Source organism: Orrella sp. JC864, assembly GCF_037026685.1.
In the GTDB taxonomy this organism is placed as follows: Bacteria; Pseudomonadota; Gammaproteobacteria; order Burkholderiales; family Burkholderiaceae_B; genus Orrella.
On the sequence record NZ_JBANET010000022.1, the window covers coordinates 1 to 55819 of the forward strand.

A 55819-nucleotide genomic window follows, 5' to 3' on the forward strand; every position below is an offset into this window, starting at 1 on the left:
AGCCGCGCGCGCCGCCTCCTGCGCGGCCTGCTGCGCGGCAATGGCGTTGGCCGTGCGGTTCAGGTTGGCGATCGAGCGCGAGAGCTGCTCGCGCGCCTGGGCCTGCTGGCGCGCCGAAGTGGGCAGGGCCGCCCCAGGCACGGGCGCGCGCTGGGCGGCGCGGGCCTGGCCGCCCGCACTGGCGCCGGCGGCGAACCAGGCGCCGCTCGCGGCATGGGCCGGCGCCGGCAGCAGCGCCGAAGACAGGCCGCCGGCGGCCAGCGCCGCGGCCACCGCCATGGCGGCGGGCGTCAGGCGCACGCGGCGGTCACGGCGGACTCGGCTGGAGACAGGGCGGGCGGCATAGGGCTGGGTGTCGTAGCGGGACATGACGGCATTCCGGTGAAATCGGGCATGGGTGATCGGGTGCGGCATCGCACCTGCTTTCCCAATAGACGATTCACTTTCGTGAACCCGAACCGGAAGTTTTGTGATTCTTTTGTGACTGCCCGGCGCCGATCCTGCGCGGACGCCGGGCGTCTTGGCGCTTAACTCAGTATCCTGACGCCGCCGGGCAGCGACCGCACCTGGGCATCGACCAGTTGCTCGATGCGCGCCAGCGCCTGCTCGATATCGTCCACGCTAAAGCGCCCGCTCAGCCGCCGTCCGGCCAGGCGCTCGCCCACGACGACGATACGGCCGCTGCGATAGCGGTTCAGGTCGGCCACCACCTCGGGCAAGGGGGCCTCGTCGAACACCAGCCAGCCGCGCCGCCAGGCCGACAGGCGCTCGGCGCCGACCGTCTCCACCGCCTGCACGGCACGCGTGTCGTAGGCCACCTGCTGGCCGGCGGCAAGGCGGCGCACGCCCAAGGGATGGCGCAGCTCCGCAAAGCCTTCGATGCAGCTGGCGCATGCGCGCCCGCCCAGCCAGCGCACATCGACGCTGCCCGAAGAAAACACCAGCAGGCCGGGGCCGGCCTGCAACTCGATACGATGTGCCGCATCGCGCGCGCTGACGGCGGCCTCCCCGCCGATCAACGCCAGGCGCGTGTGCGCCGGGCCGGCCGTGCTGACCGACAGGCTGCTGCGTGCGCTCAAGGCCACCTGCACCTGGCCGGCCAGGTCGAACTCGCGCAACTCGCCCACGCGGGTGCTGTAATCGGCGCCCCATTCGTTCAGGGCCGGCAGCCTGCCCAGCCAGGGCAGCACGCCCACGGCGGCGGCACCAGCCGCCACGACGCCCGCGCCGCCGGCCAACAGCCAACGGCGCCTGCCGGCCTGCAAGACGCCCGCCCGCCTGGCCCGGGCCAGGCGGTGCACCTGCAGCACCTGGCCGAGCTCGTGCCAATCGCGCTTGGCCTGCTCGAAGGCCAGCTCGTGCGCCGGGCCCATGCCCAGCCAATGCGCCAGCGCCTTGGCGTCGTCCGTGGTCGCACGGCCCGAACGGATCAGCCGTATCCACGCTCGCGCCTGGGCCTGCAGCGCCTCGTCCGGCTGCGCAACGCTGGCGGTAGTCGCAGTGCGCGTCATCGTTCAGTCCTTCATGGCCTTGGCGCACAGCTCGTGCGCCTTGCTCAGCTCGCGCTCGACCATGCGCAGCGAGATGCCGTAGCGTTCAGCCAGCTCGCGCTGCGAAACGCCGTCCATGCGCACGGCCTCGAGGATCTGGCGCTGGCGCTCGGTCAGCTTGTCCATGGCGCGCAGCGCCGCCTCGATGTTGCGGTGCGCGGACACGACCTCGGCGGTGTCCGGCGCCTCGCGCAGCGCCAGCAAGGCATCGGCCTCTTCGCCGCTGAGCAGGCGCGCCTCGCTGCGCAGCCGGTCGATGGCGATATTGGAAGCCACACGATACAGGAAGGCCTGCGGACTGCGCACCTACGCGTCCAGCGCATTGCGGTCGGCCAGGCGCACATAGGCCTCGTGCAGCGCATCGCTGGCATGGTCGGCCGACCCCAGCTTGCGCGTCAACGCGTGCTTGAGCTGGTCGTAGCGTTCGGCGAAATAGCGCCGCAGCTCGGCCAGGCCCGTATCGCCGGACAGGCGCGGGCTGCGTTCGGCCTCATCGCGCATGGCAGTCCCGGCCAGGCTGGGCCTGCGGCTCGATCAGCAGGGCCACGGGCTGGCCCTGGGCCGCCGGCGACAGGCCCGGCACGCTCAGCCCCTGCAAGGCTTGCCGCACGCCATCATCGCGCGCGGCATCGCCGGTGGGCGCCAGCACCACACGGACGATGCGCTGCTGCTCGACCCAGACCCGCAAGGCCAGCCGATAGCCGCCCGGCTGCGTGGCGGGATCGGCGCACAAGGATTGGGTGATGCGCCATTGCAGCAAGGCATGGTCGCGCCCCTGGCCGGACGGGGCGCGGCGCGCGGCCGCGGTGCCGGCGGCCGGCGCGGTGGGCACCAGCATCGCCACCCCGCCGCCGGCATGGCGCACGGCCATGCCCGAGCCCTGCACCAGCCGGCGCAGGGCTTCGACGGGCGTATACCAGCCGCGCACGGCCTGCGCCCGCCGCGCGCGCACGCCGTCGCTGTCGTAAAGCAGCGGCAGATCGGCCACGTCCTGGAAGCTTGCCAGGGCAGCGTTCAGCGGTTGTTGCGGCATGTCGAAATAAAGGCGGCTGTGGCTGTTGGCCCCCGCGGGACCGGCCGCGACGGCGAGGAAACAGGACAACAGGCAAGCCATCGCCAGCCGGAACGGCCGTCGCACGGCCGATGCGAGCACCTTCATGCCTTGATGTCCCTGCCTGTGGGTCGCCTGCCGGACTGACCGGCAAGCCAGCCCCGCAATCTATCGACGGGATATTTCAGCGGCGTGACATCCAGACACCCATTTGCGGCCGCCGGGCCGGCGCCGGCCCCCGGACACGCCGCCCGCGCGGGCGGACCTGCAGGGACCCGGCACTAGCCTTCGAAGGCGGCGGCCGCGCGCCCGATGCGGTCGTTGACCGCCTCCCACTGCGGGGTGCGTGGCGGGGCCTGCACCAGGATGCGGTCATAGCCGAGCAGGTCCAGCTCGCGCAGCACGGCATAAAGCGATTGCGCATAGCGCCCGGGATCGGCCGGCACCGCGCGCACCGCCAGCCGCCCGGCCGCGGCGGGCGCCAGGCTCGGCGGCTCGTAGCAGACCAGCACGCTGCGGCCGGCCGGCAGGCCCTGTCCCTGGGCCAGCGCCTGCAGCCGGGCGGCATCCAGCACCGCCAGCGGCGTGCGCGGGGCGTAGTGCGCCTTGAGCGAGCCCGATACGCGCGGCGCAGCGGCATCGGGCGCGGACACCGGCATGCCCAGCGCCTGCGCCAGGGCCTGGGCGCCGATGTGGCCCGGACGCAGCAGCACCGGACCGACGCCGCGGTCCAGGCGGGAAAGATCGACGATGGTCGATTCGATGCCCACTTGCGCATCGCCGCCGTCCAGCACCAGCATGCCGGCGGCCACCTGGTCGGGAAACTCGGCGCGCACGTGCGCGGCACGGGTGGGCGAGACCTGGCCGAACTTGTTGGCCGAGGGCGCGGCCACGCCGCCCTGGCCGCCCGGCTTGCCGGCCGCGAAGGCGCGCAGCAGGGCCTGGGCCACGGGATGCGAGGGGCAGCGCAGGCCGATGCTGTCCTGGCCCGCGCTGACGGTCGGATCGATATGCGGGGCGCGCGGCAGGATCAAGGTCAGCGGGCCGGGCCAGAAGGCCTGGGCCAGTTGCCGGGCCTGCGGCGGCACGGCGCCGCTCCAGTAGGCCAGGTCGGCCTCGGGCGCCACGTGCACGATCACCGGATGGTCGGCGGGCCTGCCCTTGGCGGCATAGATGCGCCGCACGGCTTGCGGCTGCTCGGCGTCGGCGCCCAGCCCGTAGACGGTCTCGGTGGGAAAGGCGACCAGTTCGCCGCGCGCCAGCGCCTGGGCGGCCTGCGCGACCTGCGCCTCGGTGGGGCCGGCGCTCATGGTCGAATCGGCCCGCCGCTCACAGCGCCGGATCGGGCAAACCCAGCACGCGCGCCACCTGGGCCGCGGCGGCCTGCGCCTGTGCCAGCGTGGGCGCCACGCAGGTGACGTGCCCCATCTTGCGGCCGCGCCGGGCCTGCTTCTTGCCGTACAGGTGCAGCTTGGCCGCCGGCACGGCCAGCACGCCGGCCCAGTCGGGCTCGCGCGGCGTCTGGCTGCCCGGTTCGAACCAGGCGTCGCCCAGGATGTTGAGCATCACGGCCGGCGCCAGCAGGCGCGTGCTGCCCAGCGGCAGGCCGGCCAGCACGCGGGCCTGCTGCTCGAACTGGCTGCACTGGCAGGCGTCCAGCGTGTAGTGGCCGCTGTTGTGCGGGCGCGGCGCAATCTCGTTGACCACCAGGCGGCCATCCCGCAGCACGAAGAACTCCACGCACAGCACGCCCTGGTAATCCAGGCCGCGGGCGATGTCCAGCGCCGCCTGCACGGCCTGGCGCTCGAGTTCGGGCGCCAACGCATCGCCGACCGTGGTGACGGCCAGGATGCCGTCGTGATGCACGTTGCGCGCCACGGGGAAGACCTCGGCCTGGCCGTCGGCGCCGCGCGCCAGCACGACCGAGATCTCGAAATCCAGCGGCAGCAGGGCCTCGAGCACGCAGGGCACGCCGCCGAAGCCGGCGTGCGCGGCCAGCGCCTGCTCGCGCGTGGCCACACGGGCCTGGCCCTTGCCGTCGTAGCCCAGCCGGGCCACCTTCAGGATGCCGGGAAACAGCGCATCGTCGGCGCCCTCGATGTCGGCGCTGGCGCGGATGGGCGCATGCGGCGCCACCGCGATGCCCTGGGCGGCCACGAAGGCCTTTTCGTCGATGCGGTCCTGCACGATGGCCACGGCCTCGCCGCCAGGGCTGACGCGGCAGCGCTGCGCCAGCGAACGCAGGCTGCCCGCCGGGACGTTCTCGAACTCGGTGGTGATCACCGGGCACAGCGCCGCCAGTTCGGCCAGCCCGGCGGTGTCGTCGTAGGCGGCGCGGATGTGGCGCTCGGCCACGGCGGCCGCCGGCCCCTCGTCGGCCGGGTCCAGCACCGCGACCTGATAGCCCAGGCTTTGCGCGGCATGGCAGAACATGCGGCCCAATTGGCCGCCGCCCAGCAGCCCCAGCCAGGAACCGGGGGCAAGCGCGGAGGAAGAACGGAAGTCGGTGCTCATGCGATGGGAAACCGGAAGAAGGAAAGCGGCGCGGCCTATACCACGGACGGCGGCGGCGGCACGACCATGGCGCGCGCGGCCTCGGTCTGGCGCTGGCGAAAGGCCAGCAGCTTCTCGCGCAAGGCGGCGTCGGTGGTGGCCAGGTTGGCGATGACGTGCAGCGCGGCGTTGGCCGCGCCGGCCTCGCCGATGGCGAAGGTGCCCACGGGCACGCCCTTGGGCATCTGCACGATGGACAGCAGCGAATCTTCGCCGCGCAGGTAGCGCGAAGGCACGGGCACGCCGAACACGGGCACTTCGGTCAGCGCGGCCAGCATGCCCGGCAGGTGGGCGGCGCCGCCCGCGCCGGCGATGATGGCGCGCAGGCCGCGCGCGTGGGCCGCGGCGCCGTAGTCGGCCATATCCAGCGGCATGCGGTGCGCCGAGACCACGCGCGACTCGCAGGGCACGCCGAAGGATTCGAGCATGGCCACGGCATGCTTCATGATGTCCCAATCGCTGGACGAACCCATCACCACGCCTACGACGGGCGAGGTGCTGGCGAAGGAAGCGGCTGCGGCGGGCGCGCCGGGGTCGGGAGCGGTCATGGCGGTCAGGGCGCGGGGCGGCGAAAAACGGCCATTTTACCGCGCCGGGGCTTGCGGCGCGGATTTCCCGCCCAGGCGGCAAGAAAGCCAAACGACAGCGCAATGAACGCAACCAGCCATGCGGGCGCAATACGGCCTGCCTACCATCGCCCGCTTCGGCGGTACGGCCTTGCGCCGCCCGCGGGATCCCAAAACAACGAAACAGGCCTGCACATGTCGCTTTTCTCCTTGCTTTTCCCCTTGGCGGTCCGCCGCGCCCTGGCTGCCCTGACCCTGCCGCTGGCCCTGGCGGCTTGCAGCAGCAGCGACGACGATCCGCCCGAGCCGCCGCCCGCGGCCGACGAGGCCGAACCGCCGCTGGCCGAGCCGCCAGCCGAGCCGCCTGTCGAACCGGCCCCGCTGCCCCATGTGGACGCGCAGCCCGGCGACCTGCTGGAAGTGCCCATCGGATCGCTGCGGCCCACCCAGGCCGCGATCGGCTACGACCAGGTCTATTACAAGCTGGGCCGATGGCAGCCCGACATGGCGCGTCCCACCTGGGCCGCCGATCCGGCCAGCCACCTGAACTACCTGAACCGCACGCTGGGCAAGAAGTTCGACGACTTCTGCGAGGACACCGGACAGGGCGAGCGCGCCCAGCCGTTCCAGACCCTGGACGAGGCCCTGGCCGCGCGCCTGGACGTCCCGGGCAGCTTTGCCTGCCGCGATGCGCCGGGCACCGATGCCGATGCGCTCAAGACCGTCGTGGTCGGCCCCGGCGGCGAGCTCTACCTGACCGACGGCCACCACACCTTCAGCTCGCTGTACGAGGTGCCCGACGGCGGCCCGCAGCTCAAGGTCTGGGTGAAGGTCGATGCCAACTACAGCGACGCGGCCAGCGAAGCCGAGTTCTGGCAGCGCATGATCACGCAAGGAAAGACCTGGCTGCGCGACGGCGGGAACAATCCCATCACGCCGGCCGAACTGCCCACGCGCGTGGGCATGCAACACCCCGACCGTCCGGGCGGCATGGCCGAGGACCCTTACCGCTCGCTGGTGTATTTCACCCGCGGCATCGGCTATGACAACGGCGGCCTGCCCGAATTCGCCGAATTCTACTGGGCCGATTACCTGCGCGGGCAGACCGCGGCAGGCCATCTTCAGCCCATGAGCGCGTATGCCATGCAGGCGCCGCACCCGGTAGCCGACATCCTGGCGCAAAGCACCTTGAACAGTTCGCTGGCCCCGCGCGGCAGCGACACCAGCTATCCGGCGCTCATCCGCGATGCGGCGCTGCGCATGGCGGCGCTGGGCGATGCGGACGCGGTCAGCGCCGGGCTGACGGCCGCGCAGCTGGGCCGCATCGCGCTGGCGCCCGGCGCGCCCAACCCCAGCCCCACCAAGTCGGCCCGCGACGAACTCGAGGACATCGCCCGCAACGACGTCAACAGCAGCGGCAATCCGCGCGGGGCGGGCAAGCTGTGGTTCGCCGTCAACTACCGCCACTGCGGCGCGCCGGCCACCGGCACCTGCTGGGGCTGGTAGCGCCCTATTGCCGGCCGCCGTCCTTCTCTTCCAGGCGCACGCCCAGCTTCAGGGCCACCTGCCAGTGCGCCACCTTGCCATCGTGCAGGTGGCCGCGCACCGCGGTCACCTCGAACCAATCCATGTTGCGCAAGGTGCTGCGGGCGCGCTCGAGCGCGCGCCGGATGGCGTCGTCGCTGGATACGGCGGAAGAACCGACGAGTTCGATCTGCTTGTAGACATGGTCGGACATGGACGTCTCCTTGCGAGTCAGGGTACGGGCCCGGCATGGGCCCGCCTGCCGTCCATTCGATCATGCCCGCCGCCGGCAGGCCGTATGCAATGGTTTCAGCGCCGCTCCAGGCGTTTCCCGCGCCCGCTCAGGCGGTCAGCCGCTGCAGCGCCTCGCGGTACTTGGCGGCCGTCTTCTCCAGGATGTCGCGCGGCGCGCGCGGGGCCGGCGGGGTCTTGTCCCAAGGCTGGGTTTCCAGCCAATCACGGATGAACTGCTTGTCGAAGGACGGCGGGCTGATGCCCTCGCGATAGCCGTCCACCGGCCAGAAACGCGAGGAGTCGGGCGTCAGTACCTCGTCCATCAGGTGCAGCGTGCCCGACTCGTCCAGGCCAAATTCGAACTTGGTGTCGGCGATGATGATGCCCTTGGTGGCCGCGTATTGCGCCGCCTCGGTGTAGAGCCGCAGCGTCACGTCGCGGATGCGCGCGGCCAGTTCGGGGCCGATCGCCTGGACCACATGTTCGAAATCGACGTTCTCGTCGTGGCTGCCGAACTCGGCCTTGGCCGCGGGCGTGAAGATCGGCTGGGGCAGCTTGCCGGCCTGTTTCAGGCCGGCGGGCAAGGGCACGCCGCAGACCGCGCCGCCGGCCTGGTAGTCCTTCCAGCCCGACCCGATGAGGTAGCCGCGCGCCACCGCCTCCACCAGGATGGGCTTGAGGCGCTTGACCACCATCGAGCGGCCGCGCACCTGCTCGCGCTCCTCGGGCGCCACCACGTCCTCGGGCGCGATGCCGGTGCTGTGGTTGGGCACGATATGCGCCAGCTTGCCAAGCCAGAACTCGGTCAGCTCGGTCAGCACCTGGCCCTTGCCGGGTATGGGATCGTCAAGGATCACGTCGAAGGCCGAGATGCGGTCCGAGGCGACGATCAACAGTTTGTCGTCGCCCACGGCGTACATGTCGCGCACCTTGCCGCGCGCCAGGAGCGGCAAGGACTGGATGCTGGATTGGTGCAGGGCGGAAGTCACGGAATTTGGCCTCGAAGGACTGCGGGAAAAGGGCTGCCGCGCCAGGCGCGGCAGGGCGGCCGGCCTTTACTGGACGACCTGGGCCAGCTTGCCCGAAGCGTACTGGCGGGCGATCTCGTCCAGCGGCACGGGCTTGATCCGGCTGGCGTGGCCAGCCGCGCCGAACTCGACGTAGCGCTGCGCACAGATCTTCTGCGCGGCGGCGCGGGCCGGCTTGAGATATTCGCGCGGATCGAACTTGGAAGGGTTCTCGGCGAAGAAGCGGCGGATGGCGCCGGTCATGGCCAGGCGGATGTCGGTGTCGATGTTGATCTTGCGCACGCCGTACTTGATGGCTTCCTGGATCTCTTCGACGGGCACGCCGTAGGTCTCCTTCATGTCGCCGCCGAACTGGCGGATCTCGGCCAGCAGCTCTTGCGGCACGCTGGAGCTGCCGTGCATCACCAGGTGGGTGTTGGGCAGGCGGGCGTGGATTTCCTTGATGCGCGAAATCGACAGGATGTCGCCGGTGGGCTTGCGGCTGAACTTGTAGGCGCCGTGGCTGGTGCCGATGGCGATGGCCAGCGCATCGAGCTGGGTGCGCCGCACGAAATCGGCGGCCTGCTCGGGGTCGGTCAGCAGCTGGTCCATGGTCAGCGTGCCTTCGGCGCCGTGGCCGTCTTCCTTGTCGCCCTTCATGGTCTCGAGCGAGCCCAGGCAGCCCAGCTCGCCCTCGACCGTCACGCCCAGCTTGTGGGCGGTGTCCACCACCGTCTTGGTGACCTGGACGTTGTATTCGTAGTCGGCGATGGTCTTGCCGTCTTCCATGAGCGAGCCGTCCATCATCACGCTGGAGAAACCCAGGTCGATGGCGCCCTGGCAGACCGCCGGCGACTGGCCGTGGTCCTGGTGCATCACCACCGGGATGTGCGGATAGCTTTCGACGGCGGCCTGGATCAGGTGCTTGAGGAAGGCTTCGCCGGCGTACTTGCGCGCGCCGGCCGAGGCTTGCATGATGACCGGGCTGTCGGTCTGGGCGGCGGCTTCCATGATGGCCTGGACCTGCTCGAGGTTGTTCACGTTGAAGGCCGGAATGCCGTAGCCGTGTTCGGCGGCATGGTCCAGCAGCTGGCGCATGGAAACGAGGGCCATGAAATGGTGCTCCTGAAATTATGATGTGAAAATAAGCGGATACGAGCCGTCTGAGCGCGGGATTTTACCGGTTCGCCCAGGCGGCGTTTTGCAGGAGCCCGAGCCCATGCCTTCTTCCCCTGTCCCCGGCCCGGTCCCGCCCGAAGCGGCCGACGTGGTGGCCTTCTGGCACCAGGCCGGCCCGCAGCGCTGGTTCGCCAAGGATGCGGATTTCGATGCGGCCTTCTCGGCCCGCTACATGAACCTGCACATGGCCGCCGCACGCCGCGAGCGCGAAGACTGGCTGTCCTGGCCCGAAGGCTCGCTGGCGCTGCTCGTCCTGCTCGACCAGTTCCCGCGCAATGCCTTTCGCGGCACCGGCCACATGTTCGCCACCGACGGGCTGGCCCTGGCCTACGCCCATCGCGCCATCGAAGCCGGGCACGACCGGCAGGTGCAGCCCGCGCTGCAGCCTTTTTTCTACCTGCCGCTGCAGCATGCCGAGGACCGGCGCGAGCAGGCGCGCTCGGTGGCGCTGTCGCGCCGCCTGGACGAGGACTTCCTGAAGTGGGCGGTGCTGCACCAGGAAATCATCGAGCGCTTCGGCCGCTTTCCGCACCGCAACCCGCTGCTGGGCCGCGTCACCACGCCGCAGGAGCAGGCCTTCCTGGACGAGGGCGGCTTTGCCGGCTGAACTCAGGGCTTGAAAGCGCCGATAAAAATGGCCGGGTCGACCCGCGCGTCGTTCAGGCTGACGTTCCAGTGCAGGTGCGGGCCGGTCGCGCGCCCGGTCGCGCCCACGCGCCCGAGCTGCTGGCCGCGGGCCAGCACCTGCCCGGGCTGGACCTGCACCGCGGACAAATGGCAGAACATGCTGATGAAGCCCTGGCCGTGGTCCACGAACACGGTCTTGCCGTTGAAGAAATAATCGCCGACCAGCGTGACCACGCCGGCGGCCGGCGCCCTGACCGGCGTGCCGGCGGGCACGGCGAAATCCAGGCCCGAATGCGGGTTGCGCGGCTCGCCGTTGAAGTAGCGGCGCAGGCCGAAGGGGCTGGACAGCCGGCCGCCTTCGACCGGGCGGTCCAGCACGACGTTGCTGGGCGTGCCGGCCCGGAAATTGCGGTAGGCGCGGTTCTGCTCGTCCAGCTCGCGCTCGATGCGCTTGAGGTCTTCGGGTTCGGGGCTGACCTGGCGGCGGTTCTTCAAGGTGATGTGCTGGGCCTCGTACTGCTTGCTGCCCACGGTGAAAGACACGCTGCGGCGCGCCCCGCCTTGCTCGACCTGCAGCGCGTGCGCGCCCGGCTCGGCCGACAAGGGGATGCCGACCACCGCGATCCAGCGGCGCCCTTCCTCGCGCAGCACCATCACCGGCTTGCCCTGGTAGCTGGCCTGCGGGGCCTGCGGCCCGTCGCCCAGGCCGAGCACGGCCACCCCGCCCGGCACGGGCCGGTTCAGCGTCCGGCTGATGAAGCCCTCCGCCCGGGCCAGCCCGGGCGGCAGCAGCAGCGAGCAGGCCAATGCGGCCGCCAGGCGGCGCCGGCAAGGGTCGGGCGGGGCCGCGGCGCGGCCGCGGGAAACGGAACGGATGGGCTTGGCTGTCATGCGCCCATTCTAATGGCGGCGCACCGCCAGATAGGCGCGGTGGTCCTCGTATTCGACGCGCACGTCCTCGCGCCGCAGGCCCGGCGGCAGCCGGCCGATCGCCAGGTCGCGCCGCTCCAGGCTGGCATAGCCCAGCAGCAGCGTGCGGCCCGCGCGCACCGGGCCGCTCAGATCGAGCACGGCGCCATCGAGCGCGAGCGCGCCGGCATCGAGCCGGTCGCCGCCGCCGTCCGGCCCCAGCGCAAAGGCCAGCGTCGAGCCTGGCGCCGCGTGCAGCCGGCCCAGCTGCAGCGCGCGGCCGCCGTTGCCCGGCGCCAGCGTGGCGCCGGCTTCGAGCGTGCAAGGCATGGAGATGCAGCCCGAGCCCGCCAGCCGGGCGCCCGCGCCCACGAACACACGGCTGCCCTGCAAGGAGCCGTCCACGCGCAGGCAGCCGCCGTCCACCCAGGTATCGCCGCGATACAGGCAGGTGCCCGAGAGCGTCAGCGTGCCGGGACCGACCTTCTGCAAGCGGCCGCCCCGGGCGCCGTCGGACAGGGTGCCGCCGAACACGTCATGCTCGCCCAGCGCGCCCAGCCGCAACATCGCCGGCCCCAGGTGCACGGCGCCGGTGCCGCACAGCGAACCCACCGTCAATGCCTCGCCCTCGATGTGCCCGAGCATCAGGATGCCGTCGTGCCGGATCCGGGCCCCGGACGCGTCGGCCAGGTGCTCGAAGCTCAGGCCCGCCTCGGGCCCGACGTAAATACAGGAAGCCCCGGCGACGGCCTCGTGCATGAAAAGCGCACGGCCCGAAAGAATGTCGATCGCGCTGGCGCCCGCGTCGGCCGACCCGGCCAGCAGCAGCGTCCCGCCATGCACCAGCACGCGGGGCGGACAGGTCTGGCCCGTGCCAAAAACGGCGATCTCGCCAGGCGCGACGGCTTGCACGGGACAACCGGCCGGCATGGCCGCCGGCCCGTCCAGCGGCCGCCCCGGCGCGCGGCCGGTCTTTCGGCCAGGCAAGATGGGGGCCGGCGCGCCGGGCTGCGCATCGATGGGCACCGCGGAATCGAGCTCTTGCATGGGCGTCCAGGCTTGCCGCAGCAAGCCCCCTCCTGGAAGGAAAGCTTGAGACCCGTTGATTGTTGCAATTTCTGGTCACAATCGTGGCAGACGATTTGAACCGGAATCCACTTATTGAGCGCAAGACTTGTATATTCGTCCCAATGCGAACTTCCGGTATTTGCCATGGCCTGCCAGCCGCTGCTGTCGGTCGCTTTCGACACCGACTACTTTCCCGCTCACGAACGACTGGATGTCTGGCGCGCCTGCATCGCCGACGTGTTCGACATCCAGCCGCACCCCGGCACGCCGGCCTCGGCCTTCCATGCCTGCATGCACGGCTATAACCTGGGCGGCATGCTGGTGGGCAGGGTGCGCGACAACGGCATCCACTACGGCACCTCGGTCTCGTCCGAGCGCACCGACCACATCCTGGTGCAGACCTTCGTGCACGGCGGCCACCACAGCGAAGCGGACGGCCGTCCCGTGACGGTCCTGCCGGGGCAGACCTGCGTGCTGGATGTCGGGCGCAGCCTGCGCAGCCGCCGCCATGGCGCGGCCGACATCATCAACCTGATGCTGCCGCGCGAGGCGCTGGCCGGGCTGCCCGACCTGCACGGCCTGATCCTGGACCCGGAACGCGGCCGCCTGCTGGCCGACTACCTGCAGTCGCTGCTGCAAGCCCTGCCCAGCCTCGGGCAGGAGGATGCGCGCGCCGTCGAGCGCATCACCCGCGACATGGTGGTCATGTGCCTGCGCCCCAGCGCCGAGAACCGCGAGCGGGTCCTGCCGCAGATCGAGGCCGGCACCTTGCGCCGGGCCAAGCGGCTGATCGAGTCGCGCCTGACCTGTCCGCAGCTGTCGGCCCGCCTGCTCTGCCAGCAGCTGGGCATTTCGCGCTCTTCGCTGTACCGGCTGTTCGAGCCCGAGGGCGGCGTGGCCCACTACGTGCAAGGCCGGCGCCTGCACGCCGTGCGCCAGCTGCTGGCTCGGCCCGGACCCCGGCATCGGCTGGCCGAGCTGGCGGCCCGGTTCGGCTTTAGCGACGGCGCGCACCTGAGCCGGGCCTTTCGCGCCCGCTACGGCCATACGCCCAGCGAATGGCGCGAGCACGCGTGCCAGGCCGCCGCCGGGGCCGCGGCCGACAGTGCGCCCCAGGACCATCTGGTGTTCCGGCGCTGGCTGCGGGAAATCCGCGCCTGAATCCGCCTCATACTCCCAGGTATTGCCGCCGCAGCGCCTGGTCCGCCGCCAGCCGCTGCAAGGATCCCTCGTAGGCCAGCTGCCCTTTCTCCAGCACATAGGCGCGGTCGGCCACCAGTTGCGCGAAATGCAGGTTCTGCTCGGACAGCAGCACGCTGGTGCCGGCGGCCTTCAGGGCCAGGATCATCCCTGCCATCTGCTCGACGATCAGCGGGGCGATGCCCTCCGAAGGCTCGTCCAGCAGCACCACGTAGGGATTGCCCATCAGCGTGCGCGCGACCGTCAGCATCTGCTGCTCGCCGCCGCTCATCTGCGCGGCCGGACGGGCGCGCAGCTCGGCCAGGTTGGGAAACAGCCGGTACAGCGCCTCGGGGGTCCAGGCGTGGACCGGCGTGCCGTCGGGCCAGCGGCGCGGCCGCTGGCGGCCGACCTCCAGGTTCTCGGCCACGCTCAGCTCGGTGAAGATGCGGCGGTCCTCGGGCACGAAGCCCAGGCCGGCGCGGGCGATGCGATGGGTAGGCCAGCCGCCGATATCCTGGCCCATGAAGCGCACGGTGCCGCCGCGCCGGGCCAGCATGCCCATCAAGGCCTTGATGGTGGTGGACTTGCCCGCGCCATTGCGGCCCAGCAGGGCCACCACCTCGCCGCGGCCCACCGCCAGGTCCAGGCCGTGCAGGATGTGCGCCTGGCCGTACCAGGCGTGGAGCCCCGCCACCTGCAGCAGCGGCTCGCGCGGCGGCGCTTTCGGGCCGGCATCCTCGTGTTTCATGCGCCTTCTCCAGGGCCCGCCGCAAACGTGCTGCCGCGCCCGAAATAAACCTCCTGCACGCGCGCGTCCTCGCGCACCTGCGCGGGCGGACCTTGGGCGATCAGCCGCCCGCGCGCCAGCACGACGATGCGGTCGGCATGGGCGAAGACCACGTCCATGCTGTGCTCGGTGAACAGCACGGCCATGCCGCGCTCGTCCACCAGCCGCCGCGTCAGGCCCATCAATGCGTGGCGCTCGGCCGGGGCCATGCCGGCGGTGGGCTCGTCCATCAGCAGCAGGCGCGGCGCATTGGACAAGGCCATGGCCAGCTCGACGCGCTTGACGTCGCCATAGGCCAGCTCGCTGCAAGGCCGGTCGGCCTGCTCGCGCATGTCCACCTGCTCGAGCAGCGCCAGCGCCTGGCCGCGGTGCTGCGCCGCTGCGCCGCGCCAGAACGAGAACACCCGGCGCTGGTGCGAAAGCAGCGCCATCTGCACATTCTCGGCCACGGTCAGCGTGCCGAAGGTGGCGGCCACCTGGAAGGTCCGTCCCACGCCCCGCGCCCAGATCCGGCGCGGCGACAGGCCCGCGATTTCGCGCCCGTCCAGCCGGATGGAGCCGGCACTGGGGGCAAGCTGGCCGCCGATCATATTGAACAGCGTGGACTTGCCCGCGCCGTTGGGCCCGATCAAGGCCAGCAGCTCGCCGGGCGCCAGCGCAAAATCGACCTGGTCGACCGCGCGCACGCCGCCGAAGGCCTTGCACAGCCCTTGCACTTGCAGCAGGCTCATCGCGGACCTCCCGCGGCCGCCAGGCCGCGCCAGAGCCGGCCGAGCTGCCCGGCCGCGCCGGCCAGCCCCTGCGGGAACAGCAGCACCAGCAGCAGGATCACCGCGCCGAACAGGGCACGCCAATAGTCGGTGGCCCGCATGATCTCGTCCTGCAAGGTGGTGAAGGCGGCGGCGCCCGCCAGCGGGCCCGCCAGCGACTGGATGCCGCCCAGCAACACCATCACCAGCGCGTCCACCGACTTGCCGATGCCCAGGGCATCGGGCGAGATGCTGCCCTTGGAAAAGGCGAACAGCGAGCCCGCCAGGCCGGCGAACAGCCCCGCGATCACGAAGCCGGCCCATTGCACCCCCTGCACCGGCACGCCGATGGCCAGCGCGCGCAGCGGCGCGTCGCGGCTGGCCCGCAAGGCCAGCCCGAAGGGCGAGAACACCGCCCGGCGCAGCAGCAGCACCGACCCGGCCACCAGCGCCAGCGTCAGGTAGTAGTAGGCCGGCCCGGCCGAAAGCCAGGCGCTGGGCCACAGGCCGATCAAGCCGTTGGAGCCGCCGGTCACCGCATCCCATTGGAAGACGACGGACCAGACGATCTGCGCGAAGGCCAGCGTCAGCATGGCCAGGTAGACCCCCGACAGGCGCACGCAGAACCAGCCGAACACCAGCGCGCCCAAGGCCGCGGCCAGCGGCCCGAACAGCAATGCTGCCTCCATGGGCAGGGACAGGCCGCGCAGCAGCAGCGCCGCGCCATAGGCGCCCAGGCCGAAATAGGCCGCATGGCCGAAGGAATGCATGCCGCCCGGCCCCATCATGAAATGCAGGCTGGCGGCGAACAGCGCGGCCACCAGCACGTCCTGCATCAGGATCACGGCATAAGGATGGCTGTGCGCCAGCAGCGGCAGCGCGGCCAGGACGGCGAACAGCGCCAGCGCCGCCAGGCGCAGGCGGCGCGAGGCCGGGCGCAGCGGCGCCTCGATAGGCGCGGTGCCGCGGCTGGCGCCCTGCGGCTTGCCGAACAGGCCCCAGGGCCGGAACACCAGCACCAGCGCCATGAACAGGAACTCGACCACCAGCGTCAGCCGCGGGAACTCCACCGCCACGCCCAGGATGCTGACGGTGCCCAGCGCCACGCACAAGGCCTTGATTTCGGCGATCAGCAGCGCGGCCACGAAGGCGCCCGGTATCGAACCCATGCCGCCGACCACCACCACCACGAAGGCCTCGCCGATCACGCGCAGGTCCAGGCTCAGGCTGGCCGGCTCGCGCGGCAGCTGCAAGGCGCCGCCCAGCCCGGCCAGCATCGCGCCCAGGGCGAACACGCTGGTAAAGAGCCAGGCCTGGTTCACGCCCAGCGCCGACAGCATGGCCCGGTCCTGCGTGGCGGCGCGCACCAGCATGCCCCAGCGCGTGCGCGCCAGCAGCAGCCACAGCAGGCCCAGCACCAGCGGGCCCAGCGCGATCAGCACCAGGTTGTAGACCGGATAGGCGCGGCCCAGGATCTCGACCGCCCCGCCCAGGCCGGGCGCGCGCCGGCCCAGCAGGTCCTCGGCGCCCCACAGCCAGAGGGCCGCGTCGTTGATCACCAGCACCAGCGCGAACGTGGCCAGCAGCTGGAACAGCTCGGGGGCGCGGTAGATGCGCCGCAGCAGCAGCATCTCGACCAGCGCGCCCAGCACGCCCACCGCCAGCGCGGCCAGCAGCACGCTGCCCCAGAAACCCAGGGCGGTGGCGCCATAGCGCTCGGCCAGGCTATAGGCCACGTACAGGCCCAGCATATACAGCGAGCCGTGCGCGAAGTTGACGATGCGGCTGACGCCGAAGATCAGCGACAGCCCCGCAGCCACCAGGAACAGCGTGGCCGCCTCGGCCAGGCCGTTGAGCAGCTGGACCAGCAGGCCGGCCAGCGTCATTGCGCCGGACGCAGCTTGCGGACCTCCTCGTCGCTGGGCAACACGTCGGCGCCGTCAACGTAGCGGAAGTCGGTCATGATGCCTTCGCCGTCCTTGAGCGCCAGGCGTCCCACGTAGGCGCCCATGGTGGACTGGTGATCCAGGGCGCGGTATTCGATGGGGCCAAAGGGAATGGTCAGCTTCAGGCCCTTGAAGGCCTCGACCATGGCCGGCGTATCGGTGCTGCCGGCCTTCTTGACGCCCTCGGCCAGCGACAGGATGGTGGAATAGCCCACCACCGAGCCCAGGCGCGGATGCTCGCCGAAGCGATCCTGGTAGGCCTTCAGGAAGGCGTCGTGCTCGGGCGTGTCGATGGACTGCCAGGGATAGCCGGTGACGATCCAGCCCTCGGGCGTCTCGTCGCGCAGCGGCCCCAGGTATTCGGGCTCGCCGCTGAGCACGCTGAGCACCGGCATGTCCTTGAACAGGCCGCGCGTGGTGCCCTCGCGCACGAAACGGGTCAGGTCGGTGGCGAACAGCACGTTGAAGATGGCATCGGGCCTGGCGTCGGCCAGGGCCTGCACCACGCTGCCGGCATCGACCTTGCCCAGCGGGGTGGCCTGCTCGGCCACGAACTCCACGTCCGGCTGCGCTTGCCTGAGCAGGCGCTTGAAGGTGGCCACGGCCGACTGCCCATACTCGTAGTTGGGGTAGACCAGCGCCCAGCGCCGCTTGTTGAGCTTGACCGCCTCGGGGATCAGCATGGCCACCTGCATGTAGGTGGAGGTGCGCAGGCGGAAGGTATAGGGGTTGCCGTTTTCCCAGGTGACCTTGTCGGTCAGCGTCTCGCTGGCCAGGAAGAAACGCTGCTTCTGGCGCGCGTAGTCGGTCAGGGCCAGGCCCACGTGCGAGAGAAAGGAGCCGGTCAGCAGGTCCACGCGCTCGCGCGAGATCAGCTCTTCGGCGGCGCGCACCGCCTCGCCCGGATTGGCGTTGTCGTCGCGGATGACCAGTTCGAGCTTGCGGCCGAGCACGCCGCCCTCGGCGTTGATCTGCTCGACCGCCAGGATCATGCCCTTGCGATAGGGCTCCAGAAAGGCGGGCTGGGCCTTGTAGCTGTTGATCTCGCCGATGCGGATGGCGTCCTGCGCGGCGCGCGCGCCCCACGGCGCGGCGGCGGCCAGCAGGCCCGCGCAGGCGGCCAGCAGGAGGTGGCGGGATACTGCCTTCATGTGCTGCTCCTTGGGCGCCCGGTAGCCGCCCGGTTGGTGTCCTGGTCAGGATGGCGCGGCCGCCCCCGCGGCCCTTGCGCTGTGCCGGCACCGGCCGGCTCCCCCATTTATGCTCAATTTGAGTATTTTTGCCTTAAAAAAAACGGCAAGGCTTTAAGGTATCGGTCTTGTAAGCCTTCTGTCAATCTTGCAGCGCAACACGGGTTGCCGCCCAGGCCGGGCCGGTCAGGGCTGCGGGCGCACGGCCCCCTTGGGGCGAAAGGCGGCGACCACGCCGGCATGGGTCTGGCAGTACGGTCCGCCGATCAGGTCTATGCAATAGGGCACGGCGGCGAAGATGCCCGGCACGCGCGGCGTGCCGTCGGCATGCTTGAGGCCTTCCAGCGTTTCGCGGATGGCCTTGGGCTGGCCGGGCAGGTTGATGATCAGCGCCGCGTGATCGGCGGTCTCGCGGATCACCGCGACCTGGCGCGACAGGATGGCGGTGGGCACGAAAGCCAGGCTGACCTGGCGCATCTGCTCGCCGAAACCGGGCAGCTCGCGCGTGCCGGCCTGCAAGGTGGCTTCGGGCGTGACGTCGCGGCGCGCCGGCCCGGTGCCGCCGGTGGTCAGCACGAGGTCGCAGCCTTGCCGGTCCACCAGGTCGATCAGCGTATCGGTGATGAGCTGGCGCTCGTCCGGGATCAGCCGGTCCACGGCCTGCCAGGGGCTGGCCAGGGCGCGGCCCAGCCATTCGCGCAAGGCCGGCAGGCCTTCGTCCTGGTAGTCGCCGCGCGAGGCGCGGTCCGAAACGGACACCAGGCCGATCAGCAGTTCGTCGGGATGGCGGCGGGCCAGGGCTTTTGCTTGCATGGGTACGTTGGCGGTCGTGGAAGCGGATCCGAAACTGTAGCGCAGCCGCCGCCCCCGGGCCAGCCCGGCCCGCCGGCGCTAGCGGTACAGCAGGTCGCGCAGGCCCAGGCTCAGGGGCGCGAACCAGGTTACCGCCGCCAGGCACAGCAGGATGACCGCCACGAAGGGCAGCAGGTGCCCGATGATCCGGTCCAGCGAAATGCGCGCCACCGCGCAGGCGGCGAACAGGTTCACGCCGAAGGGCGGCGTGATCATGCCCAGCGCCAGGTTCACCACCATGATGATGCCGAAATGCACCGGGTCGATGCCGAAGTAGGCTGCCACGGGCGCCAGGATCGGCGCCAGCACGATGATGGCCGCCGAGGTCTCGATGAACATGCCGATCACGAACAGCGCGGCGTTCACGCCCAGCAGGAACCACAGCGGCGAGGTCAGCGTGTCCTTCAGGAAATTGCCGATCTCGGCCGGGATGCCCGCGCGCGTGATCATGAAGGCGAACAGGCCGGCGTTGGCGATGACGAACATGATGACCGCGGAGGAAACCACCGACTTCTGCAGCACCGGCAGCAGGTCCTTCAAGCCGATCTCGCGGTAGATCAGCATGCCCACCACCAGCGCATAGACGACCGCCACGGCCGAGGCCTCGGTGGGGGTGAACACGCCGCCATAGATCCCGCCCAGGATGATCACCGGCATCATCAGGGCCCAGAAGGCCGAGCGCCCCGAGCGCAGCAGCGACATGCGGCCCTCGCCGTCCTGCCGGCCCCAGCCCTTGATCTTGCACGTGATCCAGACGAACAGCATCAGGACCAGGCACACGAAGACCGCCGGCCCGATGCCGGCGATGAACAGCTCGCCGATGGATACCTCGGCCGATACGCCATACAGGATCATCGGAATCGACGGCGGCATGATCACGCCCAGTTCGGCGCTGGTGGCTTGCAGCGAGGCCGCGTAAGGCGTGGGATAGCCATGCCGGATCAGCGCGGGGATCAGGATGGCGCCCACCGCGAAGGTCGTGGCCACCGAAGAGCCCGAAACCGCCGCGAAGATCATGCAGGTGAGCACGCAGCTCATGGGCAGCCCGCCCTGCACGCCGCCGACGATGGACTTGGCGAACTCGACCAGCCGCCGCGAAATGCCGCCGGCCTCCATCAGGTTGCCCGCCAGGATGAAGAACGGGATGGCGGCCAGGGGGAACTTGTTGATGGCACCGAATATCTCCTTGACCGACAACAGCATGTTGGCGCCGGCCACATGGATGCCCAGGATCGCCGACAGCCCGATGGAAACGGCCACCGGGACGGTCAGCGCAAAGCACAGGATCATGCTGGTCAGCATTGCGGCGGACATGGCGTCTCCGGTTCTTTCAGGCCGCGCTTTCCAGTTCGCGGTCCACGGGTTCGAGCCACTGGCCCACGATGCCGAACAGCGAGAAAAAACCGCCCACGGGCACGGCCAGATAGGCCCAGAACATCGAGACCTGCTCCAGGCCGGCCACGGTCTGGAACCTGCCGCGCTGGGCGTAATCCCAGCCGACCACGATCAGCAGCACGGACAAGGCCAGGCAGGCCAGCGCCACCACCGTCTCGAGCAGCCGCCGCATGCCGCGCGGCGACCAGCGCCGCAGCACGTCCACGCTGATCATGGCGCCGACCCGGTAGGCCTTGGGAATGCCCAGGAACACCATCCAGATCAGCGAAAAGCGCGTGAGCACCTCGGTCCATTCGGTGGTCTGCTCCAGCACGAAGCGCGCCAGCACCTGGTAGAAGCCCAGCCCGGCTGCCAGGGCCAGCATCAGGCAGGCAGCCAGCAGCGAGGCCCGCGTGAGCAGGCCCTCGACAGCGAGAAATCCGCGTCTCATGCGGCCTTCAGGGCTGGTAGTTGCGGATCTGGTCCAGCTTGTCCTGGCCGAACTGCTTGGCGAAGTCCTTGTAGACCCCCGCCAGCGCGTCCTGGTAGGCCGTCTTGTCCACTTCGGTGACCACCTGCATGCCGTTCTTCTGCAGCGCGGCGACCGCCTCCTGCTCGTCCTTGTCCACCCGGGCGCGGTTGGCCGCGATGCCGGCGCGGGCGGCCTGCTCGAAGGCCTTCTTGTCCTCGTCGCTGAGCTTGTCGTAGGCCTCCTTGCTCATCAGCAGCACGCAGGGCGAGAACACGTGGCCGGTCAGCGTCATGTAGCGCTGCACCTGGTCCAGCTTGGCGGACTGGATGATGGACAGGGGATTTTCCTGCCCGTCCACGGTGCCCTGCTGCAAGGCGGTGAAGACCTCGGTGAAGGCCATGGGCGTGGGAATGATGCCGAAGGCCTTGTAGGCCTGGATGTGCACGGGATTTTCCATGGTGCGCATCTTCAGGCCCTTGAGGTCGGACGGCGAATTGACCGGCCGCCGGCTGTTGGTCATGTGGCGAAAGCCGTTGTCGCACCAGCCCAGCGCCTTCATGCCCTTGCTGTCGAACTGCTTGAGCAGGTCCTGGCCGATGGGGCCGTCCAGCACCGCGCGCGCGTGGGCATAGTCGCGGAACAGGAAAGGCACGTCCAGGATGCGCGTCTCGGGCACGAAGTTGGGCACCGGGCCGGTGGAGGTCAGCGTCAGTTCCTGGGTGCCCAGCTGCACCGCCTCGATGGCCTCGCGCTCGCCGCCCAGGGCCCCGGCGTGAAAGCCGAGGATCTCGTAGCGCCCGCCCGTCAGCTTCTTGACCTCGTCGGCGAAGGCGTGGACCAGGTCGCCGTAGTGCGAATTCTCGGCCACCGTGGTGCTCAGGCGCATCTGGATGGGCTTGTCCTGCGCCGCGGCCGGAACGGCCAGCGCGGCCGACAGGGCCAGCAAGGCAAAGCGTGCTCTGATCTTCATGGTTGTCTCCTCGTGTTGTTTTTTGACAAGCTAAGACAGGCTGGCGCATAAAGCCATAGGCAACTACCCGAAGCCGGCGCCGCCCTGCCCGGCATGGGCCCGCCTACTCGTAGTTGTGCACGATGGTCTTGGTGATGCTCATCTCCTCCAGGGCCAGCAGGCCCTTTTCACGGCCGTGGCCGCTCTTGCCGAAGCCGCCGAAAGGCAGCTCGACCCCGCCGCCGGCCCCGTAGCAATTGATGTAGACCTGGCCGCTGTCGATCGCGCGCGCCACGCGCTGCTGGCGCCCGCCATGCTCGGTCCAGACGCCGGCCACCAGGCCGTAGTCGGTGTCGTTGGCCAGCGCGATGGCGTCGGCCTCGTCCTCGAAAGGCATGGCCGCCAGCACCGGGCCGAACACTTCCTCCTTGGCCAGCAGGTGCTCGCGCGGCACGTCGGCGAACAGCGTGGGCGCCACGTAGAAGCCGCCGGACGGCACGCCGTCGAGCTTGCCCTGCGCGGCGATGCGCGCGCCGCTTTGCACGGCGTCGTCGATGAAGCGCTGCACGCGCTCGCGCTGCCTGGCGTTGATCAGCGGCCCGCAATCCAGGTCGTCGGACTGCACGCCGGTGCGCAGCTTGGCGAAACGGTCGGCCACCCGCGCCAGCACCTCGTCGTAGATCTCTTTCTGGACCAGCAGGCGCGAGCCGGCCGAGCAGGTCTGGCCGGCGTTCTGGATGATGCCGTTGACGATGGCCGGAATGGCCCGTTCGAGGTTGGCGTCGGCGAACACCACCTGCGGCGACTTGCCGCCCAGTTCGAGCACGCACTTGACGTGATGGCGCGCGGTTTCCTGCTGCACGATGGTGCCCACCTGCGGCGAGCCGGTGAAGGACACGAAGTTCACGCCCGGATGCGAGATCAGCGCCTGCCCGGCCGTGGCCCCGTAGCCCGGCACCACGTTGAAGGTGCCCTCGGGAAAGCCCGCCTCGGCGGCCAGCTCGGCCACGCGCAGGATCGACAGGCTGGCGTCCTCGGCCGGCTTGACCACCGTGGCGTTGCCCATGGCCAGCGCCGCCCCGACCGAGCGGCCCAGGATCTGGGTGGGGTAGTTCCAGGGAATGATGTGGCCCGTCACGCCGAATGGCTGGCGCACCAGGCTGACCGCATGGTTGTTCTGGTAGGGGATGATCTCGCCGTGGATCTTGTCGACCGCCCCGCCGTAGAACTCGAAATAGCGCGCCAGCAGCTTGATGTCGCTGCGCGCCGTGCTCAGCACCTTGCCGCAGTCGCGCGACTCCAGGTCGACCAGCTCGTCGTAGTTCGCCATGATCCGTTCGGCCAGCCGCGTGAGCAGGCGCCCGCGCTCGGTGGCGGTCAGGCGCGCCCACGGGCCGGCCAGCGCCTGGCGCGCCGCCTTGACCGCCAGGTCGATGTCGGCGGCCTGGCCGTCGGCGATACGGCCGATGACCTGGCCCGTGCCCGGGTCGATGACGTCGATGGTCTTGCCCGAGCTGGGCGCCTGCCACTTGCCGCCGATAAATACCATGCCTTTCATGCTTGTCTCTGCTCCATGTTGGCTTGTCTGTGCCGGCGCGCCTAGGCGCCCGAGGCGACGATCTCGGCCACCGCCTTGCCCACGTCCACCGTGCTGGCCTTGCCGCCCATGTCCGGCGTGCGCGGGCCTTCGGTCAACACGGTCTCGATGGCGCGCATCACCGCCTTCTCGGCTTCCGGATAGCCCAGGAAGTCGAGCATCAGCGCGCCGCTCCAGATCTGGCCGATCGGGTTGGCGATGCCCTTGCCGGCGATATCGGGCGCCGAACCGTGCACCGGCTCGAACAGCGAGGGGAATTTGCGCTCGGGATTGAGGTTGGCCGACGGCGCGATGCCGATGGTGCCGGTGCAGGCCGGGCCCAGGTCGGAAAGGATGTCGCCGAACAGGTTGGAGGCCACCACCACGTCGAACCAGTCCGGATGCTGCACGAAGTGCGCGGTCAGGATATCGATGTGGTACTTGTCCCAGCGCACGTCCGGATACTGCTGCGCGATGTCGGCCACGCGCTCGTCCCACCAGGGCATGGAGATCGAGATGCCGTTGGACTTGGTGGCGGCGGTCAGGTGCTTGCCGCGCTTTTGCGCCAGCTCGAAGGCGAACTTGAGCACGCGATGCGCGCCGTGGCGGCTGAACACGCTTTCCTGGATGACGATCTCGCGGTCGGTGCCTTCGAACAGGCGCCCGCCGCTGTTGGAATACTCGCCCTCGGTGTTTTCGCGCACGATGAAAAAGTCGATGTCGCCCGGCTTGCGGTTGGCCAGCGGCGAAGGCACGCCCGGCATCAGCTTGACCGGCCGCAGGTTGATGTACTGGTCGAACTTGCGGCGGAACATCAGCAGCGAGCCCCACAGCGCCAGGTGATCGGGAATGATCTCGGGCCAGCCGATGGCGCCGAAGAAAATGGCTTCGTGCTTGCCGATCTGCGCTTCCCAGTCGTCCGGCACCATGGCGCCGTGCTTGGCGTAGCGCTGCGAGCTCCAGTCGAACTCGTCGAACTGGAAGTCGATGCCAAAGCGGGTGGCCGCCGCGTCCAGCACGCGCAGCCCCTCGGGCATCACCTCGGTGCCGATGCCATCGCCGGCGATCACCGCAATCTTGTGCTTGGTACCCACGTTCACTCCCTTTCCTGGTTTGTCATACAAATTCATCATACAATTTACCGCATCCAGGCGGCCAAGCCGGATCGTATCCGACTAGTGATTACCCTAGCACGCGCCGGCCGCACGCATGGGCCGCAGCCCGCACACAGGAAAGACGCATGAGCCAGGACACCGCGCGACGCAGCCCCACGGAAAACAGCACGCTGGCCAGCCAGGTCACCGAGACCCTGCGCCGGGAAATCCGCAACGGCCTGTTCCCGGTCCATTCGCACCTGCCCACCGAGCTGGCGCTGACGCGCCGCTTCGGCGTGAGCCGCACCGTGGTGCGCGAGGCCATCTCGCGCCTGCGCTCGGACGGCCTGGTCGATACGCGCCAGGGCAGCGGCACGGTGGTGCTGGGCCCGAACGCCAATACGCCGTTTCGCATAGACCTGGACGTGCGCGGCTCGATCGACGACGCCCTGTGCGTGCTGGAGCTGCGTCGCAGCCTGGAGGCCGAGATGGCCTCGCTGGCCGCGCAGCGGCGCACCGAGGCACAGGCCGCGCGCATCTGGCGCGCGCTGCAGGCCATCGCCGATGCCGGCGAGCACGGCAGCGACGGGGTCCGGGAAGACATCGGCTTTCACATGGCCATTGCGCAGGCCAGCGGCAATCCGCTGTTTCCGTCCATGCTGCAATTCCTGGGCCATTTCCTGCACGAGGCCATCGGGCTCACGCGCGGCAACGAAGCGCGCAATCCGCGCATGGCCCGGCAGGTGGTCGCCGAGCATACCGCCATCGCCCAGGCCATCGCCGACCGGGATGCCGCCGCGGCCCGCCGCGCGGCCAGCGCGCACATGCGCAATACCGACGGCCGCATCCGCGCGGCCATGCCGCTGCCCTCTTCCTCCACCACTTCTGCCTGACACGGAGCCGCCATGCCGCGCTTTTCCGCCAACCTGGGCTTTCTCTGGCCCGAGCTTTCCCTGCCCGAACGCATCCAGGCCGCCGCCCGCGCCGGCTTCCAGGCCATCGAACTGCACTGGCCCTACGATACGCCGCCCGAACAGGTGCGCCAGCTGTGCGAAAGCCTGGGCCTGACGCTGCTGGGCATCAACACGGATCCGGGCGATACCGCGCGCGGCGAATTCGGCCTGGGCGCCCTGCCCGGGCGCCAGGCGCAGTTCCAGGCCGCCGTGGACCAATCGATCGCCTGGGCCCGCGCCAGCGGCGCAAGCGCCATCCACGCCATGGCCGGGGTGGTGCCGCCGGCGCAGCGCGAACAAGCCGGCGCCGTGTTCGCGGACAACCTGCGGCAGGCCGCCGACAAGGCCGCCGCGTACGGCCTGACGCTGCTGCTCGAACCCATCAACCCGCGCGACAAGCCGGGCTACTTCTATTCGACGCTGGCCGAAGCCGAAACGGTGCTGCAAGCGGTCGGCCGCGACAACGTGCGCATCATGTTCGACGCCTATCACGTGGGCGTGACCGAGGGCGACGTGCTGACCCGGCTGGCGCGGCACCTGCCGCGCGTGGGCCACGTGCAGATCGCCGCGGTGCCTACGCGGGCCGAGCCGGACGAGGGCGAGCTGCGCTACGAGGCGCTGTTCGAGGCCCTGGACAAGCTTGGCTACGCGGGTTGGGTCGGCTGCGAATACAAGCCCCGCGGCGATACCGACGCGGGCCTGGCCTGGCTGGACAAGCTGGGGGTCAAGCTCTCCTGACCCGCCCGGCGCACCGCCCGCGCCATGTCGGGCGATGCGCCCTGGGCGGCGGCCGGGCCCGCTGCGCATCGGTCCGCCGCCTTCAGGGGGCGGTGATCATGCGGATGCTGGCGGCCACGGCCGCCGGCTCGAAGACCTTTTTCCAGTCGGGCGCAAAGAGCTCCTTCTTGGCGATCTCCACCGCCTTGATGGCCGCGTCCGACATGCGCGCCCCCGGGCCCATCAGGCCGAACTGCATGGCGGTCAGCACCGTCATGTGGCCCAGGATGAAGTCGTGCGCGGCCTGCTCGGGCACGCCGCGGCGCACCGCCTCGTCGGTAGCCTCGCGCATGATGGCGATGCAGGTCGCGCCGATGGTCTCGGACAGCACCGGTTCGAGTATGGCCATCTGCTCGACCGTGACGCGGTGCGAGCGCATCACCGGCGCGTACATCTGCCGCGCGACCTGCTCACCCAGCGCGTAATGCGCGTCGGGCCCGCGCATCAGCGAGCAGACGATGTGCTGCTTGGCGGCCACGCCGCCGAAATAATCGGCCTTGGCGGCGGCGCTGGTCTCGTCGTTGAACAGGGGCGGATGGCAAGGGTGGGCCACGAATATCGTCAGGTCCTCGCGCCCGGGCAGCTCGCCGGCAAACGGCGCGGCCGCGTCCAGCGCGATCAGCATGGCGCCCTGCCGGTACAGCGGCGTCTGCTGGGCGGTGATCTTGCCGATGAGATTGTCCGGGATGGCCAGGATCACCACGTCGGCCCGCGGCAGGGCTTCCTCGGCCGGCACGCACTGGATGTCCAGCGCCTGCAGCCGCTCTCGCCCGGCCTGGCTGACTTCGATGTGCTCGACCTGCCAGGGCGAGGCCTTCAGGTTGGCCGATACCCGGCAGCCCATCTTGCCGCCGGCGCCTACGACTGCGATACGGGTCATGATTGTCTCCTCTTCATGACGGTCTCCTCTGATTGTCAGCGCATCATACCCACGCTTACACTGCGCTGTCCCGCCTCGCTCCGCCCGTCCATGGAGATCCTGCGCAGCGCCCTCCTCCGACAGCACCGCCGCCCATGTACGACATCCTGCCCGCCGACCTGAACCGACCCGACCACGCCCGCGACTTCGTCACCCTGCTGGACGAGTACGCGCGCGACCCCATGGGCGGCGGCCAGCCCCTGCCCGAGGCGGTCAAGCGGGACCTGCCCGGCGCGCTGGCGCGGCGGCCCGGCGTGCACGTGCTGCTGGCCTACGTGGACGGCGCGCCGGCGGGCCTGGCCAACTGCATGGAAGGCTTTTCCACCTTTGCCTGCAAGCCGCTGCTGAACGTCCACGACTTCATGGTCTCTGCGCCGTTTCGCGGCCAAGGCGTGGCCCGCCGGCTGCTGGCCGAGGTCGAGCGGCGGGCGCGGGCGCTGGGCTGCTGCAAGATCACCCTGGAAGTGCTGCAGGGCAACGCGCCGGCGCAGGCGCTGTACCGCTCGGAAGGCTACGACGGCTACCAGCTCGATGCGCGCGCCGGCCACGCGCTGTTCTGGCAGAAGAAGCTGGACTGAAGCCATGTTCGCCGACCTCAAGCGGCTCTCGCATCACGCCGCCTGGCGCAGGCAGCTGGAAATGCTGCTCGAATCCACAGGCGAAGGCATCTACGGCATCGACCTGCGCGGGCGCTGCATCTTCATCAACGGCCCGGGCGCGGCCATGCTGGGCTATACGCCCGACGAGGTGGTCGGGCGCAACATGCACTACCTCATCCACCACTCGCACCCGGACCGCACGCTGATGCCGGTGCACGAGTGCCGCATCTTCAAGGCCTTTCGCGAAGGACGCGGCGAGCGCGTGGACGACGAGGTGCTATGGCGGCGCGACGGCAGCTGCTTCGCGGCGCAGTACGCCTCCTACCCCATCCGCGACGGCCAGACGGTGGTCGGCGCGGTGGTCACCTTCTCGGACATTTCCGAGCGCAAGCAGATGGAACGCGCCCTGCAGGCCACCCAGGCGCTGCTCGAGCGGCGCGTGCAAGAGCGCACCGCCCGGCTGCAAAGCGCCCACGACTCGCTGCGGCGGCTCTCGGCGCACCTGAGCACCTTGCGCGAGCAAGAGCGGGCCCATATCGCCCGCGACATCCACGACGAGCTGGGCGCCTCGTTCACGGCGCTGCAGCTCGATCTTGCCTGGCTGCGCGGACAGCTGCCCGGCCAGCCGGCGCTGCTGGCGCACCTGGACCGCATGATGGAAGTCACGCGCACCGCCATGGGCGCGACGCGCCGTATCCTGAACGACCTGCGCCCCGTGGTGCTGGACCACCTGGGCCTGTGGGCAGCGCTCGAATCCCTGCTGCAGGACCTGCAAAGCCGCAGCGCGCTGGACTGCCGCTACGTCTGCCCGGCCGATACCGAACGCTGCCGGCTGGGCCGCGAGGCCGAAATCGCCGTCTACCGCATCGTGCAGGAGCTGCTGACCAACGTGCAGCGCCATGCGCAGGCGCGCAGCGTCAGCATGCAGGTGCGGCTGCAAGGCCGCGACCTGGTGCTCAGCGTGGAGGATGACGGCGTCGGCATGCAGGTGCAGGCCCAGCCCCACACCTTCGGCATCCTGGGCATGCGCGAACGGGCCCGCTCCATCGGCGGCGACCTGGTGCTGGACAGCCAGCCCGGCGCCGGCACGCGCGCGCGCCTGGTATTGTCCGGCGTTGCGTGATTGCCGGATGCCGCCCATGGCCCTGAAGCTGCTCATCGTCGACGACCACATGATCATCCGCCGCGGCCTGGCCCAGCTGCTGGGCCAGGACCCGCGCGTGGCGAAGGTGGACGAGGCGCAGGATGGCCCCTCGGCGCTGCGCCTGCTGCGCGGGGCCCGCTACGATGCCATGGTGCTGGACGTGGCGCTGGGCGAGCGCGACGGCCTGGACGTGCTCAAGACTGCGCGCGCCGAATTCCCGGGCCTGGGCGTGGTGATGCTGTCGGTCTATCCCGAGTCGCAGTTCGCCGTGCGGGCGCTGCGCGCCGGCGCGCATGCCTACCTGAACAAGGGCTGCCAGCCCGAGGAGCTGATGGACGCGCTGCTCAAGGCCGCCGCCGGCAGCCCCTACGTGACGCCGGCGGTGGCCGAGCTGCTGGCGCGCAACGTGCGCCGCGACGGGCCCCAGGCACCGCACGAGCTGCTGTCCAACCGCGAGTTCCAGGTGCTGCAGCTGCTGGTGGCCGGCAAATCGGTCTCGGCCATCGCCGAGCAGCTGGCGTTGTCGGCCAACACCATATCGACCTACCGCGCCCGCATCTTCGAGAAGCTGGGCGTGCGCACGCTGGTGGAACTGGTCGACTACGCCAACCGGCACCAGCTGGGTGCGCGATAAGGCGCGCCGCACCGAAGCCGTGCGCGGCATGCACCGCGTAGACCAAACACTACACAGGTATCACTGAATCCGGGATAGGCCCGCGCCCGCGCAGCCGCGATCATGCCGCCATGGCTGGCGCCTGCGCGATCCCCGCGCCACGCGCCGCCGCCAAGGAGGCGAACCGTGAACAAGGCGGGCTTCAGGCTGGGCATCTACATCTTCAAGGACGCGGAAGTCATCGACTATGCCGCGCCCTATGGCGTGTTCTCGGTGGCGCGCCGCTTCGATCCGGAGCTGGACGTGTTCCTGGTGGCCGACGCGCACCGGCCCATCGCCACGCAGGCGGGCCTGACCGTGCTGCCGTCCTACAGCTTCGCCGACCGCCCCGCCCTGGACGCCTTCCTGATCCCCGGCGGCTTGGGCACGCGCCAGGAAATGCACAACACGCGGCTGCACGACTATATCGCCGCGCTGCCGCCGGCCTGCCTGCTGAGCAGCGTCTGTACCGGCTCGTGGATCTATGCGCGCATGGGCCTGCTCGACGGCCTGCCGGCCACCAGCCGCAAGGAGCCTGACAAGCTGGAAGCCTCGCACCTGGGCCGCACGCCCATCGACCGCCTGGCCACGCTGGCGCCGGCCTGCCGCATCAGCCGCGCGCGGGTGGTCGATGCCGGGCGCATCGTCACCGCCGGCGGCATCGCCAGCGGCGCCGAACTGGGCCTGCACCTGCTGCGCCGCGCCGGCTATTCCGAGGCCTTCATCGACGACGTGGCGCGCGTGATGGAGTACCAGCGCGCCTACGAGCAATACCGCGAAGACATCGAATACGCCGCGCGCGTAGCCAGCCCCGCCCTTTAACGGACCGTCCCGACCGGAGCCCTGCCATGTCCCTATTCAGCAATCCCTTCAACGCCGACAGCCGCTTGCGCTGCGCCTGCGGCCGCCACGCCAGCCAGGCCGAGCACGAACAGGCCCTGCGCGCCGAGGCGCTGCAGGCGCGCGCCGTCGAAGGCGCGGTGATGCGCGCGCTGTTTCCCGACGACGGCCTGCGCCGCCGCTTCCTGAAGGCCGTGGGCAGCGGCACGGCGCTGGCCGCGGTCTCGTCGGTGTTTCCATTGGCGCTGGCCAAGGAGGCCTTCGCCCAGCCGAGCGGCCCGCTGGAAAAACAGAAGCTGCAGGTGGGCTTCATCCCCATCACCTGCGCCACGCCCATCATCATGGCCCACCCGATGGGCTTCTACGCCAAGCAGGGGCTGGACGTGGACGTGGTCAAGACCGCCGGCTGGGCGCTGATCCGCGACAAGGCGCTATCGGGCGAGTACGACGCCGCGCACATGCTCTCGCCCATGCCGCTGGCCATCAGCCTGGGGGCGGGCACCACCGCCGCGGTGCCCTGGACCATGCCGGCCGTGGAGAACATCAACGGCCAGGCCATCACCCTGGCGGTCAAGCACAAGGACAGGCGCGACCCCAAGGACTGGAAGGGCTTCAAGTTCGCCGTGCCCTTCGACTATTCGATGCACAACTACCTGCTGCGCTACTACCTGGCCGAGCACGGGCTGGATCCGGACACCGACGTGCAGATCCGCGCCGTGCCGCCGCCGGAGATGGTGGCCAACCTGCGGGCCGACAACATCGACGGCTTCCTGGCGCCGGACCCGGTCAACCAGCGCGCGGTATACGACGGCGTGGGCTTCATCCACCTGCTGTCCAAGGAGATCTGGGACGGCCATCCCTGCTGCGCCTTCGCGGCCAGCCGCGAGTTCGTCACCCGCATGCCCAACACCTACCAGGCGCTGCTCAAGGCCATCATCGAGGCCACCGCCTACGCCCGCAACCCGGACAACCGCAAGGAGATCGCCGCGGCCATCGCCACGCCCAACTACCTGAACCAGCCGGTGACGGTGGTCGAACAGGTGCTGACCGGCACCTATGCCGACGGCCTGGGCAAGGTGGTCAAGGCGCCGGACCGCATCGACTTCGATCCCATGCCCTGGCAATCCTTCGCAGTGTGGATCCTGACGCAGATGAAGCGCTGGGGCCAGGTCAAGGGCGATATCGACTACCAGAAAGTGGCCAGCGAGGTCTTCCTGGCCACCGACGCGCGCCGCCTGATGCGCGAGGCCGGGCTGGAGGCGCCCGAGGCCGATACCAAGGGCTTTTCCGTCATGGGCAAGCCCTTCGACGCGGCGCAGCCCGAGGCCTACCTGCAAAGCTTCAAGATCCGCCGGAGCTGAGCCCATGAAAAAGAAGGACGTGGCCCGCCGGACGGACAACCCCTGGGCCGCCCGCCTGCTGTCGGTGGCGCTGCTGGCCGGCTTCCTGCTGGTGTGGCATGCCGCCACCGGCGGCACGGCCGGCCAGGCCGTGGTCGATCCGGAATACGCCGCGCTGGTGGGCAGCGCCGCCGCCAGCGGCGGGCAATCGCCTTTTCCCGGCCCGATGGAGGTGGGCGCGCAACTGTGGCAACACCTGCGGGACCCGTTCTACGACCGCGGCCCCAACGACAAGGGCATCGGCGTGCAGCTGGGCTATTCCATCGCCCGGGTGCTGGCCGGCTTTTCGCTGGCGGCGCTGCTGGCCATCCCCCTGGGTTTTCTGATCGGCATGTCCCGCACGGTCTATCGCGCCTTCGACCCCTTCATCCAGGTGCTCAAGCCCATCTCGCCGCTGGCCTGGATGCCGCTGGCGCTCTACACCATCAAGGACGCCAATACCTCGGCGGTGTTCGTGATCTTCATCTGCTCGGTCTGGCCGATGCTGGTCAATACCGCCTTCGGCGTGGGGGCGGTCCGGCAGGATTGGCTCAACGTGGCGCGCACGCTGCAAGTGTCGCGCCTGCGCACGGCCTTGCAGGTGGTGCTGCCGGCGGCCGCGCCCACCATCATGACCGGCATGCGCATCTCGGTGGGCATCGCCTGGCTGGTGATCGTGGCCGCCGAGATGCTGATCGGCGGCACCGGCATCGGCTATTTCGTCTGGAACGAGTGGAACAACCTGTCCATCGCCAACATCATCTGCGCGATCCTGGTCATCGGCCTGGTCGGCATGCTGCTGGACACCGCGCTGGCCCGCGCCGCACGGCTGGTCAGCTACCGGGAGTAGAACGTGGAACGACCCTTCCTCAAGATCGAGTCGCTGGGCAAGCGCTATCCCGGCCCGCGCGGGCAGCTGGGCGAGCCGGTATTCGACCAGGTGGACTTCGGCATCGCCCGCGGCGAGTTCGTATGCGTGATCGGCCATTCGGGCTGCGGCAAGACGACCATCCTGAACATCCTGGCCGGCATCGACCATCCCACCGAAGGGGCGGTCATCATGGACGGGCGCGAGATCGCCGGCCCGTCGCTCGAGCGCGGCGTGGTGTTCCAGGCGCATGCGCTGCTGCCCTGGCTGACCGCCCTGCAGAACGTGGAATTCGGCGTGCGCTCGCGCTGGCCGGGCCACACCCGCGAGCAGGTGCGCGCGCACAGCGTCCGCTACCTCGAAATGGTGGGGCTGGGCCATGCGCTGCACAAGAAGCCCAGCGAGCTGTCCGGCGGCATGAAGCAGCGCGTGGGCATCGCGCGCGCCTTCGCCATCCAGCCCAAGATGCTGCTGCTGGACGAACCCTTCGGCGCGCTGGACGCGCTCACGCGCGGCACCATCCAGGACGAACTGCGCCGGATCGTGCAGGCCACGCAGCAGACCGTGTTCATGATCACCCACGACGTGGACGAGGCCATCCTGCTGTCGGACCGCATCCTGCTCATGAGCACCGGCCCCTGCGCCCGCATCGCCGAAACCGTCCGGATCGACCTGCCGCGCGAGCGCACCCGCGCCTCGCTGCACCACGAACCCCGCTACTACGAAATCCGCAACCAGCTGGTCGACTTCCTGGTCGACCGCGCCCACCGCAAGGAGCTCCTGCCATCATGATGTCCCGCGCCGAAGTCACCGAACTGATCGTCAGCCGCAAGATCGAAAAGAAACTGTCCTGGGCCCGGATCGCCGAGGCCGTCGGCCAGAGCAAGGAATGGACCACCGCCGCCCTGCTCGGCCAGATGACCCTGACCGAGGCGCAGGCCAAGGCCGCCGCGGCCGTGCTGGACCTGCCCGAGGAGGCGGTCACGCAGCTTCAGGTGGTGCCCTACAAGGGCTCGCTGCCCACCGCCGTGCCCACCGACCCGCTGATCTACCGCTTCTACGAGCTGGTCAGCGTCTACGGCACCACCTTCAAGGCGCTGATCCACGAGGAGTTCGGCGACGGCATCATGAGCGCCATCGACTTTCGCATGGATCTTGCGCGCGAGGCCGATCCCAACGGCGACCGGGTGCAGATCGTCATGAGCGGCAAGTTCCTGCCCTACAAGACGTATTGAGACGGGCGCGGCGCTCAGCCCGCGCCGATGCCGCCCATGTAGATCTGCGCGTAGCCCTCTCGGATCGCCGAGGTGATCTGGTCCAGGCGCCGGCCGATGTGGCGCTCCAGTACCGCCACGCAGGCCGGCTCGTCGCGCGCCAGCAGCGCCTCGAGCACCGCGCGGTGCTCGCGCTGCGAGGCGGGCCGGTCGCCGCGGTTCATGTCTATCCAGCGTACGAAGCGGATGCGGGCGTTGACGTTGCGCAGCACCCGGACCATCTCGAGGTTGCCGGACATCTCCATCAGCCGCTCGTGGAACTGCTCGTCCAGGTCCACCATCTCGGACACGCTCAGCGCGCCGGCGTCCGGCCCGGTCTGGTCCAGGAAGTCCAGCAGCGCGCGGACCTGCCCGTCGCCGGCGCGCTGCATCGACAGCCGCACCGCCGAAACCTCCAGCACCTTGCGCAGCTCGTACAGGGAGTAGATCTCCTGCACGTCCAGGTCGCGGCAATAAAAGCCCTTGCCGGGCAGAAAGCGCAGCAGCCCCTCGATGCACAGGCGGTTAAGGGCCTCGCGCAGCGGCGTGCGGCTCACGCCCAGGCTTTTGGCCAGGGCCACTTCGTTCAGGCGCTCGCCGGGCTTGAAGACGTAGCTGATGGCCATGGAACGCAGGCGGTCGTAGACTTTGTCGACCGTGCTGTCGCTGGCGGCGGGGACAGTCGCTGCGGACATGGCTAGCCTCGCGCTTGGCCGGCCGGCACAAAATCGCGCGCATGCGATTGCGCACGCGGATCCAGCCGGCAATGCAGGATGGCCGGCCGGCCCGAGGCCAGCGCGCGCTCGAAGGCCGGGGCAAAGTCCTCGGTGCGCAGCACGGTTTCGCCGTGGCCGCCGAAAGCCTGCGCCATCAGCGCAAAATCGGGGTTCTGCAGCTGCGTGCCCACCACCCGGCCGGGATAGTCGCGCTCCTGGTGCATGCGGATGGTGCCGTACTGGCCGTTGTCCAGCACCACCACCACGATGGCCGCGCCGTATTGCGCGGCGGTGGCGAACTCCTGGCCGTTCATCAGGAAGCAGCCGTCGCCGGCAAAGGCCACCACGATGCGCTCGGGATGGCGCAGCTTGGCCATCACCGCGGCCGGCACGCCGTAGCCCATCGAACCGCTGGTGGGCGCCAGCTGCGTGCCGTAGGCGCGGTGGCGGAAATGCCGGTGCAGCCAGCCGGCGTAGTTGCCCGCGCCGTTGCAGACGATGGCATCGGCCGGCAGGCGATCGCGCAGCCAGGCCACGACCTGGCCGTACTGGAAATCGCCGGGCAGCGTGCGCGGGGTCTCGGTCCAGTCCAGGTACTGGGCATGGGCCTGGGCAGCCGTACCGGCCCATGCCGGCGCGGCGGGCACCTGCACGTCGGCCAGCGCCGCGCAGAAGGCGCGCGGGGCGGCCTGCACCGCCAGCGCGGGCTGGTAGACGCGGCCCAGCTCCTCCGCCCCCGCATGCACGTGCACCAGCTGCTGGCGCGGCACCGGCACGTCCAGCACGGTATAGGAAGAAGAAGGCATTTCGGACAGGCGCCCGCCCACCAGCAGCACCAGGTCGGCCTCGGCCACGCGCTGCTTGAGCCGCGGGTCCGGGCCGATGCCCAGGTCGCCCGCATACAGCGGGTGCCCCGCATCGAACAGCGCGGCGCGCCGGAAGGACGTGGCCACCGGCAGTTGCGCCCGCTCGGCAAAGCGCGCGAAGGCCGCGCAGGCCTGTTCGTCCCAGCCGGTGCCGCCCAGCACCGCGATGGGCGCGCGCGCGCCGGCCAGCATGTCCTGCAGCCGCGCCATGTCCTGCGGCGCGGGCCAGGCCAGCGCCGGTTCGACGTAGGGGGCATCGGCCACCGCGCAGGTTTCGCGCAGCATGTCCTCGGGCAGGGCGATCACCACCGGGCCGGGCCGCCCCTGCATGGCTACGCGAAAGGCCCGCGCCACCAGTTCGGGGATGCGTTCGGCCTGGTCGATCTCCACCACCCATTTGGCCATGGAACCGAACACGGCCTTGTAGTCCAGTTCCTGGAAGGCCTCGCGCTCGCGCATGCCGCGCTCGACCTGGCCGACGAACAGCAGCATGGGGGTGGAATCCTGCATGGCGATATGCACGCCATGGCTGGCGTTGGTGGCGCCCGGACCGCGCGTGACGAAACACACGCCCGGGCGCCCGCCCAGCTTGCCCTCGGCCTCGGCCATCATCGCCGCGCCTGCCTCGTTGCGGCACACGACGACCTGCACGCCGCTGTCGCGCAACGCGTCCAGCGCCGCCAGGTAGCTCTCCCCCGGCACGCAGGCCACGCGCTGCACGCCCTGGCGCACGAGCTGGTCTATCAGGATCTGGCCGCCGCTGCGGCTGGAAAGGGCTGGTGTCATGAAGAGGTCCGCCATGGTGTTTCCAAAGTGCGGCGAGCATAGCACTTGACTGCATACAGAACAATAATCATCATCTGAATACAGCGACGCATACACGGCCTGTCCCAGTGCCGTCTTGTGTCCCGTTTTCAGCTCACAAGGAAATCCAGCCCATGAAAGCCGTGTTCGTCGACGCCAACCCCACATTGGCCGCCGTCGCCCAGCGCCTGCACCGCAGCGACGACCTGCCGCTGACCATCAACCGCCAGCCGGACATCAAGCCCGAGCAGCTTCCCGCGCTGCTCGAAGGCGTCGAAATCGCCATCGTCGACCACACCCACCTGCCCACCGACATCGCGCGCGCCTGCACGGCGCTCAAGCACGTGGTGTTCCTGGGCACCGGCCCGCGCTCCTACATGAACCCCGAAGAGCTGGCCGGGCTGGGCATCACCGTCCACATCATCAAGGGCTACGGCGACACGGCCGTGGCCGAGTGCGCCTTCGCGCTGATGTGGGCGGCGGCCAAGGGCTTCGCCCAGATGGACCGCGGCATGCGGGCCGGCCAGTGGCTGCGCACCGACGGCGTGCAGCTCACCGGCAAGACGCTGGGGCTGGTCGGCTTTGGCGGCATCGCGGCCGAAGTGGCCCGGCTCGCGCAAGGCGCCGGCATGCGCGTGATCGCCTGGAACCGCAGCCCCAGGCAGCATCCCGGCGTGCAATTCGTTTCCTTCGAGCAGGTGCTGGCCGACAGCGACGTGGTATCGCTGCATCTGCTGCTGACCGACGAAACGCGCGGCATCCTCTCGCGCGAGCGCATCGCCGCCTTGCGCGACGGCGTCATCCTGGTCAACACCGCGCGCGGCGCGCTGGTGGACGAGGCTGCCATGATCGAGGCGCTGCACAGCGGCAAGATCCGCCACGCCGGGCTGGACGTCTACGAAATCGAACCGCTGCCGGCCGACCATCCGCTCACCCGGGTGCCCAACGTCACGCTTTCGGCGCATTCGGCCTTCCGCACGCCCGAGGCCAGCGACAACCTGTTCGAGGCCGCCCTGGACCATTGCCGCCGCATTTCGGGCCAAGGGGCGCGGCGATGAGCGGCGCCGGCGCTCCCCGGTCCGGCATGGATACGGCGCGCACCGCCCCTTCGGCCCTGCGCCGCGCCGGCCGCATCGCCCGCATCGAGGTCTCGGAGATCCTGCGCATCGGCGCGCGCGCCGCGCAATACCGCCGCGAAGGCCGGGACGTGATCGTGCTGGGCGCAGGCGAACCGGATTTCGATACGCCCGAGAACGTCAAGCAGGCCGCCATGCGCGCCATCGCCGAGGGGCAGACCAAGTACACCCTGCTGGACGGCACGCTGGCGCTCAAGCAGGCCATCGCCGACAAGTTCGCCCGCGAGAACGGCCTGCGCTTCGAGCTGGACCAGATCAGCGCCGGGGCCGGCGCCAAGCAGGTCATCCACAACGCCCTGATGGCCACGCTGGACCCGGGCGACGAAGTCATCGTGGGCGCGCCCTACTGGACCTCGTATGCCGACATGATCGCCATCGCCGAGGGCAAGGCCGTGGCCGTACCGTGCCTGGAATCCAACGGCTTCAGGCTGGCGCCGCAGGACCTGGCGCGCGCCATCACGCCGCGCACCCGCTGGCTGATGCTGAACTCGCCGTCGAACCCCACCGGGGCGGCCTACGGCGAGCAAGAGCTGCGAGCGCTGGCCGAAGTGCTGCTGCGCCATCCGCAGGTCTGGATCATCAGCGACGACATCTACGAGCACCTGCTCTACGACGGCCGGCGCTTCTGCACGCTGGCGCAGGTCGAGCCGCGCCTGGCGCCGCGCACCCTGACCGTCAACGGCGTCTCCAAGGCCTATGCCATGACGGGCTGGCGCGTCGGCTACGCGGGCGGGCCGCGCGAACTGATCGCGGCCATGGCAGTGGTGCAGAGCCAGAGCACGTCCAACCCCTGCTCGGTCGCGCAGGCCGCGGCCATCGAGGCCCTGCAAGGGCCGCAGGCGCTGCTGGCCGAACGGCGCGACTCGTTCCAGCAGCGGCGCGACCTGGTGGTGGATACGATCAACGGCATCGAAGGCCTGAGCTGCCGCCGCCCCGAAGGCGCGTTCTACGCCTATGTGAACTGCGCTGGCGTCATCGGCCGCAGCACGCCTGCCGGCAAGCGCCTGGACAGCGACGCCGACTTCTGCGAACTGCTGCTGGCCGGGCACGACGTGGCGGTGGTGCCCGGCAGCGTGTTCGGCCTGGCGCCCTATTTCCGCATCAGCTACGCCACCTCGGCGGCGCAGCTGCGCACCGCCTTGCAACGCATCGCCGACGCCTGCGCCAGCCTGCGCTGAGCGGCGCGCCGTTCTTCCACGATTGCCGCCACAAGGAGCCGCCACCCCAGAAGATCCCGCCCACGCCCGTTCGCATCCAGTCATTCGCTTGCGCTGATCCATCGACCATACAAGGGGAAAACCATGATGTTGCGCGTACTTTCGATTGCTGCCCTGCTTGCCGTTTCCGTCCCGGCCGCCGCGCCGGCCCTGGCCGCCGACGCCTGGCCCAGCCGCCCCATCACCATCCTGGGCGGCTTTCCGGGCGGTGCCGGCACCGACCTGTATGCCCGCAAGCTGGGCGAGAGCCTGACACCCATGCTGGGACAGCCCATCGTGGTGGACAACCGCACCGGCGCCGGCGGCAACGTCGCCTCCGAGATCGTCTCGCGCGCCCAGCCCGACGGCTACACCTTCCTGCTGGGCACGGCCGGCACCCATGCCATCAACGCCGCGCTGTACAAGTCGCTGTCCTTCGACGTGGAAAAGGACTTCACCCGCATCGCCCTGCTGGGCGACGTGCCCAACGTGCTGCTGATCAGCCCCAAGAAGCACCCGGACATCCAGGACTGCGCGGGGCTGGTGGCGCTGGCCAGGTCCCGGCCGGGACGGATGAACTATTCCTCCACCGGCAACGGGTCCTCGGGCCACCTGGCCGGCGCGCAATTCACGCGCGGGGCAAACATCGAGGTCATGCACGTGCCCTACCGGGGCCAGGGTCCGGCCATGACCGCGCTGCTGGCCGGCGAAGTGGATTTCTTCTTCAACCAGAGCGCCCCCTCCATCGCCCAGATCAAGGCCGGCACGGTGCGGCCGCTGGCGGTGACCGCCGCCCAGCGCATCGCCGCGCTGCCCGACGTGCCCACCGTGGCCGAAGCCTGCGGCATCGCCGGCTACGAAAGCACCACCTGGTACGGGCTGTTCGCCCCGGCCAGGCTGCCGGCCGACATCCAGCAGCGCATGAGCCAGGCGGTGACCCAGGCCATCACCACGCCGGCGTTCCGGCAATGGCTGGTCGACACCCAGGGCGTCACGCCGCCGCAGGATCCGGGCATCGAGGCCTTCGAGAAGATCCACAAGGCCGACATCGCCCGCTGGGCCAAGGTGGTGAAGGAGTCGGGAGCCCAGGTGGACTGAGGGGGCCGCGCCGGCCCCGGGGGGCGCCCCTCGGGAGGCATGTTGCGTTGCAACATCGTTTTTGCTGTAATGGGGCGATAGCGGCGCGCCCAGTCCGCGCCGTGCCCCGGCGCCGCATCCTGCTGCCCGGGCCATAACAAAGGAGATCGACTGTGGCCTCCCCACCCGGCAGCAACGCCTCGCTGGACGAATTCATACCCCCCGGCCCCTGGACTCCCGCCCTGGACTACGCCATCGACGCCTGGCAGCGCAGCGTGCTGTATGCGGATGTCATGCGCCAGCGCGGCAACCAGTACCAGGAGCACATGGCCAAGAAGGCCCCCAATGTGCTGTCCATGCGCTACGAGTTCGTGGACGACGGACGCAAGCTGCCGCGGCCGGTCAACTACGGCCTGACCCGCATCATCCCGCCCGACGACGTCCAGACCGATACGCGCAAGCGGCCCTTCATCATCGTGGACCCGCGCGCCGGGCACGGCCCGGGCATCGGCGGCTTCAAGCCGGAAAGCGAGATCGGCGTGGCCGTGCGCGCCGGCCATCCCTGCTATTTCATCGGCTTCCTGCCCGAACCCATGCCCGGCCAGACGGTCGAGGACGTCATGCGGGCCGAGGCGCACTTCATCGAGAAGGTCATCGCCCTGCATCCCGAGGCCGAGGGCAAGCCGGTGGTCATCGGCAATTGCCAGGCCGGCTGGCAGATCATGATGACGGCCGCCATGCGCCCCGAGCTGTTCGGCCCCATCATCCTGGCCGGCGCGCCGCTGTCCTATTGGGCCGGCTGGCGCGGCATGAACCCCATGCGCTATTTCGGCGGCCTGGTGGGCGGCTCGTGGCTGACCGCCTTCACCAGCGACCTGGACGGCGGCAAGTTCGACGGCGCCTGGCTGGTGCAGAACTTCGAGAACCTGAATCCGGCCAACACGCTCTGGAGCAAGCAATACAACCTGTACAGCAAGGTGGACACCGAAGCCGAGCGCTACCTGGGCTTCGAGAAATGGTGGGGCGGCCACGTCTTCCTGAACCGCGAGGAAATCCAGTACATCGTCGATAACCTGTTCATCGGCAACAAGCTCTCCAGCGCCGAACTGGTCACCAGCGACGGCATCCGGCTGGACCTGCGCAACGTCAAGTCGCCCATCATCGTGTTCTGCTCCAAGGGCGATAACATCACGCCGCCGCCGCAGGCGCTGGGCTGGATCACCGACCTCTACCAGGACGACAACGAGGTGCGGGCCCACGGCCAGACCATCGTGTACGCCGTGCACGAAAGCATCGGCCACCTGGGCATCTTCGTGTCGGGCAGCGTGGCGCGCAAGGAGCACCAGGAGTTCACCGGCAACATCGACATGATCGACGTGCTGCCGCCGGGCATCTACGAGGCCGAGATCTCCGAGAAAACCCCCGACACGCCCAATGCCGACCTGGCCTATGGCGACTACGTGCTGCACTTCGGCCGGCGCAGGCTGGACGACGTACGCAAGATCGTGCAGCAGATTCCCGAGGACGACCGGCGCTTTGCCGCCGTCAAGCGCATCGGCAAGATCAACCTGGGCCTGTACCGCACCTTCGTGCAGCCCTGGGTGCGCCAGGCCGTGACCCCGCCCGTGGCCGAGTTCATGCAGCGCGCCCATCCGCTGCGGCTGTCCTACGAGATGTTCTCGGACCGCAGCCCGCTGGCCGCGCCGCTCAAGCCGCTGGCCCAGGAGGTGCGCAAGCACCGCAAGCCGGTCGCCAAGGACAATCCCTTCCAGGTGGCCGAGCAGATCGCCGCCAACACCATCGAATCGAACCTGGAGATCTGGACCAAGCTGCGCGACGACCTGCTCGAGAACGTCTTCATGACGGTCTACGGCTCGCCGCTGGTGCAGGACTGGGCCGGCCTGGGCGCCAACCTGGGCCCGGTGCGCAAGCACCCCGGCATCTCGCCCGAGCACCGCGAGTTCATGCTGCGGCGCGCGCAGGAACTGCGCGGCCTGATGGAGACAGGCGGCCTGCGCGAAGCCTGCCTGCGCATGCTGATCTACGTCAGCGACGCGCTGGGCGGCCTGGATGAACGCAGCTTCAAGCTGATCCGCAAGATGCGCGCCGAGAAGGACAAGGTCGTGGCCCTGCAGGAATTCAAGGATGTGGTGCGCGACCAGGCCCTGATGATGATGCTCGATGCCCCCAGCGCCATCGCCGCCATGCCGGTGCTGCTCTCTCGCGCCACGCCGGCCGATATCCGCACGGCGCTCGAGGACATGACCCAGGTGGTGATGGCCGGCATCCCGCTGACCGACGCCGCCCAGCAGCGCCTGGCCGTCATGCGGGAGATCTTCACCCGGGCCGCGGACAAGGCCGAGGGGCCGCGCCGCCGCGCGCCGGCCAAAACCGCGGCCAAAACCGTGGCCAAGTCGCCCTCCAAGGCCGCCCGCAAGACGGCCGCCGCCCCGGCCGGCAAGACGCCGCGCAAGCGCGCGCCCCGCAAGACCGCCGCCGCCGGCTAGGCGCCGCGCCGCCGGCCCGCAGGCCGGCGGCGGCCGGCCTGCTCCGCCCTATCCTCGCCTTGCCCGGGAACCGCCGGCGCGCCGCGGTTACTGAGGCAGCATCGGCCCGCCCTTTTCCTGCATCGCCCCATCCACCCGGCGCCGGCCTACGAGGAGCAAACATGAATACGACGATCGGCGGCGCCTACGGGGCCGGCAACGTGACGGCGCTGCCCTCGGGCACGCCTGGTATTTCCTCCGGATTGAAGCAGCAGGCCTTGGCGGCCCATATGCTGCAGCAGGAACTGTCCGGGCAGGCCGGCGTGCTGGCGCAGATGACGCAAGCCCTCGCCCTGCTGGCCCCCGGCGCCGGCGGGCTGCAAGCCTTGTTCGCGCCGAACGGCCCGGCTGCCACGCCTGCCCCGGCGAACGGCGAGGCGGGCAAGCCCGATCCGGTCCACTCCCGGAAACAGGAGGCCAGCGACAAGGCCGCCAAGCTCGAGGAAGCGCAGAGAAAAATCGAAGCAGCGATGGACAAGCGCGCGCAGGCCGGCGACATGGAGCGGCTCAAGCAGGCCTTCCAGCTGCTGGCGGCGGCCATCGCCACGCTGGCTGGCTCGCAGCAGGCCGGCGGCCTGTCCGCGGCCGCGCAGGAACTGGCCAAGCTCATCGCCCAGATGGCGGCCGTCCTGGGCCAGGCCGGCCTGCCGGCGCAGGTCCACGACGCGGTCATGCAGATTCTCGCGCAAGCCGGCCTGGCGCACCAACCGCCGGGCACGAGCGATCCGGCCCGCAAGGCGACGGAAAGCGAAAAACAGGCCGATCTCAGGCTGCGCGGGCCGGCCGACATGGCGCAGGCCTTGCTGGACCAGCTGCAGGACACGATCGGGCAAGCCATGACCCGCCTGGCATCGGCGACGGACCGGTACACGCAGATCATGGAACAGGTTGCCACGCAAATCGGCGACCGGGCGCAGGACGCGGTGCGCAGCCGCGTAAGCGGCTAGCGCAAGCGCCGCGCGCCGCCCGGCGCCGGACCCCGGTAGGCCGGAGCCCGGCAAATCGTGCCTGCGCGGGGTCTGCTGCCTTAGAATGCAGGGACTTCGTCGTGCCACAACAGGACGCTCATGGATGCCATCGACCGCAAGATCATCGCCATCCTGCAAGACAATGCAGACACGCCGATCCAGGCGATCGCTGATCAGGTCAATCTGTCATCCACGCCCTGCTGGCGCCGTATCCAGAAGCTGCGCGACAGCGGCGTGATCCGCAAGCAGGTGGCGCTGTGCGACCCGGTACAGCTGAACGTGGGCGTGACGGTGTTCATCTCCATCCGCACCAACCAGCATTCGCAGGCCTGGCTCGACAAGTTCGCCCAGCACGTCAAGGACATCCCCGAGGTCGTGGAGTTCTATCGCATGAGCGGCGACGTGGACTATCTCATCCGGGTCGTGGTGCCCAATATCGCCACCTATGACGCGGTCTACAAGAAGCTGATCCGCATCACCGACCTGCACGACGTCAGTTCGTCGTTTGCAATGGAACAGATCAAGTACACGACCGCCCTGCCGGTCGATTACGCCGGCTAGCGTCCCGGCCCCGGCGGCGCCAGCCGGTTCACGTGCGTGGCCACGCGCTCGCCGTCCACCCCATAGACATGCAGCGAGATCGCCGCGTGCCGGCCCGCATTGCGCAGGCGGTGGATGTCCAGCAGGCCCGCATGCGCGCACGCCGTCGAACCGGCCGGCCGTTCGCTCCAGCCCGCCGGATGCGCGCAGCCCTGGCCGGCGTCCCACTCGAAACGCTCTTCAAGCAGGGCGCCTTGCAGCACCGCATAGGCGCACCAGGTGTAGTGCCCGTGCACGGGCGTGTATTGCCCGGGCTGCCACACCAGCGCCACGACGGAAAACCGCCCTTGCGGATGCGCGTAAAGCAGGTGGCGGGCGTAGCGTTCGCCATCGCCGCGACACTGGTGCGGCAGCAGCAGCTGCGCGGGATCGCCCGGCACGAAGTCTTCCAGGACCCGTCCGATCGCATCGGGGAGCATGGCCGCAGGGGCCTGGGCATCGGCCTGGCGCAGCGCCTCGATAAGCGCGGCCAGCGCCGGGGGCTGGGGGAACGGGGAACGGCTGGGCTGCACGAGCATGGAAAGACCTTCGTTGATACTGACGAAGATGCTACGCCGCCACAAGGGAAAATGGCGCTTGTTTTCAAGCGCCATTTCCATGGTTATTAGAATTATTTTCTAATTTAACCAGTACTAGTAAAAACTAATCCCCAAAAACCTGCCTGTAAGGCAAGCCTATGCGCCCGCCGCCTGCAGCGCGGCCAGCCGCTGCACCAGCGCGCGCCGGTCGATCTTGTTGGTCGAGGCCAGCGGCAGGTCGTCGACGAAGTACACCCGGCGCGGATGCTGGTAGGCCGGGGCATGGGCCAGGACAAAGTCCTTGACCGCCTGCTCGTCGGCCTGCTGGCCCGGGCGCAGCACCACGAAGGCCACGGGCTTCTGGCCCTTGATCGGGTCGTCCACCGGCACCACGCAGGCCTGCATCACCTGCGGCATGCGCTCGATGACCTGCTCCACCTCGCCGGGATAGATGTTCTCGCCGCCGCAATTGAACATGTCGTCGGCACGGCCCACGAAGTAATAGCAGCCTTGCTCGTCCCGGCGGAACACGTCGCCCGAGCGATACCAGCCCTCGGGCGTGAGCACCTGGCGCGTCTTCTCGGGCAGGTTCAGGTAGCCGAGCATATTGGCCGGGGTGCGCATCCACAGCTCTCCCTCGTGTTCGGCGTCGCGGCCCTGCCCATCGACCAGCCGCACCTGCACGTCGGGCAGCGGCCAGCCCAGGCCCCCACCCGGAGGCAGCGCCCTGCCCTCGGTGGGGCCGAACACGATGGGTCCGGCCTCGGTCGTGCCGTAGCCGCCTGCGATGGTGGCATTGGGGAAAGCCGCATGCACGGCGTCGTAGAGCTGCTGCGTGGCCGGGGCCGAGCCCATGCGCACGTAGCGCACACGGGAAGTATCCATGGCCGCCAACGCCTCGCTCTCGCGCACCACCATGGCCATCATGGTCGGCACCGAAGTGATCCAGGTGACGTCGTGGCGGTCGATGGCCTGCAGGAAGCGGCGCGCGTCGAACTGCGGCATCAGCACGAGGCTGGCGTGCGCGCACAAGGCGAACTTGCAGGACACCAGCGCGTTCATGTGGAACAGCGGCGCGGCCACGATCAGGCGCTCATCCTGGAAATCGCTGCGCGCGCGAAAGCGGGCCTGCAGCGCCCAGATCTGCCCGCCATGCGATAGCTGCACGCCCTTGGGACGGCCGGTGGAGCCCGAGGTATACAAGATCATGGCGCAATCCTGCGGCGCGGGCACCACGGTCTGGAACGGCCCGGGATCCAGGAACGCATCCCAGCGCCCGTCATACAGGGAAACGGCGGGCAGTCCGGGCGGCACCAGCGCCATGCGCGGCGCGTCGGCGAACACCAGCTTCGCCTGGCAATCCTGCAGGACGAAGGCAACCGTCTCGGGCGCCAGCTTGTGGTTGACCGGCACGGCCACCATGCCGGCGCGCATGATGCCCAGGTAGGCCGCCAGGAACTGCGCGCGGTTGGCGCTCATCAGCGCCACCGCGTCGCCGCGCGCCAGGCCGCGGCGCAGCAGGCCGCGCGCGCAGGCGTCGGCCATGCTGTCCAGTTCGCCGTGGGAATACCGGCGCGGCTCGGCGTCCGGCTGGCAGTCGATCAACGCCACCGCATCGGCCGGCTTGGCCGGGTCGGTCAATTGTCCCAGGTTGACCCACTTCATCCTGCTTGTCCTTCTGCCTGCGCCCGCACGGCCGCGCCCTGCGCCACGCCGGCCAGCCCGCGGTCGATGATCTCGCGCGATTGCGCCAGCACGCCGGCGCGCCAGTCGGGTGCGCTGGGATAGAAGGCTTCGCGCACGTCGCGCATCAGCGCGCGCGCCTGCCCGGTGTCGGGCATGCCTGCCGCGTACAGCCAGCGCGCCGCCATCGAGGCGCGCTGCATGCGCGGGCGCGGCAAGGTGCCGAACTCGACCACCACGGCCGTGGTTTCGCGCCCGGGCAGCATGGCCACGAAGGCATCGACCAGCAGGCCCTGGTAATTGGCCACGGCCTTGTGCGTGACGCCGTCGCGGTTGACCGCGCGCTCGCCCCACCAGAGGCGGGCCCGTTCGTAGGCCGCGCTGCCGGGCGGATGAAAGCACAGGAACACGTGCCCGCGCTCGGGCCCGATGCCGGTATGCAGGTCGACGATGGCGGCCGTCTCGGCCTGGTCCAGGTGCTCGGCGATCGCCCGCCGGAACGCGCCATTGGACCATTGCTCGCGCTGCCCGCCGTAGAAGATGCCCTGCGCATGGCTGTACTGGCCGCCGTTGAAGGCATCCGAATAGGCCTGCTCGCCGATCTCTTCGCGCAGCACCGCCAGCGATTCGAAGATGCGCGCCACCTCGTCCTCGTCCCACTCGGGACGGTCTATCAGCGCGTGGACGCGGGCATAGCCCGGATTGGCCGGCGGCGCCTGTCCGAAGTCGATGAAGTTGCGGTTCAGGTCGACGTTTTCTTCGGTAAAGCGCAAGGCATGGGCAAAGCCCCAGGGGTTGTGGGCATGCAGGAACAGCACGGCAGTGCCGGCGGGCAAGGCCCGCTCGCCGCGCTGGCGCAGCCAGTGCGTCTGCGCGGCCGAGCCCGGATAGCCTTCTATGCCGTGCGTGCCGCTGCCCACCACCAGCACGTGGCGCGCATCGCGCGGGCCCAGCCAGGCGGCGTCCAGGTACAGCGCCTCGCCGGCCGGGCCCCGCTGGGCCGGGTGGCGGTATGCCGTCAGCCGGGCGCCGGCGGCCCGGGCAGCGGCGAGGAACTTCTCGCGCGCCTGGACATAGGTTTCCGAAAAATCCGAAAGATCGGCCAAGGCGGCCGCGCCAGGGGATTGCGCCATGGGAATGCTCTACTCCGACAAGGTTTGCGTATGGGCGCCACGGTCCCAGAACACCAGCTTGCGGTGCAGCAGCCGCACCAGCTGGCTGCCGGCGATGCCCAGCACCGCCAGGCTGAACAGCGCGGCGAACATGGTGCTGGTGTCCAGCGTGGTGGCCGAGGCGTTGATGAGATAGCCCAGGCCTTGCGAGGACGAGACGAACTCGGCCACCACCGCGCCGATCAGGCCCAGCACGATGGAGATCTGCAGGCCGGCAAAGATGTGTCCGGCGGCCGAGGGAATCTTGATGCGCGTCAGGACGTGCCAGCGGCTGGCCGAGAACGCGCGCATCAGGTCCAGCAGGGCCGGATCGGTGGATTTCAGCCCCACCGCCGTGTTGATGAACATGGGAAAGAAGCACACCAGGCCCACCATGACGGCCTTGGACTCCAGCCCGAAACCGAACCACACCAGGATCAGCGGGGCCAGGGCCACCTTGGGCATGGACTGCAGGCCCAGCACGAAGGGATAGAGCAGCCGCTCCAGCCAGCGGAACTCGGCGAACAGCACGCCCACCACGAAGGCCAGCAGGCATCCGGCGACGTAGCCCAGCATCATCGAGGCCAGCGTGAACCCGAAGTCGCCCCAGAAATCGCCGACCACGTAGCCGCGATGCAAGGCCGCCAGCACGCCCTCGAGCGGGGGCAGCACATAGTTGGGCACGCCCCACCAGCGCGTGGCGCACAGCCACAGGCCCAGCAGCGCCGCCAGCAGCAGCAGGGGATGCACGATGGATTTGATGCGATCGCTCACGATGGCGCTCCTAGTGCGGCACGGCCGAGAACAGGCCGCGCAGTTCGGTGCACAACTCGCCGAAGCGGGCGCTGCCCAGCGTCTGCGGGGTGCGCGGCAGCGGCAGGTCCACCTCGATTTCGCGCAGGATGCGCGCCGGACGGGGCGAGAGCACCAGGATGCGCGTGGACAGGAACACCGCCTCGGGGATGGAATGGGTGATGAACATCACCGATTTGCGCGTCTCCATCCAGATGCGCTGCAGCTCCACCATCATGTGCTCGCGCGTCATGGCATCGAGCGCGGCGAAGGGCTCATCCATCAGCAGCAGGCTGGGATCGTGCACCAGGCCGCGGGCGATGCCCACGCGCTGCTGCATGCCGCCGGACAGCTCATAGGGATAATGGCGCTCGAACTTCTCCAGCCCCATCAGGCGGATCAGCGCGCGGGCGCGCTCCAGGCCCCGCGCCTTGTCCATGCCCAGCGTGCGGATGGGCAGCATCACGTTCTCGAGCACGGTCTGCCAGGGCAGCAGCGTGGCCTGTTGAAAGACGATGCCCACGTCGCGCCGCGGGCCTTCGATGGGCGTGCCGCCCAGCTCGGCCAGGCCGGCCGAGGGCTTGAGCAGCCCGGCCGCCACCTTCAGCAGCGTGGACTTGCCGCAACCCGACGGCCCCAGGATGGACAGGAACTCGCCCTCGGCCAGCGAGGTGGAAAAGCCGCTGATCGCGGGCGTGGGCCCGCGCGAGGACTGGTAGGTCACATCCAGGTTCTCCGTCCGGAAAACCGGCGGCGCATGCACCTTGGGATCGTCTGCCGGCATCATCGGCATCACTCTTTATAGGCCTTGGCCTGCGCGACGATCTTGTCCGCGTCGAAGTCGGACATCTGCTCGACGAAGGCATTGGTATAGCAGCTCGATACGTCCACGTCCGCGGTGGACATCTGCCCGCCCTGGTGCAGCGCGGTGGCGAAATCGCGCCAGGCCTGGGCCGGGAACTCGCCCCAGCGGCGCGGCTGTCCGGCCGGGAAGGCCAGCATCTTGTCGAAACGGGCCGAAAAGACCTTGACCTGGTCGGCCAGCACCTTGGCCTGGTCGCCCGAGGGCTTGGTGTTGGGATATTCGGCCCAGAACAGGCGCACGCAGGCCTCGCGGTTGGCTTCGCAGAACACGGTGGCCTTGGCGACCGCGCGGCCAAAGCCCACCAGCACCTCGGGCCGTTCGCGGATGGTGTCCTCGTGGGCGATGAAGCCGTTGCTGAACAGCGCCTCGTAGCGTTCGGCCTGGGGCAGGCGGCGGATGGCCGTGCCCTGGGTCTCCAGCGTGGCGTGCTGCGCGTCGAACAGGTTCAACGCGTCGATCTGCCGGTTGTTGAAAGCCAGGAAGGCCGCGCTGCCGATGCCCACCGGCACCATGGTCACGTCGATGCCCAGCTCCTTGAAGGCGGCGCGCGTGATCGGCACGTTGCCGAAGGTCATGGCGCCCACCCCCAGCTTCTTGCCGTCCAGGTCCTTGAGGGACTGGATGGGCGAGTCGGCCGGCACGATGAACTCCCAGCCCGAGCGGCGGGTGGCGTTGTAGAAGAACTTCAGCGGCAGGTATTCCTGCCCCGGCGCGCGCGAGAGGATCAGGGCATCGGGATTGGGATAGCCGATGTCCACCCGCTTGGCCAGCATCTGCGGGATCAGCGTGCCCGTTCCCTTGAAGCCCATCAGCGTGACGTCCAGCCCTTCCTCCTGGAAGTAGCCCAGCCGCTTGGCCGCGACCATGGGGGCCTGGGACAGCGTCATGTCCGTCACGTTGCCGTAGGTGATCTTGGCCAGGTTCTGCGCCTGCACAGGCAGGGCCAGGGCCGCCACGAAGGCGGCGCCCAGCGCCAGCTTGAGGGAGGTAGCATGCAATGCCATGGAAGACTCCAGAATCAACCGGTGATGGGAACGTAGGTGCCGCGTCCGACGGCCACCAGCTTGCCGTCGGGCCCGAAGACATCGATATCGACCACGGCCGCCGAGCGGCCGGTCTTGCGCACGACGGCGGTGCCGTCCAGATAAGCGCCGATCGCCGGGCGCAGGTAGTCCACCCGCAGGTTCATCGTGGGTACGCCGCCGCCGACCAGCATGCCGATGGCAAAATCGCCGACCACGTCGATCAGCGCGGCGATCGCCCCGCCGTGAAATTGCTGCGAGCCGGCCGCGCCGCGCTCGTACTCCGGGCGCAGCGGCATGCGCACGGACAGGCGCGAGGCGTCGTGGTCGACCTCGCGCACCTGCAGGTTCATGAAGCGGATGAACGAGGAGCGCTGGAAGATGGCCTCGATATCGGCGCGCTCGAGCCGCTTGGCCTGGGAAGCTCGCTGGCTCATGGCTTGACCACCACCTTGCCGAACACCAGCCGGTCCTCGAGCTGGCGGAAGGCTTCGTTCACCTCGGACAAGGGATAGGTCTTGTCCAGCACGGGCGCAAGCTTGCCGGCCTGCATCAGATCGAGCAGGCTGGCCAGGTCCTCGCGCGCCCAGCCGTTCGACCCCAGGATCTGCAGCTCGTAGCTCCATATGAAGCGCAGGTCTTCCTTGGGGTCGTAGCCGGCGGTCGCGCCGCAGGTCAGCACGCGCCCGCCGCGATGCAAGGTGCGCAGCGACTTGACCCAGGTGTCCCCGCCGGTGAAGTTGACCACCACGTCCACGCCCTTCTCGTAGAGCCGGCGATGCGGCTTGCCGAAATTGGCGAAGACCCACTTCATGAAGTCTTCCTGCTTGTAGTCGATCAGGTGATCGGCGCCCAGCGCCTTCAGGCGCGCCAGCTTCTCGGGCGATGAGGCCGCGGCCACGACTTCGGCGCCGGCCAGCTTGGCCAGTTGCACGCAGCAGGTGCCCACGCCGCCCGAGGCGCCCAGGATCAGCACCTTCTCGCCGGCCTGGATCCTGCCGATGGTGACCATCATGCGCCAGGCCGTGCCGTAGGCCACCGGCAGCGCGGCGGCGGCCTCGTAGCTGACACCATCGGGAATGCGCACCAGGTGGTGATCCGGCACCGCGCAATATTCGGCCAGGCCCCCATGGCGGGCTTCGCCGATCACCCCGCCGAAGGTCTTGCGGTCCGAGGGATCGATCATCACGCGGTCGCCGGCCTTCCAGTCCTTGACGTCCGGCCCGACCTCGACGATCTCGCCGGCGAAATCCAGGCCCATGATGATGGGCATGGGCACGGTGATGCCGGGCATGCCGTTGCGGGTAAAGACGTCGTGATAGTTCAAGGTGGCGGCCGCCACCTTGACCACCACTTCGCCGGGCGCGGCGACCGGATCGGGAAACCGGGTCTCGTAGCGGATGCTGCCGGGCCCGCCGTGCTCGTAGATGACTGCGGCTTTCATGGGGTTCCTTGTCGGTTTTTCTAGGAGGATGGGGATTCGATGAACTGCAAGGCGGCGTGGCATGCGTGCCGCGGGCCGACCCACACGGAGGGACGGCCGCTGTCCAGGCACGGCCTGGCGCTATGGGGAACGCCCTGGCCGTCCAGGTAGGCTTGCAGATGCGCCAGCGAACGCACCTCGAAGCAGGCGGCGGCCACGCGGTGCACCGGCTCGTCGGCCAGCACCGGCACGGCCTGGCGCATCTGGTCCGGGTCCATGAGCCAGAGCGCGCCGCGCCGCAACGCGAAGTGATAGGCCTGGCCCACGCGCCGCGGCTCGCCGGCCAGGCGCGCCAGGCGCCGGGCGCTGGCCTGCGGGTCGTCGGCGGCGAAATAGACGGCGGCCAGGCCTTGCACGCCGTTGGGGTGCTCGGTCAGGTGCGGCTGCCACAGCACGTCGCGGGTGCAGTGCTCGATGACGATCCAGCGCGCTTCGGGATAGGCTTGGCCGTCCAGGTGGATGTTGCGAAAGCGGGCCCGGCGCACCTGCGCGTTGTCGGGCCCGTAGGCGGCGTCGCGCTCGAGCGCGGCCGGTTCGGCCGCGGCCACGCCGGCCTCGCGCAGCGCGGCATAGGCCTGGTCGGCCGATTCGCAATCGAGGGCGACGATGTGCAGGCCCTGGTACCGGGCCACCAGGTTCTTGACGCTGCTGGGCAGTTGCTCGTCGATCAGGCCGATGAGCTCGAAATAGCCCCGGCCGAACATGGCGCAGTGATTGCCGGAGCCCCATGGCACCACCGGCCCGCCCGGGGTCAGCGCCCCGGCATGCACGCTGCGCGGCGACAGCGTAAAACCCAGCTTTTCGTAGGCTGCTCGGCCGCGCTCGAGGTCCTTGAGCGCAAGGCCGGCATGATCAAGGCCCAGCTCCAACCTTGCCATGTACTTCCCCTTGTCGTTCTTCATTTGTCCGGCACCCTCAGTCATATCTGCGACTGATGCCATGCCGATAAAGGAGATAGTACGCGCCAGCCAGGAAAACACAACCACTTAATCCAGCGCAAGATTAGGGCTTATTAGAATAAATTTCTAATAACTATTTGATATTAGGCAAAAATATTTCGCTATAAGGGAAGTTATTGACAACTGGCTTCAACAGGCCGAAGGCAACCGGCGACGCAGCGCCTCGAAGAACAGCGTCGATTGCAGGCGCTCTTGTTCGACCTGGGCCGCCACCTTGCGCGCCATGGCATCTTGCACCGGTTCCAGCGGCAGGCCGGTAGCCCGCGCCAGCACTTCGGCCTGGCAGGCACGCTCGAGGAAATAGAGGTCGTCGTAGGCGTAGTCGATGCGCGCGCCGCACACCACGACCCCGTGATTGGCCAGGAACGCCACGTCGGCATCGCCCATGGCGCGCGCGATGCGCTCGCCTTCCTGCGCATCGAGCGCCAGGCCGTTGTAGTCGGGATCGACGATGGTGCGTCCGGCAAAGCGCATGGCGTTCTGCGACAGGCCGGTGTCCAGCCCGCGCCGGGTGGTCAGCGTCAGGGCCGTGGCGTGCGGCATGTGCGTATGCAGCACCGCGACCTTGCGCGCGATGCGGTGCACGGCGGCATGGATGAACATGGCGGTGGGCTCGACCTCGTGGCGGCCGTGCAGGACCTCGCCCTGGGCGTCGACCAGCACGATGTCGTCGGCCTGCACCTCTTCCCACATCAGCCCGCGCGGATTGAGCAGGAAGGTGTCGAAGCCTTCGTCGGCCGCCACGCTGAAATGGTTGCACACGCTTTCGCTCAGCCCGTGGTGGGCGGCGGCCCGCAAAGCCAGCGCCAGGTCTTCGCGCAGCCGCGCGACGGCGCCGGTGCGGTAGAAGGCCGCCGGATCCTGCAGGGCGGGGGCGGTAAGGGTCGTCGTCATGCTCGATCTCCTGGATGCCGGGCGCGGCACGTTTATTCTCCTCCCAGCGCGGCCGCGGCGGCATTGAGCTCCTGCTGGGAAGGCGGCCCAGAGCCGCCGATGGGCGGCGCCGCGCCGATGCGCTTGGCCGTGAACGAGGCCGACCCCTGCGGCCCGGTGACCGTGCCGCGCATGCGCTCGCCCTGGATCACGCCGTTGAATTCGCGCAGCTCGCCGCGCGCGTCGGTAAAGGCGAAGGCGATACGCTCGCCGCTCAAGCGGGGCTGGCGCAAGGTGGTCTTGAGGGCGCCCAGCTCGGCGCTGCCCTGGATCTTCTGGAAGATCTGGGCGATGTCCAGGCGCGCCTGGCCCGTTTCGCCCTCGAGCGGATAGTTCAGCTGCCATTGGCCGCCCGCGTTGGCGGGCACGATCCACAGATAGCCGGCGCGGTTGGCCATCAGCGACGCCTCGTCGGGCTGCCAGCGGCCCATGTCGAACTGGTGGGTAACGATGCGCGTGCCCGGCGCCATGGCCATCAGCTTGGGACGCAGCCGCAGGTTCAGCTCGGGCAGCAGGTACATGGCCACCACGGTGGCCTGCGGAAACTCGGCCTCGAAGATGTCGCCCTGGACAAAGCGTGCGCGCTCGCTCACGCCAGCGTCTTGCGCATTGCGCCGCGAAACCTCGACCATCTTGGGATCGAACTCCACGCCCAGCGCCTGGGCCTGGAAATCGCGCGCGGCGGCGATGACGATCTTGCCGTCGCCCGAACCCAGGTCCACCAGCTTGTCCTGCGGGCCCAGGCCCGCCATGCTCAACATGCGCGCGACCAGCGCATCGGGCGTGGGCAGCCACATCACATCCTTGCCATGACGGCCCAGCTGCGGCTCGAAGGCATCGTCGCCACTCGCGGCATCGACCGCCGGCTCGCTGGCATAGGCCACTGCGGGCAGGGGCAAGACCCCCAGGAAGCAGGCTAGGAACAGACCGCCCGCCTGGCGGTGAAAAGCAGAGGATGAAATCGTGGAAGGCATGACAGGACGGATGCACGACAAGTCTTTCAAGCATAGCACCCGCCCCCGCACTCCAGCCTCCTACGGATAAGGCGTTATTTCGCCCCGGCCTACCTTCTGCCGGAACTCACTGGCCGCATCGGCCATGCAGAGAAACTCCGCCCCGCCCTCCTTCAAGTGCGCTATCAACTTTTCCAGTACCTTCATGCGATGTCCCCGACCGATCACATAGGGATGGAAGGTATAGGTGATGATGCCCCAATCGTAGTTCTCCCGCAGGTAATCGAAGTCGGCGATCCAGTTCTCCAACACATGGTTGGCGTTCATCAGGCCAGGCATCAGCTGGCTCTGGGTACGCAGGAACTCGAAATGCGGAAAATCGTCCAGCGTCCAAGAAATGGGCATCTCCACCAGCCCGGTATGCCGGCCGAAGACAGGCAAGCCTAATTGCGGGACCACGTCCCCGCTACGCACGAAGTAAGGTGTGTAGTCGTTACCCATCAGGCTGCTTTCGTATTCGAAGCCGTGCTTGCGCAACAGGTCCACGGTTCGATCACTGATGTCCCAGGATGGCGAACGGTAGCCTGCCGGGTTCCGGCCCGTCAGGCGCCTTATCGCTGCATTGGACAACTCGAAGCCTTCGGCCTCGTCCTGGTCGCTCATGGTGGCGGGAACGGCATGAGTCCAGCCGTGGTTGCCGACCTCGTGGCCGCCGGCAACCACCTCTGCGCAGATTGCAGGATAGGTTTCGATGACGATGCCCGGTATGAACCAGCTGGACTGAATGCGATGCCGAGCCAGCAGCCGAAGAATGCGTCCGGCCCCGACGACGCCGAACTCGCCGCGCGAGAACGGCGTGGGCGTGGTCAGGCCCCGGGCCGCCAAGCCGGACCAGGTATCGAAATCGAACGACAGGCAGACGATATGGCGAGACACGAGGCTACTCCTTGCTTTCAACGAGGCAAAGTCAGGATGGACAGTGCTAGCGCCTTGGCACGAGGCACCATGGAATCGAGCTGCATGTACTCATTGACGCTGTGGACCTTGGCGCCTAGCGGACCGGTGGCACACAGGGTGGGCGCGCCCGCGGCCGCGGCGAACCCGGAATCGGCCGAGCCGCCCGTGAATTCTCCACCGACCGACAGGCCGCAATGGCGCGCGCACGCCACGTAGTGCTCGAACAGTGCCGTCGAGCGCTCATCGGGCACCAGGGGCAGGAACTCGCCTGAGATCTCGAAACGCGCCCGCGTGCCGGGCACGAACGATTGATCCATGATGTCCCGGATCCGTCCGAGCAGGATGTCGCGGCTGTCCGGGTCGATATAACGCAGGTCCAGCTCAGCCTGTGCCTGGGGCGCGATAGTATTAACCGATAGCCCGCCCGAAATCAGGCCGACATTCACGGTCACGCCAGCCGGCAGGTCGGTCAAGGCATGCAGCGCGACGGTCTTTCGGCAGATCTCTTCGATAGCGCTGATGCCATCGGGGAAGTTCGCGCCCGAGTGCGCCGCGGTGCCGGACACTTCGAACCGGCCGAAGATACAGCCTTTCCGACCGGTCACCACATTGCCATTGACGCGCCCCGGCTCGGCGTTGAAGACGGCGCTGGCGCCTTGAGCGTTGCGCTCGATGATCGCGCGCGAGAATGGTGATGCGATCTCCTCGTCACCGGTATAGAGCGAGACCAGCGGCAAGTCTGCACCCGCCCGCGCAAGAGCCGCCATGACA

General features: G+C 69.3%; 57 protein-coding genes and 1 pseudogene (1 of these 58 cut by a window edge). 19 read left to right on the forward strand and 39 right to left on the reverse strand.

Going from position 1 to position 55819, the window contains the following annotated elements; all coding sequences use genetic code 11:
• From V8Z80_RS17270 to purE, 8 genes and pseudogenes are all read right to left on the reverse strand, one after another.
• A pseudogene (locus tag V8Z80_RS17270) lies at positions 1 to 369 on the reverse strand (hypothetical protein); the annotation flags it as partial.
• A gap of 158 nt (positions 370 to 527) precedes the next feature.
• A complete protein-coding gene (locus tag V8Z80_RS17275) occupies positions 528 to 1511 on the reverse strand; it encodes a FecR family protein (protein WP_336062906.1) in 984 nt (327 codons plus the stop codon).
• 3 nt (positions 1512 to 1514) lie between these two features.
• Entirely contained in the window at positions 1515 to 1856 is a 342-nt protein-coding gene (locus V8Z80_RS17280) for an RNA polymerase sigma factor (RefSeq protein WP_336062907.1), read from the reverse strand.
• Positions 1857 to 2051, reverse strand: coding sequence for a hypothetical protein (locus V8Z80_RS17285; RefSeq protein ID WP_336062908.1), 195 nt, complete (start codon positions 2049 to 2051; stop codon positions 1857 to 1859).
• Positions 2041 to 2709 (reverse strand): STN domain-containing protein, encoded by a 669-nt coding sequence (locus V8Z80_RS17290; RefSeq protein ID WP_336062909.1) that lies wholly within the window; start codon positions 2707 to 2709, stop codon positions 2041 to 2043. The genes V8Z80_RS17285 and V8Z80_RS17290 overlap by 11 nt, the downstream gene beginning before the upstream one ends.
• Positions 2710 to 2882: 173 nt before the next feature.
• Positions 2883 to 3911 (reverse strand): L-threonylcarbamoyladenylate synthase, encoded by a 1029-nt coding sequence (locus tag V8Z80_RS17295; RefSeq protein WP_336062910.1) that lies wholly within the window; start codon positions 3909 to 3911, stop codon positions 2883 to 2885.
• Positions 3912 to 3930: 19 nt separating this feature from the next.
• Positions 3931 to 5115 carry a 5-(carboxyamino)imidazole ribonucleotide synthase gene (locus V8Z80_RS17300; RefSeq protein WP_336062911.1) on the reverse strand — a complete coding sequence of 395 codons (1185 nt, stop codon included), beginning with the start codon at positions 5113 to 5115 and terminating at the stop codon, positions 3931 to 3933.
• 35 nt (positions 5116 to 5150) lie between these two features.
• Complete coding sequence (gene purE, locus V8Z80_RS17305; protein ID WP_336062957.1) at positions 5151 to 5627, reverse strand: 5-(carboxyamino)imidazole ribonucleotide mutase; 477 nt, start codon at positions 5625 to 5627, stop codon at positions 5151 to 5153.
• 288 nt (positions 5628 to 5915) lie between these two features.
• On the opposite strand from purE, the gene V8Z80_RS17310 reads away from it, so the two are divergent.
• A complete protein-coding gene (locus tag V8Z80_RS17310; protein ID WP_336062912.1) occupies positions 5916 to 7226 on the forward strand; it encodes a ParB/Srx family N-terminal domain-containing protein in 1311 nt (436 codons plus the stop codon).
• Between the two features lie 4 nt (positions 7227 to 7230).
• Here V8Z80_RS17310 and V8Z80_RS17315 read toward each other — a convergent pair whose 3' ends face one another.
• From V8Z80_RS17315 to fba, 3 genes are all read right to left on the reverse strand, one after another.
• Positions 7231 to 7458 (reverse strand): dodecin, encoded by a 228-nt coding sequence (locus V8Z80_RS17315; RefSeq protein ID WP_155192875.1) that lies wholly within the window; start codon positions 7456 to 7458, stop codon positions 7231 to 7233.
• 127 nt (positions 7459 to 7585) lie between these two features.
• Positions 7586 to 8467: a phosphoribosylaminoimidazolesuccinocarboxamide synthase gene (locus V8Z80_RS17320; protein WP_336062913.1), complete on the reverse strand. Its 882-nt coding sequence runs from the start codon at positions 8465 to 8467 to the stop codon at positions 7586 to 7588.
• Between the two features lie 66 nt (positions 8468 to 8533).
• The gene (gene fba, locus V8Z80_RS17325) at positions 8534 to 9598 is read right to left on the reverse strand and encodes a class II fructose-bisphosphate aldolase (protein ID WP_155192879.1); all 1065 of its coding nucleotides are present in this window, start codon (positions 9596 to 9598) and stop codon (positions 8534 to 8536) included.
• A 106-nt stretch (positions 9599 to 9704) separates the two neighbouring features.
• Here fba and V8Z80_RS17330 point away from each other — a divergent pair, with 106 nt between their 5' ends.
• Positions 9705 to 10271: a DUF924 family protein gene (locus V8Z80_RS17330; RefSeq protein ID WP_155192880.1), complete on the forward strand. Its 567-nt coding sequence runs from the start codon at positions 9705 to 9707 to the stop codon at positions 10269 to 10271.
• 2 nt (positions 10272 to 10273) lie between these two features.
• Here V8Z80_RS17330 and V8Z80_RS17335 read toward each other — a convergent pair whose 3' ends face one another.
• Both V8Z80_RS17335 and V8Z80_RS17340 read right to left on the reverse strand, forming a co-directional pair.
• Positions 10274 to 11182, reverse strand: a complete 909-nt coding sequence (locus V8Z80_RS17335; protein ID WP_155192882.1) for a M23 family metallopeptidase — start codon at positions 11180 to 11182, stop codon at positions 10274 to 10276.
• A 9-nt stretch (positions 11183 to 11191) separates the two neighbouring features.
• A complete protein-coding gene (locus V8Z80_RS17340; RefSeq protein ID WP_336062914.1) occupies positions 11192 to 12271 on the reverse strand; it encodes an autotransporter-associated beta strand repeat-containing protein in 1080 nt (359 codons plus the stop codon).
• 90 nt (positions 12272 to 12361) lie between these two features.
• Between V8Z80_RS17340 and V8Z80_RS17345 the strand changes: the two genes are divergently transcribed.
• Positions 12362 to 13429, forward strand: coding sequence for a helix-turn-helix domain-containing protein (locus V8Z80_RS17345; RefSeq protein ID WP_336062915.1), 1068 nt, complete (start codon positions 12362 to 12364; stop codon positions 13427 to 13429).
• A gap of 7 nt (positions 13430 to 13436) precedes the next feature.
• Here V8Z80_RS17345 and V8Z80_RS17350 read toward each other — a convergent pair whose 3' ends face one another.
• From V8Z80_RS17350 to V8Z80_RS17395, 10 genes are all read right to left on the reverse strand, one after another.
• Complete coding sequence (locus tag V8Z80_RS17350; protein WP_155192888.1) at positions 13437 to 14198, reverse strand: ABC transporter ATP-binding protein; 762 nt, start codon at positions 14196 to 14198, stop codon at positions 13437 to 13439.
• Positions 14195 to 14968: an ABC transporter ATP-binding protein gene (locus V8Z80_RS17355; protein ID WP_155192890.1), complete on the reverse strand. Its 774-nt coding sequence runs from the start codon at positions 14966 to 14968 to the stop codon at positions 14195 to 14197. The genes V8Z80_RS17350 and V8Z80_RS17355 overlap by 4 nt, the downstream gene beginning before the upstream one ends.
• The gene (locus V8Z80_RS17360; RefSeq protein WP_155192891.1) at positions 14965 to 16872 is read right to left on the reverse strand and encodes an ABC transporter permease; all 1908 of its coding nucleotides are present in this window, start codon (positions 16870 to 16872) and stop codon (positions 14965 to 14967) included. The genes V8Z80_RS17355 and V8Z80_RS17360 overlap by 4 nt, the downstream gene beginning before the upstream one ends.
• Entirely contained in the window at positions 16869 to 18083 is a 1215-nt protein-coding gene (locus V8Z80_RS17365; RefSeq protein WP_336062916.1) for an ABC transporter substrate-binding protein, read from the reverse strand. The genes V8Z80_RS17360 and V8Z80_RS17365 overlap by 4 nt, the downstream gene beginning before the upstream one ends.
• Before the next feature lie 225 nt (positions 18084 to 18308).
• Positions 18309 to 18935 carry a molybdopterin adenylyltransferase gene (gene mog, locus V8Z80_RS17370; protein ID WP_336062917.1) on the reverse strand — a complete coding sequence of 209 codons (627 nt, stop codon included), beginning with the start codon at positions 18933 to 18935 and terminating at the stop codon, positions 18309 to 18311.
• Positions 18936 to 19013: 78 nt separating this feature from the next.
• A complete protein-coding gene (locus V8Z80_RS17375) occupies positions 19014 to 20288 on the reverse strand; it encodes a TRAP transporter large permease (RefSeq protein WP_336062918.1) in 1275 nt (424 codons plus the stop codon).
• A 16-nt stretch (positions 20289 to 20304) separates the two neighbouring features.
• Positions 20305 to 20799, reverse strand: coding sequence for a TRAP transporter small permease (locus V8Z80_RS17380; RefSeq protein WP_336062919.1), 495 nt, complete (start codon positions 20797 to 20799; stop codon positions 20305 to 20307).
• A gap of 7 nt (positions 20800 to 20806) precedes the next feature.
• Positions 20807 to 21790, reverse strand: a complete 984-nt coding sequence (locus V8Z80_RS17385; protein WP_336062920.1) for a TRAP transporter substrate-binding protein — start codon at positions 21788 to 21790, stop codon at positions 20807 to 20809.
• Positions 21791 to 21893: 103 nt separating this feature from the next.
• A complete protein-coding gene (locus V8Z80_RS17390) occupies positions 21894 to 23327 on the reverse strand; it encodes an aldehyde dehydrogenase family protein (protein WP_155192904.1) in 1434 nt (477 codons plus the stop codon).
• 41 nt (positions 23328 to 23368) lie between these two features.
• The gene (locus V8Z80_RS17395; protein ID WP_336062959.1) at positions 23369 to 24439 is read right to left on the reverse strand and encodes a tartrate dehydrogenase; all 1071 of its coding nucleotides are present in this window, start codon (positions 24437 to 24439) and stop codon (positions 23369 to 23371) included.
• Positions 24440 to 24585: 146 nt separating this feature from the next.
• Here V8Z80_RS17395 and V8Z80_RS17400 point away from each other — a divergent pair, with 146 nt between their 5' ends.
• Both V8Z80_RS17400 and V8Z80_RS17405 read left to right on the forward strand, forming a co-directional pair.
• Positions 24586 to 25332 carry a FadR/GntR family transcriptional regulator gene (locus V8Z80_RS17400; protein WP_336062921.1) on the forward strand — a complete coding sequence of 249 codons (747 nt, stop codon included), beginning with the start codon at positions 24586 to 24588 and terminating at the stop codon, positions 25330 to 25332.
• A gap of 12 nt (positions 25333 to 25344) precedes the next feature.
• Positions 25345 to 26130, forward strand: coding sequence for a hydroxypyruvate isomerase family protein (locus V8Z80_RS17405; protein WP_155192908.1), 786 nt, complete (start codon positions 25345 to 25347; stop codon positions 26128 to 26130).
• 82 nt (positions 26131 to 26212) lie between these two features.
• Here the strand turns inward: V8Z80_RS17405 and V8Z80_RS17410 are convergent, their stop codons facing one another.
• Entirely contained in the window at positions 26213 to 27052 is an 840-nt protein-coding gene (locus V8Z80_RS17410) for a phosphogluconate dehydrogenase C-terminal domain-containing protein (RefSeq protein ID WP_336062960.1), read from the reverse strand.
• 131 nt (positions 27053 to 27183) lie between these two features.
• On the opposite strand from V8Z80_RS17410, the gene V8Z80_RS17415 reads away from it, so the two are divergent.
• From V8Z80_RS17415 to cynS, 8 genes are all read left to right on the forward strand, one after another.
• The gene (locus tag V8Z80_RS17415) at positions 27184 to 27666 is read left to right on the forward strand and encodes a GNAT family N-acetyltransferase (protein WP_155192911.1); all 483 of its coding nucleotides are present in this window, start codon (positions 27184 to 27186) and stop codon (positions 27664 to 27666) included.
• 4 nt (positions 27667 to 27670) lie between these two features.
• A complete protein-coding gene (locus V8Z80_RS17420; RefSeq protein ID WP_336062923.1) occupies positions 27671 to 28810 on the forward strand; it encodes a sensor histidine kinase in 1140 nt (379 codons plus the stop codon).
• A 16-nt stretch (positions 28811 to 28826) separates the two neighbouring features.
• Entirely contained in the window at positions 28827 to 29465 is a 639-nt protein-coding gene (locus tag V8Z80_RS17425; protein WP_155192914.1) for a response regulator, read from the forward strand.
• Between the two features lie 165 nt (positions 29466 to 29630).
• Positions 29631 to 30305, forward strand: coding sequence for a DJ-1/PfpI family protein (locus tag V8Z80_RS17430; protein ID WP_336062924.1), 675 nt, complete (start codon positions 29631 to 29633; stop codon positions 30303 to 30305).
• 26 nt (positions 30306 to 30331) lie between these two features.
• Complete coding sequence (locus V8Z80_RS17435; RefSeq protein WP_336062925.1) at positions 30332 to 31684, forward strand: CmpA/NrtA family ABC transporter substrate-binding protein; 1353 nt, start codon at positions 30332 to 30334, stop codon at positions 31682 to 31684.
• Between the two features lie 4 nt (positions 31685 to 31688).
• Positions 31689 to 32552: a nitrate ABC transporter permease gene (ntrB, locus tag V8Z80_RS17440; RefSeq protein WP_336062926.1), complete on the forward strand. Its 864-nt coding sequence runs from the start codon at positions 31689 to 31691 to the stop codon at positions 32550 to 32552.
• A gap of 3 nt (positions 32553 to 32555) precedes the next feature.
• The gene (locus V8Z80_RS17445) at positions 32556 to 33362 is read left to right on the forward strand and encodes an ABC transporter ATP-binding protein (RefSeq protein WP_336062927.1); all 807 of its coding nucleotides are present in this window, start codon (positions 32556 to 32558) and stop codon (positions 33360 to 33362) included.
• Entirely contained in the window at positions 33362 to 33805 is a 444-nt protein-coding gene (gene cynS, locus V8Z80_RS17450; RefSeq protein WP_336062961.1) for a cyanase, read from the forward strand. The genes V8Z80_RS17445 and cynS overlap by 1 nt, the downstream gene beginning before the upstream one ends.
• Before the next feature lie 14 nt (positions 33806 to 33819).
• On the opposite strand, the gene V8Z80_RS17455 is transcribed toward cynS, so the two are convergent.
• Both V8Z80_RS17455 and V8Z80_RS17460 read right to left on the reverse strand, forming a co-directional pair.
• Positions 33820 to 34518 (reverse strand): GntR family transcriptional regulator, encoded by a 699-nt coding sequence (locus tag V8Z80_RS17455; protein WP_155192921.1) that lies wholly within the window; start codon positions 34516 to 34518, stop codon positions 33820 to 33822.
• 2 nt (positions 34519 to 34520) lie between these two features.
• Positions 34521 to 36191, reverse strand: a complete 1671-nt coding sequence (locus tag V8Z80_RS17460) for a thiamine pyrophosphate-binding protein (RefSeq protein WP_155192924.1) — start codon at positions 36189 to 36191, stop codon at positions 34521 to 34523.
• A gap of 152 nt (positions 36192 to 36343) precedes the next feature.
• Here V8Z80_RS17460 and V8Z80_RS17465 point away from each other — a divergent pair, with 152 nt between their 5' ends.
• The 6 genes from V8Z80_RS17465 to V8Z80_RS17490 all read left to right on the forward strand — a co-directional run bounded on the left by V8Z80_RS17465 (position 36344) and on the right by V8Z80_RS17490 (position 43693).
• On the forward strand, positions 36344 to 37267 hold the full coding sequence (locus V8Z80_RS17465; RefSeq protein ID WP_336062928.1) for an NAD(P)-dependent oxidoreductase: 924 nt from the start codon (positions 36344 to 36346) through the stop codon (positions 37265 to 37267).
• Positions 37264 to 38523: a pyridoxal phosphate-dependent aminotransferase gene (locus V8Z80_RS17470; RefSeq protein WP_442951994.1), complete on the forward strand. Its 1260-nt coding sequence runs from the start codon at positions 37264 to 37266 to the stop codon at positions 38521 to 38523. Before V8Z80_RS17465 ends, V8Z80_RS17470 begins: the two co-directional genes overlap by 4 nt.
• Before the next feature lie 123 nt (positions 38524 to 38646).
• Entirely contained in the window at positions 38647 to 39639 is a 993-nt protein-coding gene (locus V8Z80_RS17475) for a Bug family tripartite tricarboxylate transporter substrate binding protein (protein WP_336062929.1), read from the forward strand.
• Positions 39640 to 39791: 152 nt separating this feature from the next.
• Positions 39792 to 42125, forward strand: coding sequence for a DUF3141 domain-containing protein (locus tag V8Z80_RS17480; protein ID WP_336062930.1), 2334 nt, complete (start codon positions 39792 to 39794; stop codon positions 42123 to 42125).
• Positions 42126 to 42286: 161 nt separating this feature from the next.
• Positions 42287 to 43111, forward strand: a complete 825-nt coding sequence (locus V8Z80_RS17485) for a hypothetical protein (protein ID WP_336062931.1) — start codon at positions 42287 to 42289, stop codon at positions 43109 to 43111.
• 120 nt (positions 43112 to 43231) lie between these two features.
• Positions 43232 to 43693, forward strand: a complete 462-nt coding sequence (locus tag V8Z80_RS17490) for an Lrp/AsnC family transcriptional regulator (protein ID WP_155192932.1) — start codon at positions 43232 to 43234, stop codon at positions 43691 to 43693.
• Here V8Z80_RS17490 and V8Z80_RS17495 read toward each other — a convergent pair.
• The 13 genes from V8Z80_RS17495 to V8Z80_RS17555 form a co-directional block, all read right to left on the reverse strand.
• Positions 43690 to 44331 (reverse strand): cysteine dioxygenase family protein, encoded by a 642-nt coding sequence (locus tag V8Z80_RS17495; protein ID WP_336062932.1) that lies wholly within the window; start codon positions 44329 to 44331, stop codon positions 43690 to 43692. The genes V8Z80_RS17490 and V8Z80_RS17495 overlap by 4 nt on opposite strands.
• Positions 44332 to 44406: 75 nt before the next feature.
• The gene (locus V8Z80_RS17500) at positions 44407 to 45915 is read right to left on the reverse strand and encodes a class I adenylate-forming enzyme family protein (protein ID WP_336062933.1); all 1509 of its coding nucleotides are present in this window, start codon (positions 45913 to 45915) and stop codon (positions 44407 to 44409) included.
• Entirely contained in the window at positions 45912 to 47066 is a 1155-nt protein-coding gene (locus V8Z80_RS17505; protein ID WP_336062934.1) for a M14 family metallopeptidase, read from the reverse strand. Before V8Z80_RS17505 ends, V8Z80_RS17500 begins: the two co-directional genes overlap by 4 nt.
• A gap of 9 nt (positions 47067 to 47075) precedes the next feature.
• Positions 47076 to 47858 (reverse strand): ABC transporter permease, encoded by a 783-nt coding sequence (locus V8Z80_RS17510; protein ID WP_336062935.1) that lies wholly within the window; start codon positions 47856 to 47858, stop codon positions 47076 to 47078.
• A gap of 10 nt (positions 47859 to 47868) precedes the next feature.
• Entirely contained in the window at positions 47869 to 48663 is a 795-nt protein-coding gene (locus V8Z80_RS17515; protein WP_336062936.1) for an ABC transporter ATP-binding protein, read from the reverse strand.
• A gap of 5 nt (positions 48664 to 48668) precedes the next feature.
• Positions 48669 to 49745 carry an ABC transporter substrate-binding protein gene (locus tag V8Z80_RS17520; RefSeq protein WP_336062937.1) on the reverse strand — a complete coding sequence of 359 codons (1077 nt, stop codon included), beginning with the start codon at positions 49743 to 49745 and terminating at the stop codon, positions 48669 to 48671.
• Positions 49746 to 49759: 14 nt separating this feature from the next.
• A complete protein-coding gene (locus V8Z80_RS17525) occupies positions 49760 to 50200 on the reverse strand; it encodes a PaaI family thioesterase (protein ID WP_336062938.1) in 441 nt (146 codons plus the stop codon).
• The gene (locus V8Z80_RS17530; RefSeq protein WP_336062939.1) at positions 50197 to 51207 is read right to left on the reverse strand and encodes a zinc-binding dehydrogenase; all 1011 of its coding nucleotides are present in this window, start codon (positions 51205 to 51207) and stop codon (positions 50197 to 50199) included. The genes V8Z80_RS17525 and V8Z80_RS17530 overlap by 4 nt, the downstream gene beginning before the upstream one ends.
• 20 nt (positions 51208 to 51227) lie before the next feature.
• Positions 51228 to 52124 (reverse strand): VOC family protein, encoded by an 897-nt coding sequence (locus V8Z80_RS17535; protein WP_155192944.1) that lies wholly within the window; start codon positions 52122 to 52124, stop codon positions 51228 to 51230.
• 210 nt (positions 52125 to 52334) lie between these two features.
• Positions 52335 to 53099 (reverse strand): aldolase, encoded by a 765-nt coding sequence (locus V8Z80_RS17540; protein WP_155192947.1) that lies wholly within the window; start codon positions 53097 to 53099, stop codon positions 52335 to 52337.
• Positions 53100 to 53131: 32 nt separating this feature from the next.
• A complete protein-coding gene (locus V8Z80_RS17545) occupies positions 53132 to 54037 on the reverse strand; it encodes a class I SAM-dependent methyltransferase (protein ID WP_336062940.1) in 906 nt (301 codons plus the stop codon).
• 135 nt (positions 54038 to 54172) lie between these two features.
• Complete coding sequence (locus V8Z80_RS17550; RefSeq protein ID WP_336062941.1) at positions 54173 to 55027, reverse strand: polysaccharide deacetylase family protein; 855 nt, start codon at positions 55025 to 55027, stop codon at positions 54173 to 54175.
• A gap of 17 nt (positions 55028 to 55044) precedes the next feature.
• Positions 55045 to 55819, reverse strand: partial view of a M20 family metallopeptidase gene (locus tag V8Z80_RS17555; RefSeq protein ID WP_336062942.1) — the 3' portion only. The gene runs 398 nt beyond the window's last position; 775 of the gene's 1173 nt are visible here — the last part of the coding sequence; its start codon lies beyond the right edge, outside the window; its stop codon occupies positions 55045 to 55047.

Bases quoted from the DNA above. Each gene is read 5' to 3' on its own strand.
- V8Z80_RS17275 (WP_336062906.1), bottom strand. From the start codon at position 1,511: ATGACGCGCACTGCGACTACCGCCAGCGTTGCGCAGCCGGACGAGGCG.
- V8Z80_RS17285 (WP_336062908.1), bottom strand. From the start codon at position 2,051: ATGCGCGATGAGGCCGAACGCAGCCCGCGCCTGTCCGGCGATACGGGC.
- V8Z80_RS17290 (WP_336062909.1), bottom strand. From the start codon at position 2,709: ATGAAGGTGCTCGCATCGGCCGTGCGACGGCCGTTCCGGCTGGCGATG.
- V8Z80_RS17295 (WP_336062910.1), bottom strand. From the start codon at position 3,911: ATGAGCGCCGGCCCCACCGAGGCGCAGGTCGCGCAGGCCGCCCAGGCG.
- V8Z80_RS17300 (WP_336062911.1), bottom strand. From the start codon at position 5,115: ATGAGCACCGACTTCCGTTCTTCCTCCGCGCTTGCCCCCGGTTCCTGG.
- purE (WP_336062957.1), bottom strand. From the start codon at position 5,627: ATGGGTTCGTCCAGCGATTGGGACATCATGAAGCATGCCGTGGCCATG.
- V8Z80_RS17310 (WP_336062912.1), top strand. From the start codon at position 5,916: ATGTCGCTTTTCTCCTTGCTTTTCCCCTTGGCGGTCCGCCGCGCCCTG.
- V8Z80_RS17315 (WP_155192875.1), bottom strand. From the start codon at position 7,458: ATGTCCGACCATGTCTACAAGCAGATCGAACTCGTCGGTTCTTCCGCC.
- fba (WP_155192879.1), bottom strand. From the start codon at position 9,598: ATGGCCCTCGTTTCCATGCGCCAGCTGCTGGACCATGCCGCCGAACAC.
- V8Z80_RS17330 (WP_155192880.1), top strand. From the start codon at position 9,705: ATGCCTTCTTCCCCTGTCCCCGGCCCGGTCCCGCCCGAAGCGGCCGAC.
- V8Z80_RS17335 (WP_155192882.1), bottom strand. From the start codon at position 11,182: ATGACAGCCAAGCCCATCCGTTCCGTTTCCCGCGGCCGCGCCGCGGCC.
- V8Z80_RS17350 (WP_155192888.1), bottom strand. From the start codon at position 14,198: ATGAAACACGAGGATGCCGGCCCGAAAGCGCCGCCGCGCGAGCCGCTG.
- V8Z80_RS17355 (WP_155192890.1), bottom strand. From the start codon at position 14,968: ATGAGCCTGCTGCAAGTGCAAGGGCTGTGCAAGGCCTTCGGCGGCGTG.
- V8Z80_RS17360 (WP_155192891.1), bottom strand. From the start codon at position 16,872: ATGACGCTGGCCGGCCTGCTGGTCCAGCTGCTCAACGGCCTGGCCGAG.
- V8Z80_RS17365 (WP_336062916.1), bottom strand. From the start codon at position 18,083: ATGAAGGCAGTATCCCGCCACCTCCTGCTGGCCGCCTGCGCGGGCCTG.
- mog (WP_336062917.1), bottom strand. From the start codon at position 18,935: ATGCAAGCAAAAGCCCTGGCCCGCCGCCATCCCGACGAACTGCTGATC.
- V8Z80_RS17375 (WP_336062918.1), bottom strand. From the start codon at position 20,288: ATGTCCGCCGCAATGCTGACCAGCATGATCCTGTGCTTTGCGCTGACC.
- V8Z80_RS17380 (WP_336062919.1), bottom strand. From the start codon at position 20,799: ATGAGACGCGGATTTCTCGCTGTCGAGGGCCTGCTCACGCGGGCCTCG.
- V8Z80_RS17385 (WP_336062920.1), bottom strand. From the start codon at position 21,790: ATGAAGATCAGAGCACGCTTTGCCTTGCTGGCCCTGTCGGCCGCGCTG.
- V8Z80_RS17390 (WP_155192904.1), bottom strand. From the start codon at position 23,327: ATGAAAGGCATGGTATTTATCGGCGGCAAGTGGCAGGCGCCCAGCTCG.
- V8Z80_RS17400 (WP_336062921.1), top strand. From the start codon at position 24,586: ATGAGCCAGGACACCGCGCGACGCAGCCCCACGGAAAACAGCACGCTG.
- V8Z80_RS17405 (WP_155192908.1), top strand. From the start codon at position 25,345: ATGCCGCGCTTTTCCGCCAACCTGGGCTTTCTCTGGCCCGAGCTTTCC.
- V8Z80_RS17415 (WP_155192911.1), top strand. From the start codon at position 27,184: ATGTACGACATCCTGCCCGCCGACCTGAACCGACCCGACCACGCCCGC.
- V8Z80_RS17420 (WP_336062923.1), top strand. From the start codon at position 27,671: ATGTTCGCCGACCTCAAGCGGCTCTCGCATCACGCCGCCTGGCGCAGG.
- V8Z80_RS17425 (WP_155192914.1), top strand. From the start codon at position 28,827: ATGGCCCTGAAGCTGCTCATCGTCGACGACCACATGATCATCCGCCGC.
- V8Z80_RS17435 (WP_336062925.1), top strand. From the start codon at position 30,332: ATGTCCCTATTCAGCAATCCCTTCAACGCCGACAGCCGCTTGCGCTGC.
- ntrB (WP_336062926.1), top strand. From the start codon at position 31,689: ATGAAAAAGAAGGACGTGGCCCGCCGGACGGACAACCCCTGGGCCGCC.
- cynS (WP_336062961.1), top strand. From the start codon at position 33,362: ATGTCCCGCGCCGAAGTCACCGAACTGATCGTCAGCCGCAAGATCGAA.
- V8Z80_RS17455 (WP_155192921.1), bottom strand. From the start codon at position 34,518: ATGTCCGCAGCGACTGTCCCCGCCGCCAGCGACAGCACGGTCGACAAA.
- V8Z80_RS17460 (WP_155192924.1), bottom strand. From the start codon at position 36,191: ATGACACCAGCCCTTTCCAGCCGCAGCGGCGGCCAGATCCTGATAGAC.
- V8Z80_RS17465 (WP_336062928.1), top strand. From the start codon at position 36,344: ATGAAAGCCGTGTTCGTCGACGCCAACCCCACATTGGCCGCCGTCGCC.
- V8Z80_RS17470 (WP_442951994.1), top strand. From the start codon at position 37,264: ATGAGCGGCGCCGGCGCTCCCCGGTCCGGCATGGATACGGCGCGCACC.
- V8Z80_RS17475 (WP_336062929.1), top strand. From the start codon at position 38,647: ATGATGTTGCGCGTACTTTCGATTGCTGCCCTGCTTGCCGTTTCCGTC.
- V8Z80_RS17485 (WP_336062931.1), top strand. From the start codon at position 42,287: ATGAATACGACGATCGGCGGCGCCTACGGGGCCGGCAACGTGACGGCG.
- V8Z80_RS17490 (WP_155192932.1), top strand. From the start codon at position 43,232: ATGGATGCCATCGACCGCAAGATCATCGCCATCCTGCAAGACAATGCA.
- V8Z80_RS17495 (WP_336062932.1), bottom strand. From the start codon at position 44,331: ATGGAAATGGCGCTTGAAAACAAGCGCCATTTTCCCTTGTGGCGGCGT.
- V8Z80_RS17500 (WP_336062933.1), bottom strand. From the start codon at position 45,915: ATGAAGTGGGTCAACCTGGGACAATTGACCGACCCGGCCAAGCCGGCC.
- V8Z80_RS17505 (WP_336062934.1), bottom strand. From the start codon at position 47,066: ATGGCGCAATCCCCTGGCGCGGCCGCCTTGGCCGATCTTTCGGATTTT.
- V8Z80_RS17515 (WP_336062936.1), bottom strand. From the start codon at position 48,663: ATGATGCCGGCAGACGATCCCAAGGTGCATGCGCCGCCGGTTTTCCGG.
- V8Z80_RS17520 (WP_336062937.1), bottom strand. From the start codon at position 49,745: ATGGCATTGCATGCTACCTCCCTCAAGCTGGCGCTGGGCGCCGCCTTC.
- V8Z80_RS17525 (WP_336062938.1), bottom strand. From the start codon at position 50,200: ATGAGCCAGCGAGCTTCCCAGGCCAAGCGGCTCGAGCGCGCCGATATC.
- V8Z80_RS17530 (WP_336062939.1), bottom strand. From the start codon at position 51,207: ATGAAAGCCGCAGTCATCTACGAGCACGGCGGGCCCGGCAGCATCCGC.
- V8Z80_RS17535 (WP_155192944.1), bottom strand. From the start codon at position 52,124: ATGGCAAGGTTGGAGCTGGGCCTTGATCATGCCGGCCTTGCGCTCAAG.
- V8Z80_RS17540 (WP_155192947.1), bottom strand. From the start codon at position 53,099: ATGACGACGACCCTTACCGCCCCCGCCCTGCAGGATCCGGCGGCCTTC.